The 57294-nt window shown below is 67.1% G+C and carries 51 protein-coding genes, 1 rRNA gene and 1 other RNA gene (1 of these 53 only partly in view); 12 read left to right on the plus strand and 41 right to left on the minus strand.

The window, feature by feature from the left end; genetic code table 11:
• The 18 genes from ACYU8W_RS01045 to ACYU8W_RS01130 all read right to left on the minus strand — a co-directional run.
• A 16S ribosomal RNA gene (locus tag ACYU8W_RS01045) occupies window positions 1–343 on the minus strand; the annotation flags it as partial.
• A 396-nt stretch (window positions 344–739) separates the two neighbouring features.
• Window positions 740–2008, minus strand: coding sequence for a tyrosine--tRNA ligase (tyrS, locus tag ACYU8W_RS01050; protein ID WP_499465918.1), 1269 nt, complete (start codon window positions 2006–2008; stop codon window positions 740–742).
• A 64-nt stretch (window positions 2009–2072) separates the two neighbouring features.
• Window positions 2073–2711, minus strand: a complete 639-nt coding sequence (locus ACYU8W_RS01055; RefSeq protein WP_499465920.1) for a DNA-3-methyladenine glycosylase — start codon at window positions 2709–2711, stop codon at window positions 2073–2075.
• 4 nt (window positions 2712–2715) lie between these two features.
• Window positions 2716–4158 carry an argininosuccinate lyase gene (gene argH / locus ACYU8W_RS01060; protein WP_499465922.1) on the minus strand — a complete coding sequence of 481 codons (1443 nt, stop codon included), beginning with the start codon at window positions 4156–4158 and terminating at the stop codon, window positions 2716–2718.
• Window positions 4155–4646: an arginine repressor gene (gene argR, locus ACYU8W_RS01065; protein ID WP_499465924.1), complete on the minus strand. Its 492-nt coding sequence runs from the start codon at window positions 4644–4646 to the stop codon at window positions 4155–4157. The genes argH and argR overlap by 4 nt, the downstream gene beginning before the upstream one ends.
• The gene (gene argF, locus ACYU8W_RS01070; RefSeq protein ID WP_499465926.1) at window positions 4643–5578 is read right to left on the minus strand and encodes an ornithine carbamoyltransferase; all 936 of its coding nucleotides are present in this window, start codon (window positions 5576–5578) and stop codon (window positions 4643–4645) included. The genes argR and argF overlap by 4 nt, the downstream gene beginning before the upstream one ends.
• Window positions 5575–6777, minus strand: coding sequence for an acetylornithine transaminase (locus tag ACYU8W_RS01075; protein WP_499465928.1), 1203 nt, complete (start codon window positions 6775–6777; stop codon window positions 5575–5577). The genes argF and ACYU8W_RS01075 overlap by 4 nt, the downstream gene beginning before the upstream one ends.
• Window positions 6774–7682, minus strand: a complete 909-nt coding sequence (gene argB, locus ACYU8W_RS01080; protein ID WP_499465930.1) for an acetylglutamate kinase — start codon at window positions 7680–7682, stop codon at window positions 6774–6776. Before argB ends, ACYU8W_RS01075 begins: the two co-directional genes overlap by 4 nt.
• A gap of 100 nt (window positions 7683–7782) precedes the next feature.
• Window positions 7783–8934, minus strand: coding sequence for a bifunctional glutamate N-acetyltransferase/amino-acid acetyltransferase ArgJ (gene argJ, locus ACYU8W_RS01085; RefSeq protein ID WP_499465932.1), 1152 nt, complete (start codon window positions 8932–8934; stop codon window positions 7783–7785).
• Window positions 8931–9971 (minus strand): N-acetyl-gamma-glutamyl-phosphate reductase, encoded by a 1041-nt coding sequence (gene argC / locus ACYU8W_RS01090; RefSeq protein ID WP_499465934.1) that lies wholly within the window; start codon window positions 9969–9971, stop codon window positions 8931–8933. The genes argJ and argC overlap by 4 nt, the downstream gene beginning before the upstream one ends.
• Before the next feature lie 67 nt (window positions 9972–10038).
• Window positions 10039–12558 carry a phenylalanine--tRNA ligase subunit beta gene (gene pheT, locus ACYU8W_RS01095; protein ID WP_499465936.1) on the minus strand — a complete coding sequence of 840 codons (2520 nt, stop codon included), beginning with the start codon at window positions 12556–12558 and terminating at the stop codon, window positions 10039–10041.
• On the minus strand, window positions 12558–13652 hold the full coding sequence (gene pheS, locus ACYU8W_RS01100; RefSeq protein ID WP_499465938.1) for a phenylalanine--tRNA ligase subunit alpha: 1095 nt from the start codon (window positions 13650–13652) through the stop codon (window positions 12558–12560). Before pheS ends, pheT begins: the two co-directional genes overlap by 1 nt.
• Window positions 13653–13738: 86 nt before the next feature.
• The gene (locus ACYU8W_RS01105) at window positions 13739–14536 is read right to left on the minus strand and encodes a TrmH family RNA methyltransferase (RefSeq protein ID WP_499465940.1); all 798 of its coding nucleotides are present in this window, start codon (window positions 14534–14536) and stop codon (window positions 13739–13741) included.
• A 26-nt stretch (window positions 14537–14562) separates the two neighbouring features.
• Window positions 14563–14955: a 50S ribosomal protein L20 gene (gene rplT, locus ACYU8W_RS01110; protein ID WP_129626732.1), complete on the minus strand. Its 393-nt coding sequence runs from the start codon at window positions 14953–14955 to the stop codon at window positions 14563–14565.
• A gap of 73 nt (window positions 14956–15028) precedes the next feature.
• Window positions 15029–15223 carry a 50S ribosomal protein L35 gene (gene rpmI, locus ACYU8W_RS01115; protein WP_129626730.1) on the minus strand — a complete coding sequence of 65 codons (195 nt, stop codon included), beginning with the start codon at window positions 15221–15223 and terminating at the stop codon, window positions 15029–15031.
• A 90-nt stretch (window positions 15224–15313) separates the two neighbouring features.
• A complete protein-coding gene (infC, locus tag ACYU8W_RS01120; protein WP_239701712.1) occupies window positions 15314–15913 on the minus strand; it encodes a translation initiation factor IF-3 in 600 nt (199 codons plus the stop codon).
• Window positions 15914–16250: 337 nt separating this feature from the next.
• Window positions 16251–17441 (minus strand): MFS transporter, encoded by a 1191-nt coding sequence (locus tag ACYU8W_RS01125; RefSeq protein WP_499465943.1) that lies wholly within the window; start codon window positions 17439–17441, stop codon window positions 16251–16253.
• Window positions 17442–17506: 65 nt separating this feature from the next.
• A complete protein-coding gene (locus ACYU8W_RS01130) occupies window positions 17507–19396 on the minus strand; it encodes a protein kinase domain-containing protein (protein ID WP_499465945.1) in 1890 nt (629 codons plus the stop codon).
• Between the two features lie 87 nt (window positions 19397–19483).
• Here ACYU8W_RS01130 and ACYU8W_RS01135 point away from each other — a divergent pair, with 87 nt between their 5' ends.
• Both ACYU8W_RS01135 and lpdA read left to right on the plus strand, forming a co-directional pair.
• Window positions 19484–19822 (plus strand): DUF952 domain-containing protein, encoded by a 339-nt coding sequence (locus tag ACYU8W_RS01135; protein ID WP_499465947.1) that lies wholly within the window; start codon window positions 19484–19486, stop codon window positions 19820–19822.
• Between the two features lie 43 nt (window positions 19823–19865).
• Window positions 19866–21266 carry a dihydrolipoyl dehydrogenase gene (gene lpdA, locus ACYU8W_RS01140; RefSeq protein WP_499465949.1) on the plus strand — a complete coding sequence of 467 codons (1401 nt, stop codon included), beginning with the start codon at window positions 19866–19868 and terminating at the stop codon, window positions 21264–21266.
• A 338-nt stretch (window positions 21267–21604) separates the two neighbouring features.
• On the opposite strand, the gene ACYU8W_RS01145 is transcribed toward lpdA, so the two are convergent.
• On the minus strand, window positions 21605–22573 hold the full coding sequence (locus ACYU8W_RS01145) for a zinc-binding dehydrogenase (RefSeq protein ID WP_499465951.1): 969 nt from the start codon (window positions 22571–22573) through the stop codon (window positions 21605–21607).
• A 140-nt stretch (window positions 22574–22713) separates the two neighbouring features.
• Here ACYU8W_RS01145 and ACYU8W_RS01150 point away from each other — a divergent pair, with 140 nt between their 5' ends.
• The 4 genes from ACYU8W_RS01150 (at window position 22714) to ACYU8W_RS01165 (ending at window position 27335) form a co-directional block, all read left to right on the plus strand.
• The gene (locus ACYU8W_RS01150) at window positions 22714–24213 is read left to right on the plus strand and encodes an AMP-binding protein (RefSeq protein WP_499465953.1); all 1500 of its coding nucleotides are present in this window, start codon (window positions 22714–22716) and stop codon (window positions 24211–24213) included.
• On the plus strand, window positions 24210–25172 hold the full coding sequence (locus ACYU8W_RS01155) for a phosphotriesterase family protein (RefSeq protein WP_499465955.1): 963 nt from the start codon (window positions 24210–24212) through the stop codon (window positions 25170–25172). Before ACYU8W_RS01150 ends, ACYU8W_RS01155 begins: the two co-directional genes overlap by 4 nt.
• 310 nt (window positions 25173–25482) lie before the next feature.
• The gene (locus ACYU8W_RS01160) at window positions 25483–26352 is read left to right on the plus strand and encodes a patatin-like phospholipase family protein (protein WP_499465957.1); all 870 of its coding nucleotides are present in this window, start codon (window positions 25483–25485) and stop codon (window positions 26350–26352) included.
• Window positions 26349–27335 (plus strand): 1-acyl-sn-glycerol-3-phosphate acyltransferase, encoded by a 987-nt coding sequence (locus ACYU8W_RS01165; RefSeq protein ID WP_499465959.1) that lies wholly within the window; start codon window positions 26349–26351, stop codon window positions 27333–27335. The genes ACYU8W_RS01160 and ACYU8W_RS01165 overlap by 4 nt, the downstream gene beginning before the upstream one ends.
• A gap of 15 nt (window positions 27336–27350) precedes the next feature.
• On the opposite strand, the gene ACYU8W_RS01170 is transcribed toward ACYU8W_RS01165, so the two are convergent.
• The 10 genes from ACYU8W_RS01170 to ACYU8W_RS01215 form a co-directional block, all read right to left on the minus strand.
• Window positions 27351–28121, minus strand: a complete 771-nt coding sequence (locus tag ACYU8W_RS01170) for an SseB family protein (RefSeq protein ID WP_499465961.1) — start codon at window positions 28119–28121, stop codon at window positions 27351–27353.
• Window positions 28114–28851, minus strand: coding sequence for a bifunctional 1-(5-phosphoribosyl)-5-((5-phosphoribosylamino)methylideneamino)imidazole-4-carboxamide isomerase/phosphoribosylanthranilate isomerase PriA (gene priA / locus ACYU8W_RS01175; protein WP_499465963.1), 738 nt, complete (start codon window positions 28849–28851; stop codon window positions 28114–28116). Before priA ends, ACYU8W_RS01170 begins: the two co-directional genes overlap by 8 nt.
• 15 nt (window positions 28852–28866) lie before the next feature.
• Window positions 28867–29481 (minus strand): imidazole glycerol phosphate synthase subunit HisH, encoded by a 615-nt coding sequence (gene hisH, locus ACYU8W_RS01180; protein ID WP_499465965.1) that lies wholly within the window; start codon window positions 29479–29481, stop codon window positions 28867–28869.
• The gene (locus ACYU8W_RS01185; protein ID WP_499465967.1) at window positions 29478–30095 is read right to left on the minus strand and encodes a hypothetical protein; all 618 of its coding nucleotides are present in this window, start codon (window positions 30093–30095) and stop codon (window positions 29478–29480) included. Before ACYU8W_RS01185 ends, hisH begins: the two co-directional genes overlap by 4 nt.
• A 15-nt stretch (window positions 30096–30110) precedes the next feature.
• A complete protein-coding gene (hisB, locus tag ACYU8W_RS01190) occupies window positions 30111–30752 on the minus strand; it encodes an imidazoleglycerol-phosphate dehydratase HisB (protein WP_499465969.1) in 642 nt (213 codons plus the stop codon).
• Window positions 30749–31882 carry a histidinol-phosphate transaminase gene (locus tag ACYU8W_RS01195; RefSeq protein ID WP_499465971.1) on the minus strand — a complete coding sequence of 378 codons (1134 nt, stop codon included), beginning with the start codon at window positions 31880–31882 and terminating at the stop codon, window positions 30749–30751. Before ACYU8W_RS01195 ends, hisB begins: the two co-directional genes overlap by 4 nt.
• A complete protein-coding gene (gene hisD / locus ACYU8W_RS01200) occupies window positions 31879–33213 on the minus strand; it encodes a histidinol dehydrogenase (RefSeq protein ID WP_499465973.1) in 1335 nt (444 codons plus the stop codon). Before hisD ends, ACYU8W_RS01195 begins: the two co-directional genes overlap by 4 nt.
• Window positions 33214–33282: 69 nt before the next feature.
• A complete protein-coding gene (locus ACYU8W_RS01205) occupies window positions 33283–36273 on the minus strand; it encodes a bifunctional [glutamine synthetase] adenylyltransferase/[glutamine synthetase]-adenylyl-L-tyrosine phosphorylase (protein WP_499465975.1) in 2991 nt (996 codons plus the stop codon).
• Window positions 36270–37607 (minus strand): type I glutamate--ammonia ligase, encoded by a 1338-nt coding sequence (gene glnA / locus ACYU8W_RS01210; RefSeq protein ID WP_499465976.1) that lies wholly within the window; start codon window positions 37605–37607, stop codon window positions 36270–36272. The genes ACYU8W_RS01205 and glnA overlap by 4 nt, the downstream gene beginning before the upstream one ends.
• Window positions 37608–37710: 103 nt before the next feature.
• Window positions 37711–39960, minus strand: a complete 2250-nt coding sequence (locus ACYU8W_RS01215) for an immune inhibitor A domain-containing protein (protein WP_499465978.1) — start codon at window positions 39958–39960, stop codon at window positions 37711–37713.
• A gap of 246 nt (window positions 39961–40206) precedes the next feature.
• Between ACYU8W_RS01215 and panB the strand changes: the two genes are divergently transcribed.
• Complete coding sequence (gene panB, locus ACYU8W_RS01220; protein WP_499465980.1) at window positions 40207–41085, plus strand: 3-methyl-2-oxobutanoate hydroxymethyltransferase; 879 nt, start codon at window positions 40207–40209, stop codon at window positions 41083–41085.
• A gap of 16 nt (window positions 41086–41101) precedes the next feature.
• Here panB and ACYU8W_RS01225 read toward each other — a convergent pair whose 3' ends face one another.
• Both ACYU8W_RS01225 and ACYU8W_RS01230 read right to left on the minus strand, forming a co-directional pair.
• Window positions 41102–42280: an MFS transporter gene (locus tag ACYU8W_RS01225; protein WP_499465982.1), complete on the minus strand. Its 1179-nt coding sequence runs from the start codon at window positions 42278–42280 to the stop codon at window positions 41102–41104.
• A 3-nt stretch (window positions 42281–42283) separates the two neighbouring features.
• A complete protein-coding gene (locus ACYU8W_RS01230; RefSeq protein WP_499465984.1) occupies window positions 42284–43342 on the minus strand; it encodes an NAD(P)-dependent alcohol dehydrogenase in 1059 nt (352 codons plus the stop codon).
• Between the two features lie 114 nt (window positions 43343–43456).
• Here ACYU8W_RS01230 and ACYU8W_RS01235 point away from each other — a divergent pair, with 114 nt between their 5' ends.
• A complete protein-coding gene (locus tag ACYU8W_RS01235; RefSeq protein ID WP_499465986.1) occupies window positions 43457–44644 on the plus strand; it encodes an MFS transporter in 1188 nt (395 codons plus the stop codon).
• 75 nt (window positions 44645–44719) lie between these two features.
• Here ACYU8W_RS01235 and ACYU8W_RS01240 read toward each other — a convergent pair whose 3' ends face one another.
• A complete protein-coding gene (locus ACYU8W_RS01240) occupies window positions 44720–44896 on the minus strand; it encodes a methionine aminopeptidase (RefSeq protein WP_499465988.1) in 177 nt (58 codons plus the stop codon).
• 98 nt (window positions 44897–44994) lie between these two features.
• On the opposite strand from ACYU8W_RS01240, the gene map reads away from it, so the two are divergent.
• Both map and ppgK read left to right on the plus strand, forming a co-directional pair.
• Window positions 44995–45855, plus strand: a complete 861-nt coding sequence (map, locus tag ACYU8W_RS01245) for a type I methionyl aminopeptidase (RefSeq protein WP_499465990.1) — start codon at window positions 44995–44997, stop codon at window positions 45853–45855.
• A 20-nt stretch (window positions 45856–45875) separates the two neighbouring features.
• Entirely contained in the window at window positions 45876–46640 is a 765-nt protein-coding gene (gene ppgK, locus ACYU8W_RS01250) for a polyphosphate--glucose phosphotransferase (protein WP_499465992.1), read from the plus strand.
• 60 nt (window positions 46641–46700) lie between these two features.
• Here the strand turns inward: ppgK and ACYU8W_RS01255 are convergent, their stop codons facing one another.
• The 3 genes from ACYU8W_RS01255 to ACYU8W_RS01265 form a co-directional block, all read right to left on the minus strand.
• On the minus strand, window positions 46701–47840 hold the full coding sequence (locus tag ACYU8W_RS01255; protein ID WP_499465994.1) for a lipid II:glycine glycyltransferase FemX: 1140 nt from the start codon (window positions 47838–47840) through the stop codon (window positions 46701–46703).
• Between the two features lie 102 nt (window positions 47841–47942).
• A complete protein-coding gene (locus ACYU8W_RS01260) occupies window positions 47943–48119 on the minus strand; it encodes a hypothetical protein (protein ID WP_168990280.1) in 177 nt (58 codons plus the stop codon).
• 60 nt (window positions 48120–48179) lie between these two features.
• Window positions 48180–48839: an MBL fold metallo-hydrolase gene (locus ACYU8W_RS01265; RefSeq protein ID WP_499465995.1), complete on the minus strand. Its 660-nt coding sequence runs from the start codon at window positions 48837–48839 to the stop codon at window positions 48180–48182.
• 144 nt (window positions 48840–48983) lie between these two features.
• Here ACYU8W_RS01265 and ACYU8W_RS01270 point away from each other — a divergent pair, with 144 nt between their 5' ends.
• A complete protein-coding gene (locus ACYU8W_RS01270) occupies window positions 48984–50426 on the plus strand; it encodes a GuaB1 family IMP dehydrogenase-related protein (protein ID WP_499466134.1) in 1443 nt (480 codons plus the stop codon).
• 173 nt (window positions 50427–50599) lie between these two features.
• Here ACYU8W_RS01270 and rnpB read toward each other — a convergent pair.
• Window positions 50600–50949, minus strand: an RNA gene (gene rnpB, locus ACYU8W_RS01275) — RNase P RNA component class A.
• Between the two features lie 32 nt (window positions 50950–50981).
• The gene (locus ACYU8W_RS01280; RefSeq protein WP_499465997.1) at window positions 50982–52421 is read right to left on the minus strand and encodes an RNB domain-containing ribonuclease; all 1440 of its coding nucleotides are present in this window, start codon (window positions 52419–52421) and stop codon (window positions 50982–50984) included.
• A gap of 88 nt (window positions 52422–52509) precedes the next feature.
• Here ACYU8W_RS01280 and ACYU8W_RS01285 point away from each other — a divergent pair, with 88 nt between their 5' ends.
• Window positions 52510–53253, plus strand: a complete 744-nt coding sequence (locus ACYU8W_RS01285) for a YaaA family protein (protein ID WP_499466136.1) — start codon at window positions 52510–52512, stop codon at window positions 53251–53253.
• A 35-nt stretch (window positions 53254–53288) separates the two neighbouring features.
• On the opposite strand, the gene ACYU8W_RS01290 is transcribed toward ACYU8W_RS01285, so the two are convergent.
• The 4 genes in view from ACYU8W_RS01290 to ACYU8W_RS01305 are tightly spaced (at most 7 nt apart) and all read right to left on the minus strand, a layout consistent with a single transcriptional unit that may run on beyond the window.
• Complete coding sequence (locus tag ACYU8W_RS01290) at window positions 53289–54473, minus strand: O-succinylhomoserine sulfhydrylase (protein WP_499465999.1); 1185 nt, start codon at window positions 54471–54473, stop codon at window positions 53289–53291.
• A 7-nt stretch (window positions 54474–54480) separates the two neighbouring features.
• Window positions 54481–55683 (minus strand): bifunctional RNase H/acid phosphatase, encoded by a 1203-nt coding sequence (locus tag ACYU8W_RS01295; protein WP_499466001.1) that lies wholly within the window; start codon window positions 55681–55683, stop codon window positions 54481–54483.
• 7 nt (window positions 55684–55690) lie between these two features.
• A complete protein-coding gene (locus ACYU8W_RS01300) occupies window positions 55691–56431 on the minus strand; it encodes a zinc ribbon domain-containing protein (protein WP_499466003.1) in 741 nt (246 codons plus the stop codon).
• On the minus strand, window positions 56428–57294 hold the 3' portion of the coding sequence (locus ACYU8W_RS01305; protein ID WP_499466005.1) for a Nif3-like dinuclear metal center hexameric protein. The gene runs 18 nt beyond the window's last position; the window shows 867 of its 885 coding nt (coding positions 19–885); the start codon falls outside the window, past its right edge; its stop codon occupies window positions 56428–56430. The genes ACYU8W_RS01300 and ACYU8W_RS01305 overlap by 4 nt, the downstream gene beginning before the upstream one ends.

The raw sequence follows: 57294 nt of genomic DNA on the forward strand, positions 1-57294 counted from the left end.
TAGGAGTCTGGGCCGTGTCTCAGTCCCAGTGTGGCCGGTCACCCTCTCAGGCCGGCTACCCGTCAAAGCCTTGGTGAGCCACTACCTCACCAACAAGCTGATAGGCCGCGAGTCCATCCCCCACCAAGAAACCTTTCCACACACAACCATGCGACCATGTATGAATATCCAGTATTAGACCTCGTTTCCAAGGCTTATCCCAGAGTGAAGGGCAGGTTACTCACGTGTTACTCACCCGTTCGCCACTAATCCACCCCAGCAAGCTGGAGCTTCATCGTTCGACTTGCATGTGTTAAGCACGCCGCCAGCGTTCGTCCTGAGCCAGGATCAAACTCTCCGTAAAAAAACAGAAAAACTATCCTGGCCGAAATTGATCAAGAGCATCCAAAAAAATGCTACTGAGTACAATCTCAACCAAACAAACATTTGGCATCAATCACTCGACACGCTGTTGAGTTCTCAAGAAACGATCGCTCACCTTGGTTCGGCTTCTCAGCCGCACTTTCCGGGGCAACCTCTTCAGGTTATCACCGCTTTTCTTCGCTTTCAAATCGGCTTTTCTTCCGATTTCGAACTCCGAGAGCGGTGGTTTCGCCTTGCGGATCCGGCCTTGCCTTGCGGCTTGTCCGTTTCCCTCGCCGGGCGACTCGGAGAACATTACGCCGATCCCCGCGTGATGCCAAATCGGGGAGGGTGCGACCTGCGCCACACCCTCCCCGACCGTGACGAACGCCCGGAACTAAGCGGAATTCTGGGGCAGCCGCGCAGCCGCCTGGTGCTTGCGACCTCGCTTGATGACGGCCACCTGGCCGTGCAGGAAGTCGTTCTCGGTCAGGCTTGCCTCGACATCGGTGATCTTGTCGTTGTTGATCGAGATGCCACCGTCACCGATCAGCCGGCGCGCCGCGTTGCGGCTGTCAGCGATCCCGACGGCGATCAATGCCTCGACGATGCCTGTCCCGACCGCCACCTCGCCGCCAGGGAGCTCGGTGGTCGCATCACGCAGGGTGCGGGCGTCCAGAGCGGTGATGTCTCCCTTGCCGAACAACGCGTCGGACGCAGCCTGAACCGCCTCGGTCGCATCGGCGCCGTGCACCAGGGTGGTCGCAGCTGACGCGAGTGCGCGCTGGGCCGCGCGCTTGAACGGTTCGTCCGCCACCTGGCGTTCGTACTCGGCGATCTCCTCGGGACCGAGGTCGCTGAACACCTTCAGCAGCTTCACCACTTCGGAGTCCTCGACGTTGACGAAGTACTGGTAGAAGGCGTACGGCGAGGTCATCTCCGGGCTCAGCCAGATGGCGTTGCCCTCCGACTTCCCGTACTTGCGTCCGGTCGAGTCCGTCAGCAGCGGCGAGGTCAGGACGTGCACATGCGCGGAGTCGGCCAGTCGCACCAGGTCCACGCCGGCGATCAGGTTGCCCCACTGATCGGAGCCCCCGACCTGCAGCGTGCATCCGTGGGCGCGGTACAGATGCAGGTAGTCCAGCCCCTGCAGGATCTGGTAGCTGAACTCGGTGTAGCTGATACCCGTGTCCGAGTTCAGCCGCGCCGAGACCGCGTCCTTCTTGATCATCGCGTTCACCCGGAAGTACTTGCCGTAGTCGCGCAGGAAGTCCAGGGCACTGATGCCCTCGGTCCAATCCAGGTTGTTGACCATGGTGGCCGGGTTGTCACCGTCGAAGTCGAGGAATGACTCGGCTTGCGCGCGGATCGAGGCCACCGCATCGGCGACCTGATCCTTCGTGCGTAACACCCGCTCGCTGTCCGGCTTCGGGTCACCGATCAGACCGGTCGAACCACCGACGAGGCAGATCACCCGATGGCCCGCCTGCTGCAGCCGGCGAAGCTGCATCAACTGGACCAGGTTGCCGAAGTGGAGGGACGGAGCCGTCGGGTCGAAACCGCAATAGACGGTGAGCTTCCCCTCGAGCGCTTCCCGCAGCGCGGCCTCGTCGGTGGTCTGCGCCACCAGGCCCCGCCACTGCAACTCGTCGAAGATGTTGCTCACGTGTCCGTCCTCCCTTTCTCCGCACGCAGGCTCCGTGCGTCGTTGATCGTGGTCAAAGCCTGCCTTACGGCCGGGCCGGCCTGCGACTCGGTTTCGCCGGCCGGTACGCGGAGACGTACGGGTCCTCGGTGATCCAGAAGCGCCATGGGAACAACTCACCGTCGCCTCCCGGTCCGCTGACACCCACTCGTGGCCCGCTCGAAGTACATTTCGGGACCGTTGCAGGGACGAGCAGCAGGTCCGGCGCGGAACCCTGCATGGACATTCCGTCATGCGTCCGGTCGAGCGCGAGCGCCTGCGCCAGGCGTCCGGGGCCCCGGGCCAGGTCGCGATCCGACACCCCGCCACGTCGCGATCGAGCCAGATCGACACCGTCCACGACCTCGCCCGCACGGATCAGCACCCCGTGGCCGGTGCCCTCCGGCCCGCACACGAGGTTCAGCGCGTGGTGCATCCCGTAGGTGAAGTACACGTACGCGTGCCCGACCGGGCCGAACATCGACGCATTGCGCGCGGTGCGACCCCGAAAGGTGTGCGCACCGGGGTCGTCGCTGCCGGCGTACGCCTCGGCCCCGGTGATGCGGACGGTGACTCCGGCGTGCGAAATCAGGCAGCCGAGGACGTCGTGCGCCACCTGCGTGACCGGCGCGTCGGCGCGGGGACGCAGCCCGGCACCGCAGGGTTCGAGAGCGTCGCGGACCACTCGGTCAGGCCTTCACGACCCGCTGCTGTGACCACGAACGAGCCTGTGCCGCAACGATCTTGGATGCCTCGCGCTGCTCCTCGACGCGCTCCGGAGCGGTGCCACCCTGGGAGTTGCGCGACCCGAGTGATCCGGGCACGGTCAGCACCTCGCGCACCGCCGGAGTGAGCGCCGGATTGATCGCGGTCAGTTCGTCGTCCGTGAGATCCCACAGTTCCTTGTCCTGGGACTCGCAGACGCGGACGCACTCCCCCGCCACTTCGTGCGCGACCCGGAAGGGCGTGCCTTCCCGCACCAACCATTCCGCGATGTCGGTCGCAAGCGCGAAGCCCTGCGGGGCGAGCGCTTCGAGCCGGTCGGTGTCGAACACCATCGTGTCCACCATGCCTGCGAACGCAGGAAGGAGCACCTCCAGGGTGTCGACCGCGTCGAACACCGGTTCCTTGTCCTCCTGCAGGTCGCGGTTGTACGCGAGCGGGAGTGCCTTCAAGGTGGTCATCAGACCGGTGAGATCGCCGACCAGACGTCCGGCCTTGCCACGCGCGAGTTCGGCGACATCGGGGTTCTTCTTCTGCGGCATGATGCTCGACCCGGTCGAGTAGGAGTCGTCCAGCGTGATGAACGAGAACTCCTTGGTCGCCCAGAGCACGACCTCCTCGGCGATCCGGGAGACGTCGACCGCGGTCATCGCGGACACGAAGGCGAACTCGGCGACGAAGTCGCGGCTCGCAGTTGCGTCGATGGAGTTCATCGCCGCCCTGCTGAACCCGAGGTCGGCCGCCACCGCACGTGGGTCGAGGCCGAGGCTGGAGCCGGCGAGCGCGCCCGAACCGTAGGGTGATTCGTCGGCGCGCTTGTCCCAGTCGGCGAACCTCTGCACATCCCGCAACAACGCCCAGGCGTGCGCGAGCAGGTGGTGCGACAGCAGCACCGGCTGCGCGTGCTGCAGATGGGTGCGACCCGGCATGGCAACACCGTGGTGTCGTTCGGCCTGCCCGATGAGCGCGTCCACCACGTCAAGGACGAGACCGCTGACGACACGGGCATGATCGCGCAGGTACATCCGAAAGAGGGTGGCGACCTGGTCGTTGCGGCTCCGGCCGGCGCGCAGGCGTCCGCCGAGGTCGTCGCCGGCACGCTCGATGAGCCCGCGTTCGAGAGCGGTGTGGACGTCCTCGTCGTCGACTGCGGGTTCGAAAGCGCCGGTGCGGACGTCATCGAGCAACCGGTCGAGTGCGGCGATCATCCCGTCGCGCTGCGCATTGTCGAGCAGTCCGGCCGAATGCAACACACGCGCGTGAGCCTTGGACCCGGCGATGTCGTAGGCGGCCAGTCGCCAGTCGAAGTGGGTGGACTTCGACAGTGCGGCGAGCGCGTCGGCCGGCCCCCCGGCGAACCGGCCTCCCCACAGACTCACGCGGTCGTTGCTCGGTACTTCGTTCGTCATGCCTGCCCTTGTGCGAGTTGGATGAAGTAGTCGCGGACCTGCGTGGCCGCTTGCTTGTTTCCGGCGATCACCATGATCGTGTCATCCCCGGCGATCGTGCCCACGACGTCCCGTGGACGTGCGTGGTCGATGGCCGATGCCAGCAGACTTGCCCCGCCCGGCGGCGTCTTGAGAACGACGAGGTTCTCCGATTCCTGCGCCGACACCAGCAGATCGCCGCACATCCGTCGCAACCGTCCCTCGGGTTCGACGAGGCTCGCCACCGCGGTGCCGTCACCGCCCTCGGCCGCTACTGCGTAGACCAGTTGTCCACCCTTGCGCATCTTCACCGCACCCAGATCGTCGAGGTCGCGGGAAAGCGTCGCCTGTGTCACCGAAAAACCCTGAGCGGCAAGGATTTCCGACAGTTGCGTCTGGGACTGGACTTCCTCGCGAGCAAGCACATCCGCAATGGCGCGGTGCCGAGAAGCACGTGTGCCGGTGATCACGACGACTGCTCCAGCAGGAAGGTCATGAGGGCCTTCTGGGCGTGCAGGCGGTTCTCCGCCTCATCCCAGACCACCGAGCGCGGCCCGTCGATGACATCGGCCGAGATCTCGAATCCGCGGTACGCAGGCAGGCAGTGCATCACGATCACGTCCGCGGCAGCATGCCCGACGAGCGTCTCGTCCAGCGCGAACTTCGCGAAGGGACTCTCGACGCCCTTGCGCGTCTGTGCCTCGGTCTCCTTGCCCATCGAGACCCAGGTGTCGGTGATGACGACGTCTGCCCCGAGCACGGCGGCGACCGGATCGTCGCCCACCGAGACCGAACCGCCGGTTTCACCGGCAATCTCCTGTGCTCGCTCGAGGATCGCCGACTGCGGACAGTGCGAACTCGGGGTGCCGATCCGCACGTGCATGCCGGCGAGTGCACCACCGAGAAGATAGGAGTGCGCCATGTTGTTCGCGCCGTCGCCGACGTACGCGATGGTCAGGCCGGCGAGTTCACCCTTGTGCTCCTTGATGGTCAGCAGGTCGGCGAGGATCTGGCAGGGGTGGAAGTCGTCGGTGAGAGCGTTGACCACCGGCACGCCCGCGAACTGCGCCATCTCCTCGATCTGGTCCTGGCCGAAGGTGCGCCACACGATCAGCGACACCTGACGGCCCAGGACGCGTGCCACGTCCGCCACCGACTCCCGGGTGCCGATCTGCGCCAGCTTTCCGTCGACCACCGTCGGGAAGCCGCCGAGTTCGGCGACCCCGGTACTGAAGGACAACTGCGTGCGCAACGTCGGCTTGTCGAAGATGATCGCCACTGCCTGCGGACCGGCCAGCGGTTGCCGGGCGGTGCGATCGGCCTTCATCTGCGCGGCGAGGTCGAGCACCCGCGCCTGTTCGGCCGGGGTGAGGTCGTCGTCACGAAGGAAGTGACGCGTCATGAGGTGGCCTCCGTGATGAGGGTGGGCAGGGCGTCGACGAAGGTCTGCAACTGCTCCTGCGCAATGATCAACGGTGGAGCAAGACGAATGGCGTTCGGCGCAACGGCGTTCACGATGAAGCCTGCGTTCCGGGCGGCCGTCACGACGTCGGCGGACAACTCATCGCGTAACTCCACGGCGAGCAGCAGTCCGCGCCCGCGGACGCCGGCGACGCGCTCGTCATCCAGATTGTCGACAGCGGCCGCGAACCACTCGCCGATGGTGCGGGCGTTGTCCAGCAGATCGTCCCGCTCGATGACATCGATGACCGCCAGTCCAGCGGCGCAGGCCAGTGGGTTTCCGCCGAAGGTGGTGCCGTGTTGGCCGGGTTGGAGCAGGGCCGAGACCTCGGCACCGAACGTGACCATCGCGCCGATCGGGACGCCACCGCCGAGACCCTTGGCGAAGGTCACGGCGTCCGGGACGATGCTCGACCTTTGATGCGCAAGCCAGTCACCGGTTCGTCCGACACCGGTCTGGATCTCGTCGACGATCAGCAAAGCGCCTGCGGCAGAGGTGATCTCACGTGCCGCCCGGAGGTACTCGTCGTCGGCGACACGCACCCCCGCCTCGCCCTGGATGGGCTCGAGGAAGACTGCCGCCGTCCGGTCGTCGACCGCGGAACGCAACGCGTCCGCGTCGCCGAACGGGACGTGGACGACGTCCGGCAGCAGGGGTTCGAACGGCTCTCGATAGGCCGCTTTGTGCGTGAGAGCCAGTGCGCCGGTGGTGCGCCCGTGGAAAGCGCCCTCGCACGCGACGATCTTCGACCGGCCGGTGCGGCGGCTCAGCTTGATCGCGGCTTCGTTCGCCTCCGCACCGGAGTTGGCGAAGAACACCCGCGATCCTTGCGGCGCCCGGCTGATCCGAAGGAGTTCGTGCGCCAGGGCGACCTGGGCACGGCTGGTGAAGAAGTTGGAGACGTGCAGCATCTCGCCGGCCTGTTTGGAGACGGCGGCAACCAGGTCAGGGTGGTTGTGACCGACGGCGTTGACGGCGATCCCACCCAGCAGGTCCAGGTAGCGCTTGCCGTCCAGATCCCAGACGTAGCATCCGTCGCCGCGATCGATGACCAGCGAGGGGGCGCCGAAGACCGGGAGGAGCTCCTCGCCGTACTGCGCAAGAGCGGTCTGCTGACTTGCGGTCGTGTTGTCGGTCATGCGTTCTCCTTCGCAAGCAGCATCGTGCCGATTCCGGCGTTGGTGAAGATCTCGAGCAACACCGAGTGCGGTCGCCGACCGTCGATCACGTGCGCCTGCGGCACTCCCCCGTCGATGGCCCGGATGCAGGCCTCGAGCTTGGGCACCATGCCGCTGTCGACGCGGGTGAGCAACTCCCGCGCGTCGTCGACGGGCAGCGTGCTGAGCAGGCTCTCGCGGTCGGGCCAGTCGGCGTAGATGCCCTCGACGTCGGTCAGCACGACGAGCTTGCGAGCACCGAGCGCGGTTGCCAGCGCCGCCGCAGCGGTGTCGGCGTTGACGTTGAGAACTTGTCCTTCGACGTCCAGATCGGGCGCGACCGAGGAGACGACAGGAATACGTCCTGCGTCCAGAAGGTCCTGTACCGCAGCGGGATTCACCGTCTCGACGTCACCGACCAGGCCGATGTCGACCGTCTCGCCGTCGACCACAGCACCGCGCTTACGAGCACCGAAGAGTGAGGCGTCCTCCCCCGACAAACCCACGGCCAGTGCGCCGTGGTTGTTGATGAGGCCGACGAGTTCGCGCGAGACCTGCCCGGTGAGCACCATGCGGACGACGTCCATCACCTCGGGTGTGGTGACCCGTAGACCGCCCTTGAACTCACTCTCGAGGCCGAGGCGGGTGAGCATGGCCTGGATCTGCGGGCCTCCGCCATGCACCACGACGGGACGCAGACCGGCGTACTTCAAGAAGGCGACGTCCTCCGCGAAAGCTGCCTTGAGGGTGTCGTCGGTCATCGCGTTGCCGCCGTACTTGATGACGACGAGAGCACCCCGGAACTGCTCGAGCCAGGGCAACGCTTCGACGAGCGTGGCCGCCTTGTCTGCGGCGGCGGCGAGGGAGACGGAATCACGGAGCGTCATGCAAGCACCTGCGTTCTCGCAACAGCTGTCATTGCGATCCTGATCAGGGTCCCCGCGAAGTACCGAGCGCAGCTTCCGGAGCGAGGACTTCGTGAGGTGATCATGTGGAGTATGCCGAGTTCTCGTGTACGTAGTCGTGGGTCAGGTCGTTGGTCCAGACCGTGGCGGACGCGTCGCCGGCGTGCAGGTCGACGACGACGTGAACTTCACGCCCGGAGAGGTCGACCAGCGATCGGTCGTCCCCGACACCGCAGCCGCGGCAGACCTGGACGCCGTTGACGTTGACGTCGAGCCGCTGCGGCTCGAAGACCGCGTCCGTCGTGCCGACCGCCGCGACGATGCGGCCCCAGTTGGGGTCGTTGCCGAAAATCGCACACTTGAACAGGTTGTTCCGTGCGATCGCCCTGGCGACGGTCAATGCGTCGGATTCGCTTGCGGCAGTGCGAACTTCAATGGCGACCTCATGATGGGCACCCTCGGCGTCAGCGATGAGCTGTCGGGCCAGCGAGCCGCACACCTCGGTGACGGCGGCGATGAGGTCCTCCTGGCTCGGGCGGACCCCCGACGCGCCCGAAGCCAGGAGGAGGACTGTGTCGTTGGTCGACTGGCAACCATCGGAGTCGATGCGGTCGAAGGTCGTCGCCGTCGCGGTACGGAGCACGCCGTCGAGTTCGCACTGATCGACGACCGCGTCAGTTGTCACCACGACGAGCATCGTGGCGAGTGCCGGCGCCAGCATCCCTGCACCTTTGGCCATGCCGCCCACGGACCAGCTGGCACGCTGCACGGCGGCCTGTTTGGGCACGGTGTCGGTGGTCATGATCGCGCGCGCAGCGTCCTCACCACCGTCCGGCGTCACTGCCGAAACCAGTTGCGGCACAGCGCTTTCGATCTTGTCCATCGGCAGAAGTTCACCGATCAGACCTGTCGAGCAGACTGCGAGATCACCCGATGCGATCCCGAGTGCATCCGCCACCAGTTCCGCAGTGCGGTGCGTGTCGGCGAAGCCCTGCGGCCCGGTGCACGCGTTCGCGCCCCCCGAGTTCAGGACCACGGCGTCGACTCGACCGTCACCGACCACGATCCGCGACCAGGTGACCGGCGCAGCCTCCACGCGGTTGCTGGTGAACACCGCCGCTGCGTGGTGGTCGGGACCGTCGTTGACGACGAGGGCCAAGTCGGGGTTGCCACTGGTCTTGAGGCCGGCAGTGACTCCGGAAGCCCGGAAACCCTTGGGTGCCGTCACGGTCAAGGTGCCACTCCTACGGTCGGAAGTCCGGTGCACTCATCGAGACCGAGCGCAAGGTTCATGCACTGCACGGCAGCTCCGGCGGTGCCCTTGGCGAGGTTGTCGACCGCGCTGGTCACGACGAGTCGGCCCGCATGCCGATCGACCGCGAACTGCAACTGGACGTTGTTCGATCCGAGCACCGCACCGGTGGACGGCCAGACACCCTCGGGCAATAGCTGGACGAACTGCTCTGTGCCGTAGGCGTTCTCGTACGCTGCCCGAACGTCGTCCTCGGTCACGTCGTCCTTGAGACGGGCCGTACATGTCGCGAGGATCCCGCGCGGCATGGGCGCCAGGGTCGGTGTGAACGACACCGAGACCTTGGCGCCTGCGGCGCGTGCGAGGTTCTGCTCGATCTCGGGGGTGTGACGATGCCCGCCGCCCACCCCGTACGGGCTCATCGATCCCATCGTCTCCGCACCCAGCAAGTGCGGCTTCAGGCTCTTCCCCGCACCGGACGTGCCCGATGCGGCGACGATCACCACATCGTCGAACTCGACGAGACCTGCGGCGAAGGCCGGCGCCAGCGCCAGGCTGACTGCGGTGGGATAGCACCCGGGGACGGCGACGCGTCGGGCTCCTTCGAGAGCGCCGCGCTGCTTACCGTCAGCGGTAACAAGCTCAGGCATCCCGTACGGCCAGGTGCCGGCGAAGTCGGTGTCGTAGAACGAGTTCCACGCCACCTGATCGACCAACCGGAAGTCGGCACCGCAGTCGATGACCACCACGTCGTCGGGCAACGAGCCGGCGAGCGCGGCGCTCTGCCCGTGCGGGAGGGCGAGGAAGACGACCTCGTGGCCGGCGAGGAACTCCGCGGACGTCTCGTCGAAGGTTCGATCGGCCACCGGCGCGAGGTGCGGGTGCACAGAACCCACCCGCTGCCCCGCCTGACTGCCGGCGCACAGGGCACCGATCTCGACGCCCGGATGGGCGACGAGCAACCGGACGATCTCTCCCCCGGCATAACCGCTCGCTCCGGCGACAGCAACCTTGACCATTCGGAAACAATACACCGCCGTGCATATTCATGCATAGCGGTGTACTGCTGCCATCGCGTGGCCTTCGTCACGCTCCGCGCAGAACCGCCCCGTGCTTCGTGCTCGCCGCACTCACGGCGCCGTCGCGCATGCTGTTGACCTCTTCGGTCTTCAGGGTCCGGTCGGCCCGGAAGGTCATCCGGAAAGCCAAGGACTTCTTGCCCTCGCCGACCTGATCACCCTCGTAACTGTCGAACAACTGGATCTGCTCGAGGTCGTCGCCTGCCGCGGAGCGCAGCGTCTGCAGGACCTCTCCGGCCCGCACGCAGGAGTCCACGGTGAGCGCGATGTCGCTCTGCACGATCGGGAAGTTGGACAGCCCGACCGCCTGCGGTGTCGAGGACGCCGCGATCAGTGCGTCCAGATCGAGTTCACCCGCGACCGGACGACCGGTCAGGCCAAAGGAGGTCACCACCTTCGGGTGCAACTCCCCCGCCGCGCCGATGACCGTGCCGTCCGCCAGGACGAGTTCTGCGCACCGTCCCGGGTGGAACGGGGCAACTGCTGCGGTGCGCACCTGGATCGGAACGGCAAGGGCATCACCGACGGCGAGGGCGGTCGCGATCGCGTCGGACCAGTCGGCCACCCGTCCCTGCCCCCACCAGCCGCCGCGATCGGTTTCACCTGCCATGGCCCAGGCAAGGTGCCGCGGCTGGTCGGGCACGGCGTCCTCGATCGCGCGAACGGCATCCGGACCCGGGTAGGTGCCGACCGGGAAGGTCTGCGCCTGGCCCGCGGCGCCGGCGATCACCAGGCCGTGTTCGAACAACGCCACGTCTCGCTGTCCGCGAGAAACGTTGCGGCGCAGGGATTCGAGCACATTCGGCAACACTGCCGTACGAATGAGCGGCTCCTGCTCCGACAGCGGATTGGCCACGCGGACGGTGACTCGACGCACGTCGTCGGCCGCGTACCCCAGCTGGTCAAACGACTTCTCCGCGACGAACGGGGCACTCCAGATCTCCGAGAATCCACGCGCCGCCAGAACGTTCGCAGCGATCCGTCGTGCCTGCTGGGCACGGGTCAGCCCGCGACCGCCGGGCGCCGCCGGGACGATCGAGGGGATGGCGTCATAGCCCTCGATCCGGGCGACCTCTTCAGCGAGGTCGGGCCAGGTCGCGAGATCGGGGCGCCAGGTCGGCGGCGTGACGCGCAGGTGATCGCCGGATCGCTCGACGGCGCACCCGATCTGCTCCAGCACCGACACGACCTGCTCGGTCGCGTAGGGCACGCCGACGAGGCGGCCCGGCTGTGCCGCGTCCAGTTCGATGACCGGTCGCCGCAACGGTGAGTGAACGTCGGTGACGCCCTCATCGGCGGCACCACCGCCGAACTCGATGAGCAGGTCGACTGCCAATTGCGCTGCGGCGACAGCGACTTCGGGGTCGACACCACGTTCGAAACGCTTTGATGCCTCGGTGGCCAGCTTGTGTCGACGTGCCGAACGGGCGATCGAGGTCTGATCGAAGCGGGCCGCCTCGATGAGCACGTTGCGGGTGGACTCGCTGACCTCGGAGTCCTCGCCACCCATGACGCCGGCAATGGCCATGGGCCTCTCCCCCGCGTCCGTGATCAGCAGGTCCTCGGGGAAAAGATCGCGCTCGACGTCGTCGAGGGTCTTGAGCTTCTCGCCCGCGCGGGCGCGACGCACGACGATCGGCCCGGTCAGGGTGTCGACGTCGAAGGCATGCAACGGCTGACCGAGCGCAAGCATCACGTAATTGGTGACGTCGACGGCGAGCGAGATCGGGCGCATACCCGCCTCGGTCAGGCGGGTGGCCATCCACTCGGGCGTGGCTGCGGAAGGGTCGATGCCGCGCACGACGCGGGCCACGTACCGGGTGCACCCGATGTTGCCGCCCACCGGGGCGTCGTCCTGGACCTGCACCCCGAATCCGGAGTCGTTCGCGGCGGGCGCCTTGTCGACCAGGGCAGGCGCCGGGTCGGTGTAGGCGGCACCGGTCGAGTGCGAGTACTCACGTGCCACACCGCGGATGCAGAAGCAGTAGCCACGATCGGGGGTGACGTTGATCTCGACGGTCTCCCGGTCGAGGCCGAGCAGCGGCAACGCGTCCTGGCCGGCTGTGAAATCCACGCCCGGGACACGCTCGGTCAGACGGATGATACCGCCGGATCCGTCGTCCGGAAGGCCGAGTTCGTCTGCAGCACAGATCATTCCGGCGGACACGTGACCGTAGGTCTTACGCGCCGAGATGGCGAACCCGCCCGGCAGCACCGCTCCTGGCAGCACGCAGACGACCCAGTCACCGGCGTCGAAGTTGTGCGCGCCGCAGACGATCCCCTGGGGCTCACCCGAACCGTTCGCGTCACCGACGTCGACCTGGCACCAGTTGATCGTCTTGCCGTTCTTCTGCTGCTCCGGCTCCTTGGAGTTAACCCGGCCGACCACAAGCGGTCCGGTGATGTCACCGCCGTGGATGCCTTCCTCCTCCAGGCCGACCTTCACCAGGGCGGCCGCGACGTCGACACCGCGTGCATCGGCCGGGACTGCGACGTACTCGCGCAGCCAATCGATCGGCACACGCATCAGATCTCCATTCCGAACTGGTTGTTGAAGCGAACGTCGCCCTCGATCATTTCGCGCATGTCGGCAGCGCCGGTGCGGAACATCAGCGCCCGATCGACGCCCATGCCGAAGGCGAATCCGGAGTACTTCTCGGGGTCGATGTTGCAGGCGCGCAACACGTTCTGGTTCACCATGCCGCAGCCACCCCACTCGATCCAGCCGGTACCGGAACAGGCGCGGCAGTCGGCATCCTCGCCCCGGCAGACGAAGCAGCGCAGGTCCATCTCGGCCGACGGCTCGGTGAACGGGAAGTACGACGGACGCAGCCGCGTCACGATGCCCTCGCCGAACAGTTCGGTCGCCATCCGGTCGAGCGTGCCCTTCAGGTGGGCCATCGTCAGGCCTTCGTCGACGGCCAGTCCCTCGATCTGATGGAAAGCCGGCATGTGCGTCGCATCGAGCTCGTCGGTGCGGAAAACCCTTCCGAGACAACCGATATAGAGCGGGGCTCCACGTTCGAGCATGGCGCGCGCCTGCACCGGCGAGGTGTGCGTGCGAAGCACGAGACCGGCGTCCGCCGGCTCGATGTAGAAGGTGTCCTGCATCTGCCGGGCCGGGTGATCGGCGTCGAAGTTGAGGGCGTCGAAGACGAACCACTCGGCCTCGACCTCGGGACCTTCGGCGATCTCCCAACCCATGCCGACGAGGATGTCGGCGATCCGCTCGCCCATGAGCTCGGTGGGGTGACGACGGCCCAGCGGGTTGCGCCCGGAGATCATCGTGACGTCGACGGCCTCCTCCACCAGGATGCGTTCGTCGCGCTCGGCCTCCAGTTCGCTCTGGCGCTCCTTCAGCGCTGCGCCGACCTGACCACGCGCCTGCCCGACCCGCTTGCCGGCCTCGGCCTTCGCAGTCGGCGGCAACGCGCCGATCTCCCGGTTGGCGAGTGCCAACGGCGACTTGTCGCCCTGGTGGGCGGTGCGGACGGTCTTGAGTTCGTCGAGGTTCGACGCAGCGGTGATCGCGGCGAGCGCGCCCTGAACGGCTTGCTCGATGGCAGCGGGGTCGAGTGCGGCGACCTCCACCGGGTCGTACTGGGTGTTGGGGCCTGACATCGCTCTCGTCTCTACGTTTTCGTCGGATCCGGGCGTGGATGCGTCCGGTTCACCGCGCTGAGTCTATCGACGCAGTGTCGAGCGGTTCATCCGGATTTCGGGTGGGCTGCGGCTGCGCTGGCATACATACAGACAGTGGCGGCCATCGCGAGATTCAGCGACTCTGCATGGCCGTAGATCGGTACCCGGACGACCTCGTCGCACGCGTCACGGACCTCCGGTTCGAGGCCCCACGCCTCGTTCCCCATGACCCAGGCGTGCGGGGTGGCCAGGTCGGTGTCGGGCAAGAGCTGCGTGCCGATGCCATCGGTGGCGAGCAGCCGCAGGCCGGCGGACCGACACGCGGCGAAGATCTCCTCGACCGAACCACCGAGGCTGACCGGCAGGTGCCACAGGGACCCGACGGTCGAGCGGACGACCTTCGGGTTGTAGATGTCCACACTGGCGTCGCTGACCAGGACACATCGCGCACCGGCGGCGTCCGCGCCACGGATCACCGTGCCGGCGTTGCCGGGATCGCGGACGTTGGTGAGCACCACGACGTAGCCGTCGCCGGCCAGTGCATCCTGCAGCGGGACGTCGACCGGTCGTGCGACGGCGGCGATGCCCTGCGGGTGCTGGGCCTCGCACATCGCCGTCATCACAGCGTCCGTCACCTCACGCACCGGCACGCCCCGGCCGGCGGCCAGTTCGATCAGCTCTGCGTCGGCGTCCGCCACGGCATAGACCGTCTGTGCGGTCTCCGGGCGGAAGCGCAACAGTTCGCGGACGGCCTGCGGCCCTTCGGCCAGGAAATGCCCCGCCCGCTGACGCGACGAACGCCGGTGCAGCGCACGGACCTTCTTGACCCGATCTGACTGCGGGTTCGAAAGGACGGGCTCCACCGGCGTTCGTCGGTTGCTGTGCTGCGTCAGGCGACGTCTGCCTTCGAGTCGGTGTTCGACTCGGTGCTGACGTTGGCCTTGGCGATCTCGACCAGCGCGGCGAAGGCGGCGGCGTCGTTGACGGCCAACTCGGCCAGCATGCGACGGTCGACCTCGATCTCGGCGTTCTTCAGACCCTGGATGAACCGGTTGTAGGTCATGCCGTTGGCGCGCGCACCGGCATTGATGCGCTGGATCCAGAGGCGACGGAAGTCGCCCTTCCTGGCGCGACGGTCCCGGTAGCTGTAACCCATGCTGTGGGTGACCTGCTCCTTCGCCTTGCGGTAAAGGCGCGAGCGCTGGCCGCGGTACCCGCTGGCCTGCTCGAGGACGGTACGGCGCTTCTTCTGGGCGTTGACTGCCCGCTTCACGCGTGCCACGTGAATCTCCTTCGTTCTGGGGCGGTCCCGAGATGTCGATCGATCTCAGAACCAGTGCTGCAAAGTGGGCTGATTACTTACCGAGAAGCTTCTTGATCTTCTTCTCGTCAGACTTGGCGACGACGACGTCCGGAACGAGTCGACGGGTGGCCGTCTTGCTGCGCTCCTGGAACTTGTGCACGTGGCGGGCGCGCTGGCGCATCACCTTGCCGGAACCCGTCACGCGGAAGCGCTTCTTGGCACCACTGTGGGTCTTCATCTTCGGCATGAGCCGATCTCCTTCATATCGCTGTCCCGGCGCGTGGGCACCGGTCGTCTGGCATCGAGGCCCGCAGGACCCGAAGTTTTCGGTCGTGTGTTACTGAGCAGCCGTTTCGGTCTCAGGCGTGGCCTCGGCGGCGGCAGCACCCGAGTCGGACGACGGCGCACCGGCGGCCTTCTCCTCGGCAGCCTGCTCGCGACGGCGACGACCCTCGGCGCGGGCCTCGGCCTTCTTGCGGGTCGGGCCGAGCACCATGATCATGTTGCGGCCGTCCTGCTTGGGCGAGCTCTCGACGAAGCCGAGTTCACCGATGTCCTCTGCGACGCGTTGCAGCAGGCGGAAGCCCAGCTCGGGACGCGACTGCTCACGTCCGCGCAACCAGATCGTCACCTTTACCTTGTCGCCGGCCTTGAGGAAGCGCTCGATGTGACCGAGCTTGGTGGAGTAGTCGTGCGGGTCGATCTTCGGACGGAGCTTGATCTCCTTGATGACCGTGTTGACCTGGTTCTTGCGGGCCTCACGCGCCTTCAGGGCAGCTTCGTACTTGAACTTGCCGTAATCCATGAGCTTGGCCACGGGAGGCTTCGCTTCCGCGGCCACCTCGACGAGATCGAGGTCTGCTTCGGCAGCCAGTCGCAATGCGTCCTCGACTCGGACGATTCCGACCTGCTCACCGTTGGGGCCGACCAGCCGCACTTCCGGAACCCGGATGCGGTCATTGATTCGTGGCTCGACGCTGATGTCTACTCCTTGTGTCTACGTTCAATGCTCCGTGCGGAGACAAAGAAAGGCTCCTCGTCACCGAAGTGCACGAGGAGCCAACGCCAGACAACGGAGCGATACTCACGGCGAAATGCCGCGGGTGGGACGATCGAAACCGTCCACTCCGGTACCGGGACCCGGCGACATGCCTGTCGACTCGGGTGGAAGCGTTGCTTCTCTTGCACACTCATACGGCAAGCGCATGAGTCGGTGCTACAAGGTTACCAGTGAAGCCCGCGGCGACGAAATCGTCGCTCGTTCGATCGGGCGGTCAGGCGGCCAAAGCCACCTGACTGCGACGACGGCGAACCACGAGCACGGACGCCGCGCCCACGCAGGCGATGAGCAGACCGACCAGGCACACCAGCACGATCGCGCTCTGGTGCCCCCGGGAGTCGATGACCAGACCGGCGAGCGGTGCCGCCATCGCCGATCCGGCGGTCATGCATGATCCGTGCCAACCCATCGCCTCGCCGCGGGCCACGGCGGGCACGACCCGGCTGACTGCTTCGACGGACGCGGTGATCGTCGGCGCGCACAGCAGCCCGGCCAGCAACGCGAGAGCAGCGACGGTCACCGCGGAGTCTGCGAGCGCCATGGGCAGGGTGACCATCGCCAGACCGCTGAGCAGCAGGTACGGCGAGAGGCCGCGGGACAGTGCGCCGTAGACGAGACCGCCGACGATCGAACCTATCCCCCAGCCGGCGAACACGAGTCCGAGCGATCCGGACTGCCCCCACTCGCGCAGGCCGGCGACGACGGAGACCTCACTGCCGACCAGGACGAGCGTCGAGGCGGCGGCGGCCAGGCACAGGCCGATGAATGCCGGCCGGAACCATGCCGATCGCGGGACGTCGATGACCTCGCCGGCCCCGGCGGTCTCCTCGCGCAGGCGCGGGTCGAGGATCCACAACACGATTCCGCCGAGGACGCCGAGCATCTGCAGAACGAAGAGGGTCGGTGCGGTGCCCCACTGGCTCCCCGCCCACACGGCGACGGCCGGCCCGGACATGTAGGCAAGTTCGACGCCCACGCCGTCCACCGACAACGCGGTGCGCCGTTCGTGCATCGGCACGGCAGCGATGACGCTCTGGCGCGCGATGGAGAAGATCGGGACGACGAAGAGACCGGCGACACCGGCAAGGATCAGCAGCGGCCAGTAGCCGACGAAAGGGGCTACGGCCCAACAGGATCCGTTGATCAGGATCGACGGGAGGACGACCTTGCGCAGACCGTGACGGTCGAGCAGGCGTCCACGCCAGGGGCCGCTGACGGCGATGGCCAAGGTGGCCACGGCCGACACCAGACCGGCTTCCCCCCAGGAACGACCCAGCTGCTCGACGACGTGCAGCATGAGCAACACCCCGGTGCCGAAGATCGGGATCCGCAGCAGGATTCCGAGCAGCAGCACACGACGTGCCGCCTGGTTGCCGAGCACGCTGCGGTAAGGGGTGATGGACATCCGTCCATTCTTCCAATTCGAAGTGTTCGAACACAAACGACTTTGCGGTGACATCCCTCACCGCCTCAAAGGATGCGGATCTCATGCACCTGCGAGTTGTCGCCGTCCAGCAGCCAGAGGGAGCCGGAGAAGACCAAGAAGTCCACCAGCCGTGGCGGCACTCCGGCGATGGACGCACCCAGCGGCGCATTCAGGTCGAAGTCGTACTTGGTGATCGTGCCCCCAGAGCCGTCGTGGATCCACACGCCGTCGTTGCCCAGGGCAGCGCTACCGCGCACGTTGTTCTCCAGGTCGGCGGCGGTCACCTTCGAGCCGCGCACCTGGGCCAGGCCGTTACCGCCGACGAACACTCGCCCGAAAGCAGCCACCACCTCGACGATGCCTGCGGGCAGGTCCACCCGTTCCCCGGCAGGCTGCCCGGTGGCCTCGTCGAGCGTTACCAGCGCCCGATCGCCGACACAGACGACGTAGACCTTGCCACCGGAGGCCGCGATTCCATCAGGACGGCTACCCACCTTGATGAGACCAGGGATGTTCTCACCGCTACGCATGTCGATCCTGCCGATGGCTTGCTGGCTCGGCACGACATACCAGAGGAAGTCGGTTCCGGCGGCCGACCTGGAGATCGCGTGGTCGAGGCGGATGAGCTCACCGACCTCCCCGGTCGCGGCATCGACCGGCGTGAACGAACTGGAGTAGTTCCACACCCACGTCTTGCCCTGGCCGAAGTGCAGGCTGCCCGGGCCACCGTTGACCTTGATCGAGCGCACCGTCCGGTTCGCGAGGTCGATCCGACTCACCGTGCCGTCGTCGTAGTTCGCGGTCCACAACGCGCCGTCGCCGCCGGCGAGCCCTCTTGGGTTCGGGCCCACCGAAATCGCACCGGCCTTCAACTCACCGACCACTTCGGGCGAGGGGCCCGTGCCAGCGGGCTCGTCGTCCCGCGGGATCAGATACCGGCCGATGGCTCCGGCCGCCAGTGCCGCGGCGCCCGCCCCGGCTCCGAGCAGCACGCGTCTCGACGGCCCTCCGGGACGCGGCGCAGACATCATGGTGGAACCGCCGGGTCCATGGGTGGCATCTGCGCCGACGAACGGCACCGTCGAGTGGACGGATCCACCGTCCACCAGAGCTGCACGAGCAGCTTCGGCCAACGCGGTACACGAGCCGAAGCGATGATCCGGCTGTTTGGCGAGGCCCTTGGCGACGACGTGAGCCAGTTCGCCCGGCAGCTGCGGTCTGATCGTTCGAAGGTCGGGCGGCGGAGAGTACAGGTGACCCGAGATCCGGGCGACCTGTCGATCCGCTGCGAACGGCACCCGACCGGTGAGCAGTTGGAACAGCACACACGCCAAGGCGTACTGGTCGCTGCGTCCGTCGACCGGATCCCCGTTGATCTGCTCGGGCGACATGTAGTCGACGGTGCCGATGGTCATCCCGGCAGCGGTCAGCCCGTTGTCACTGACCTCCTTGGTGATGCCGAAGTCGGTCAGGTAACTGTGCGGTCTTCCTCTACTTCCGCTCACCAGGATGTTGGCCGGCTTCACGTCCCGGTGAACAAGCCCGCGGGCGTGCGCGGCGTCCAGCGCTCCCGCGACCTGGTGGACGATCTCCACCGCCTCCGCAGGCTCGACGCTTCCCTCCCGGATGACCTTCGACAGATCCGTGCCGTCGACGAACTTCATCGTGAGGTAGACGCGACCGCCTTCTTCCCCGGCATGCATGATCGGGACGACGTGCGGGTGATCCAACGCAGCGGCCAGCCGCGCTTCGCGGCGAAACCTGGCGAGGAACTCGGGGTCGTCGGCGACGTCGGCGTTCATCACCTTGATCGCGACGGTCCGATCGAGCGCGAGGTGCTGCGCCCGGTACACCGAGCCCATGCCGCCACGCCCGGCCAGGCCGATGATGGACACTCCCCCGATCACGGTGCCAGGTGCCAGATCTCTCCCCACGGGGATATCCTGCCCTGCAGCGTGCGGCCAGACCAGCAACTCTCGGCCCGGTGAGTCCTTCGCGCGCCCACTGCTTCAATCTCGACCATGAAATCCGAGCCGACCACCGAACTGTTCCACCTCGCCCTTCCTGCAGACTGGATTTTGGCGCAGGAACAGGGTGAGTACCGCGTCTCGACCCGTGGTGTCACCCTCGAAGAGCAGGGCTTCATCCACCTTTCGTTCCAGCATCAGTGGCCGGCCACTAGGCAACGGTTCTACGCCGACGTGGGGGATCTGCTGCTGCTCCACGTCGACGCCGCGGACCTCGAGATCGTCGTGGAGGTCGGCAATCCGGAGACCGGCGAGCAGTTCCCCCACCTGTACGGCCCCCTGCCGATCGAGTGCGTGACCGCCGTAGAACTGCTCCCGTACTTGCAGGTATGACTCCGCGCCCACGCAGACGAACCGGCGGCGTACTCTCGTGCTCGTGGCAGATCACTTTGACGTCGTTGTCCTTGGCGCCGGCCCCGGTGGGTACGTCGCCGCCATCCGTGCCAGCCAGCTCGGTCTGAAGACCGCCGTGGTCGAGAAGAAGTACTGGGGAGGTGTCTGCCTCAATGTCGGCTGTATCCCCAGCAAAGCACTGCTCAAGAACGCGGAGCTGTCGCACACCCTGAACCACGAGAAGGAGAAGTTCGGCATCGTCGGCGACGCCTCCATGGAGTACGGCCCGACACACAAGCGCAGCCGAGCGGTCTCCGAGGGCATCGTCAAGGGTGTCCACTTCCTGATGAAGAAGAACAAGATCACCGAGATCGACGGCTGGGGCACCCTCACCGGCCCGAAGACGATCTCGGTCGAGGGCAACGACGGTGAGACCCGTGAGGTCACCTGCGACAACCTGATCCTCGCCACCGGCGCGACTACCCGCATGCTGCCCGGAGTGAAGGTGAGCGACAACGTCGTCACCTACGAAGAGCAGATCCTCGACCCGAACCTGCCGAAGTCGATCATCATCGCCGGCTCGGGCGCCATCGGCGTCGAATTCGCTTACGTCATGGCCAACTTCGGTGTCGATGTCACGATCGTGGAGTTCCTCGACCGCATGGTGCCGACCGAGGACGAAGAGATCTCCAAGGAACTCGCCAAGCACTACAAGAAGCTGGGCGTCAAGGTGCTGACCGGTACCAAGGTCGAGTCGGTCGAGGACACCGGCTCCGGCGTCAAGGTGACCGTCTCCCCCGCCAAGGGTGGAGACGAGAAGGTGCTGGAGGCAGACCGCCTCCTGTCCGCCATCGGGTTCGCACCGCGCCTGGAGGGCTACGGCCTGGACACCATCGGTGTCGAGACCACCGACCGCGGCGCCATCAAGGTGGACGACTACGGCCGCACCAACGTCGACGGCGTCTACGCCATCGGTGACGTCACCGGCAAGCTGATGCTCGCCCACGTCGCCGAGGCCATGGGCATCGTCGCGGCGGAAACCATCGCGGGCGCCGACACCCAGACGATCGACTTCCAGAACATCCCCCGCGCGACCTACTGCATGCCGCAGATCGGTTCCATGGGTCTGTCCGAGGCACAGGCCAAGGACGCCGGCCACGAGGTCAAGACCGCGAAGTTCCCGTTCACCGCGAACGGCAAGGCCATGGGCCTCGGCGAACCGGTCGGCTTCGTCAAGGTCGTCGCCGACGCCGAGCACAACGAGATCCTCGGCGTCCACATGATCGGCCCGGACGTCACCGAGTTGCTGCCGGCCGCCGTCACCGCCACCACTTGGGACCTCACCGCCGCCGAGATGTCGCGCGTCGTGTTCGCCCACCCGACCCTGGGTGAGGCGCTCAAGGAGGCCTTCCACGGCATCGAAGGCCACATGATCAATTTTTGATTCTTGCTCCTTCGCGGTTCATGCCCCCAGCGCTTCGCAAGCTCGCGCTGGGGGCATGACGCGTCCCGCAAGGTGAGCCTTGCGCTGTGGTCACCCAGGTGCCACCACCGGCACACCGAGCCAGTCCTTCGACGAAGTCGTTCCCGCCAGAGGGCTCAGCCGTCCCCAGGGTGAGTCTCAATCCTGCGCTGGTTGAGCCGCGGACCCGACGAAGGAGGGCCCGCGCGCCGACCCGACGAAGGAGGGCCCGCGCGCCGAAACCACGGTGAGAAGTGCTGGGACTCAGCTGCATTCGTCACAGTCTCGCGCGATCTCACCGGGTTTGTTCCGTGACGTAGTCACATGGTGAGGACGAGCTTGCCGAACAGGTCGCCGTCGATCATCCGCTCGAACGCTCCGCGGGCCTCGGACAGCGGGCGGACGGAGTCGATCACCGGCTCGATGCGACGGGAAGCCATGAAGCTCAGCAGGGCCTCGAGTTCCGAGCGAGTGCCCATCGTCGAACCCTGAATCCGCATCTGCTGGAAGAAGATCCGGGTGAGCTCCGCCTTGTCCGGTGCATCTCCCGACGTCGCCCCGGCGATCACGATCGTGCCGCCCGGGCGCAGCGACTTCACCGAGTGCGACCAGGTCGCGGCACCAACGGTCTCGAGCACGGCGTCGACCCGGCGCGGCAACCGCTCCCCCGACCCGAACGCGTCCTCGGCGCCGAGTTCGACGGCGCGCCGGCCGCGCTCCTCGTCGCGAGAGGTCACGAACATCCGCAGTCCTGCGGCGCTGCCCAATTGCACTGCGGCAGTGGCCACTCCACCACCCGCACCCTGAACGAGCACCGAGTCGCCGGGCTTCACGCCGGCCTGGACGAACAACATCCGGTACGCGGTCAGCCAACCGGTCGACACGCAGGCGGCGTGCTCCACCGCCAGCCCTTCGGGCAGAGGCACGAGATTCGCCGCGGGGATCCGCACGTACTCGGCGAGAGTCCCGGGGTACACCTCGGACAGCAACGATCGCTTTGGATCAAGCGTCTCGTCACCTGTCCACCCCGGGCTCGCGATCACGGTGTGCAACACCACGATCCGTCCGTCGTCCGTTTCACCGACACCATCACAACCGAGCACCATCGGCAGCCGTTCGGGCGACAGACCGACGCCACGCAACGACCAGACATCGTGATGGTTGAGACTGGCCGCCTTCATCCGCACCGACACCCACTCCGCAGGCGTGCTGGCTGGGACGATGTCACTGACCTCGAGAGCGGACAGTGGGTCGACAGAGTCGGTGCGGGCGGCGTGAGCGGCGAACATGGTGCCAGCCTAGACACACTGACCTCGACAATCCGTTGCTTCGTCCGCCCGGCCCGGCGTAGCGTGAGAGCAAATCCGGCCAGGCTGCAACGGAGCGTCCGTCGCACGTACGAATCCTGTTGCCGGACGGGAGGATTCGAATGGTCAACATCGCCGGTGAAATTTGGGAGACCGCTGATCGCCAGCCGGAGCATCTCGCGGTTCGTACGCTGGATTCGCAACTCACCTTCGCCGAGTTGAAGGCTGCCAGTGCGGCAGCCGGCGGCTACTTCCGGCAGGCCGGAGTGCAGCCGTACGACCGCGTCCTGTTCATCGCGCCGACAGTGATGGAGTTCCCGATCACCTACCTGGGTCTGCACGCTCTGGGTGCAACGCTGATCACTGCCAACACGATGTCGACCGCTGCGGAGCTGGACTACCTCTGTGAGGACGCGGGTGTCAGCCGTATCGTCGCGTACAGCCAGTGCGCGGATGCGTCCGGCGTGGTGGCCGAGCGCCGCGACCTACCGCTGGACATCATCGAGCCCGGCCATCGCTACGACACCGAGCCGCTGACCGCAGCGCACGATCACGACGCGAATGCCACTGCGCTCATCCTCTACACCTCCGGCACGACGGGCCGCCCGAAGGGTGCCGAGCTGACGGCGGACAACCTGGTGCAAACGCCCAAGATGTTCGAGCCGGTGCTGCAGGTCGAACCTGGCGACAGGTTCGGCACGGGTCTGCCGCTGTTCCACGTCTTCGGTCAGTGCGTGGTGATGAACGCCGTGCTCGTCCAGGGGGTCACGCTCTCGATCCTGCACCCGTTCACCCCGCAGACGATGCTGCGGATGATCACCGAGCACGAGCTGACCGTCGTGTCAGGCGTCCCGACCATGTGGAACGCCATCCTGCACGCCGCCGGCGACTACTGCGCCGACGACTTCAAGCACCTGCGTGTGGCCAGCTCGGGCGGCGCGTCGCTGCCGGTCGAGGTGATCAACGCCTTCAAGAAGAAGTTCGGCTGCGCGATCCTGGAGGGATACGGGCTCACGGAGTCCAACGGCACGGCGACCTTCAACGACCTTCGTCGGGAACAGAAGGTCGGCACCGTCGGCCCGCCTCTCCCGGGTGCCGCCGTCGAGATCCGCGACCCGTCCGGGCAGCCGGTCGAGCCGGGCACCGTCGGCGAGGTCTTCATCACCGGACCGATGATCTTCAAGGGTTACTGGAATCGCCCGGACGCGACCGCGTCCGACCTGCAGGACGGATGGTTGCGCACCGGCGATCTCGGCTCCGTGGATGCCGACGGGTATCTGAGCATCGTCGACCGGGTGAAGGATCTCATCATCCGTGGTGGCTACAACGTCTACCCCCGCGAGGTCGAGGAGGTGCTCTACGCGCACCCCGATATCGTCGAGGCCGCCGTCGTCGGTATCCCGCACGAGCACTACGGCGAGGAAGTAGCCGCTGTGGTCGTGCGCACCCCCGGCTCCACCCTCGACGCCGAAGGGTTGCGCGCCTACGCGAAGGAACAACTCTCGGCGTACAAGGTCCCGCACGTCATCACGTTCACCGACGCCCTGCCCAAGGGTGCGACCGGCAAAATCCTCAAACGCGCGATCGATCGCGCGTCCCTCGAGGCGCAGGAGCGGGCATGACCAGCGTCCCCACCGTCACCGGCACCGTCGAGTCCGCAGAGCTCGGACGGGTGCTCGTGCACGAACACGTCTTCGTGGTGAACGAGGAGTACCGGCAGAACTTCCAGGGCGACTGGGACGAGGAGGGAAAGATCGCCGATGCGGTCCGCGACCTCAACGAATTGAAGGGACTCGGGATCGACACGATCCTCGATCCGACCGTGCTCGGCCTGGGCCGCTACATCCCGCGGATCCAGAAGATCGCCGCACAGACCGACCTGAACATCGTCGTCGCGACCGGCGTCTACACGTACAACGAGATCCCGTTCCAATTCCATTACAGCGGACCGGGATTGCTGTTCGACGTCCCCGAGCCGATGACCGAACTCTTCGTGAAGGACCTCACCGAGGGAATCGCCGACACCGGCGTCCGAGCGGGATTCCTCAAGTGCGCGATCGAGGAGCAAGGGATGACTCCGGGCGTCGAGCGCGTGATGCGAGCGGTCGCGCAGGCGCACGTCCGCACCGGTGCACCCATCACCGTTCACACCAACCCGCATACCCGCTCCGGGCTGGAGGCGCAGCGAGTCCTGCGCGAAGAGGGCGTCGACCTGACCAAGGTCGTCATCGGGCACTCCGGCGACACGACCGACCTGGATTACCTCGCCGAACTCGCGGACGCCGGATCGCTTCTCGGCATGGACCGGTTCGGCCTCGACGTGCTGCTGCCGTTCAAGGACCGAGTCCGCACGGTCGTCGATCTCGTCGAGCGCGGCTACGCCGAGAAGATCGTCCTCGCGCACGACGCGTCGTGCTTCATCGACTGGTTCGACCCTGAGGCGAAGCGGCAGGTGGTGCCCAAGTGGAACTTCCGCCACATCAGCGAGGATGTCCTTCCTGCCCTGCGCGACGGCGGCGTCAGTGACGACGACATCGAGACCATGTTGGTCGCGAATCCTCGCCGTTACTTCGAGCGCTGATCGGTCAGCTCTCGCTCGGATCCTTCAGGCAGAGCGTCACCGCCGAACGCGTCGAGCTCGAAGTGCTGCGGGTCGATGGCGCAGCGGTCGGATCCGGCTCCGAGTCGCCACCCAGCTCGGATCGAGTGCGTCGAGACGATACTGACCGAACTGCCGAGGAAACTGCTGTTCGGGCATCCGTCACGTCCCCTTGTCCATCGAGGTCTCGACGGGACCTCACCCCGGTCCCGCCGAGGCCTCACCGAGGCCTCACCGAATCGTGCGCCATTGTGCTCGGTCGACAGGGCGATCGCTCGGATATCGTCGCGACGTGTCCCCCGCCGTTCATGACGATCCTCGCGCCGCCCCCGTCAGCACACCGCGCACCGCCTTCGTCCTCGGTGGCGGCGGTGTGTTGGGTGCCACCCAGATCGGCGCCCTACGAGCCCTGGTCGACCACGGCATCACCCCGGACGTCGTCCTCGGCACCAGCATCGGGGCGATCAACGGGGCGGCGTTCGCCGGCAGACCGGACGCGTCAGGTCTCGCGGATTTGGAGGACCTGTGGACACAACTGACCACGGTGCGCGGACTGCGCGACCGAGCGGACTATCTGCGCCGTCCTCGCGGACGAGACCTACGCACTCACCTCTACCCCTCCGGCGGGCTGCTCAAACTGCTGCGTGACGAACTGCCGGCCCGATCGATCGAAGACCTCCCGGTGCGCTTCCAGTGTGTGGCAGCGAGCGTCGAGCAGGCGAAGGCGCACTGGTTCACCAAAGGACCGCTCGCCGAAGCAGTCGTCGCATCCTGTTCGGTACCAGGGATGTTCCCGCCGTTTCGGATCGGCGACGAGCACTTCTTCGACGGCGGTCTGGTGCACTCGATCCCCGTCGGCCGCGCGATGCTGCTGGACTGCGACCGAATCTTCGTGATGCACGTCGGTCGGGTCGACCGCTCGCTGCGCGCCCCCAGATGGCCCTGGCAGGTGGGTCAGGTCGCGTTCGAGATCGCCCGGCGCCACCGGTATCTGGAGGAGATCGAGTCGGTACCGGACGAGATCGAACTGATCGTGCTGCCGACCGGCACCGAAGCGGCACCGTCCGTGTCCTTCGGCCAGATGTCGAACACCGCCGTCCGCCGCCGGATCGACGACGCCTACGACGCGGCGTCCGCACACCTGACCGGCCTGCGCCGGTGAATCCGCCGGTCCCTGGACTGATCGTCCGTCGGATCCTTCGCGATCCGATCTACGCCGTTGTCGCGCCGGTCATGATGTTGCTGCTCGTCGTCCTCGGCTGTCTGTTGTGGGTGCTGGAGTTGCCCAGCCGCCGCAAGCGCGGATGGCGCCTGACGTGGACCTGTGCGGTTGCCGTCCTGCTCGACTGGTCGGTGTTCGTGCGCTGTACCTGGTTGTGGTGTGTGATGCCGCCTTGGCGACGCAATCAGCAGGAGTGGCAGGCACGACATGTGGTCGTGCTCGGCCAGGAACTGCACCGGTTCGTGCAGGCAGCCGATCGCCTGGTGGGGCTCGACCTACGGGTGAGGGCGCCGGCCGTGGATCCGGACCGGCCCGTGCTCCTGCTCGCCCGCCACGCCGGCACCGGAGACTCGTTGCTGATGGTGTACGTCATCACCCACACTCTGGTGCGTGTTCCCCGCGTGGTGTTGAAACGGGCGCTGCTGTGGGACCCGGCCATGGACCTGTGCTTGCGTCGACTGCACGCCTACTTCCTCGGTGAGGGCATGACTCCACAGGTGCGTGACGAACAGTTGCGCGCTTTCGCCGAACAGGTCGAGGTGAACGACGCGACCCTCCTGTTCCCCGAAGGCCGCAACTGGTCACCCGGCCGGCACGCGTCCGATCTCGCCGAGGCGATCGAGAAGGGTGAGACCGAGCGAGCGGCCTGGCTGGAACGCAACCCGCGGGTGCTGTCGCCACGATCCACCGGTGTACGCCGCATCCTGCAGGCCAGGCCCGATTCCCAGGTGCTCGTCGCGGGCCATCAGGGAGTGGAGGACCTTCGCTCGGTGCCCGACACCTGGCGGGCCCTGCCACTGCGTCGGCAGATCCATATCGATGTGCGACAGGCAGATTCGCTACCGGACGAGCACATCGATGCCTGGCTGCAGGACGAGTGGGAACGGTTGGACGACTGGACCGACGAACTCGACGGCGACTGAGCGCCCCGCCGAGCCCTACTCGGCAGGGCGGACGGCGAACGAGACCGCGTCGATGCGGGCCCGCACCTCACCGTCGGTCGCCAGTCTCTCCCCCACGCGCTGCGCGAGGGCTGAAACCTCGGACGCGTCCAGCCCGGGCCGCAGGTGCAGCACGATGCGTAGTGCGCCGCTCTCTCCTGCCTCACAGGACGCTCCGGCCGCAGCCTGTTCGAGCGCCACCGCCGAGTCGACCGCTGCGATGACGTGCTCGTCCTCGTGTGCCGGACGCCACGGACGTCCCATCGCCAGCGCCCACACCATGCTGGGTCGCAGGACGGCCTGGTGCGGACCGGCCAGGTCGACCACCATCACGTCGGCGCGCTCGCTCACCGCAGCCTGCGCGGCCTTGTCCGCTGCCACCGGGGAAGGCCGTGCCGCCGGATCCCACGCGTGCAGCGAATCGAGTGAGGTGAAGACCGGCAGTGCACGCGTGCCGTCTTGTCCGACGAGCACCGCCACCGCCATGTCGGCGGCCTTGTCCGCGTGCAGGCCGCCGCCCTGAACGACCTCGGTGGCGTCGGCGACGATCGGAACCAGGAAGCGGGCGTCGGCGAGGGTCGCCATCAGCGAGACTTCGTCACCGGGAGCTGAAAGGGCCTGCAGTACAGCCGGACTCGCCGAACCGTCATCGTGTCCGAAACCGGTGTCGGTGACCTGCCTACCCCGCCAGGTCTGCCCTGCGGAGTCGAACTGCTCGTTGTCGTCGGTCGAGTCAGGCACCTGGGAGCTCACAGCGTTCTCACGCACGCCCGGCGACGTCGAGCGCCTCGGGCAGCGTGAACGCCCGCTTGTACAGGGCCGAACCGACGATCGCCCCTTCGACACCGTTCGGCACCAGTTCACGGATCGCACGTAGGTCGTCCAACGTCGAGACACCACCCGATGCGACGACCGGACGGTCGGTGCGTGAGCAGACGTCCTTCAGCAGGTCGACGTTCGCGCCCTGCATCATCCCGTCCTTGGCGACATCGGTCACCACGTAACGAGCGCAACCCTCACCGTCGAGGCGGGCGAGCGTCTCGTAGAGGTCGCCGCCTTCCTTGGTCCAGCCACGCGCGGCGAGCGTGGTGCCCTTGACGTCGAGGCCGACGGCGATCCGGTCTCCGTGCTCGGCGATCGCGCGGGCGGTCCATTCCGGGTGCTCCAGCGCAGCGGTGCCGAGGTTGACCCGGCGGCAGCCGGTGGCCAGTGCCCGTTCGAGGGTCTCGGCGTCGCGGATGCCGCCGGACAGTTCCACCTTGATGTCGAGACGCTGCACGATGGAGGCGAGCAGTTCGTGGTTCGACCCGCGACCGAAGGCGGCGTCCAGATCGACGAGGTGCAGCCACTCGGCTCCCTGGTCCTCCCAGCCCTTCGCGGCCAGCCACGGGTCACCGAACTCACCACCGGTGCCGGCGATGCCCTGCACCAGTTGGACGGCCTGGCCGTCGACGACGTCGACGGCCGGAAGAAGCTCGAGGCGTGGCTGTTCGGTCATGTCACTTCCCTTGTCTCACAACGAATCACACCAGTTGCGCAACAACTGCGCACCGGCGTCCCCGGACTTCTCCGGGTGGAATTGAGTGCCAGCCAGGAGGCCGTCCTCGACCGCGGCGACGAAGGAGCCACCGTGCGTGGCCGTGCTGACGACGGCGGTGTCGGCACCTGCCCAGCGCGACGGGGCGAAGGAGTGGACGAAGTAGAACCGTTCGCCGTCCAGACCGTCCAACAACACGCTCCCCGCCCCGGCGGCGACCTGACTCCACCCCATGTGCGGGACGACGTCGGCTTCGAGGCGGCCGACCTCGCCGGCCCAGCGCCGAAGGCCCGGCAACGGGGCCGGGCTGGGTTCGGCGCTGCCGTCGAACATCACCTGGTAGCCGACGCAGACGCCGAGAACCGGACGCCCGTTCGTGAGCCGCTGCTCGATCAATCCGGCAGCACCGACCGCGTCGAGGCCGGCCATGCACGCGTGGAAGTTGCCGACACCGGGCACGTACAGTCCGTCGGCCGACAGTGCGGCCTCACGATCGGCCGTCAACTCGACATCGGCGCCGACCCGCTCGAGCATGCGGACGACGGAGCGCACGTTGCCGCTGCCGTAGTCGAGGACGACGACCCGCTTCACAGGTTCTCCCGCAGTTCGGCGCGCATCTCGGCCTCGTCGCCGGCAACCTTCTCGAAGTGAGCGACGGCGCTCCGGTCGGGCTCCACCAGAACTGCTTCGAGGTCGGACTTCACGCCCTCGCCGGACAGCATCCCGGCACCCGGCAATGCGAGAGCGTGCATCAACTGCTGCAACTGCGCGGTCGGGTCACCGGCGCGAGCCGCGAGCACCCGACGGACCCCGGCGACATCGTTCTCGTCGAGACCCGCCGACTCGGCGAGCTGACCGAGCTTCAGCGGTGGGAAACCAGGCACCTCATCCGCGCCGTGACCGGGCGTCCAACTGACCATCCGCGGTGCGGAGCGCCAGCCACGGGTCTGCGCGGACACGATCGCAATACCGTCGATCACGAAGAACCCCAAGGCTGTTCGCAGCCGGGTCGGTACCGGACGGTTCGCTGTCACGGTCAACGCGTCGTCGTATGGGGCCGCCAGCTGAGTCGGTCCGGCGGGGACGACCGCGGTCCAGCCGGGCAGCGGGACGACGTAGCTGGGCACCACACCGCGCCGCACCCACGCGTCGGTCAGCTTGGCGTCGGCGTGCAGCAGCAGAACGCCGGGCAGCGTTCGACTCATGATCGGCTCATCGGGTCAAAGCACGCCCTTGGCGCTGGGCACGCCCTCGACGCGCGGATCGCGCGCGATCGCGGCGCGCAGCGCTCGGGCGACCGCCTTGAACTGAGTCTCCACGATGTGGTGCGGGTCGCGACCGGAAAGCACGCGAACGTGCAGCGCGATCCCCGCGTGGTACGCGAAGCTCTCCAGCACGTGTCGGGTCAGCGAGCCGGTGTAGTCGCCGCCGATGATCGCGTAGATCTGCCCGTCGGGTTCACCGACGTGCACGAAGTAGGGGCGACCGGCCACGTCCACGACGGCCTGCACGAGTGCCTCGTCCAGCGGCACCGTCGCATCGCCGAACCGGCTGATCCCGCACTTGTCACCGAGCGCCTCACGGACGGCCTGCCCGAGCAGGATCGCGGTGTCCTCGACCGAGTGGTGAGCGTCCACGTCGACATCGCCGACGGTCTTGACCCGCAGATCGATGAGCGAGTGCTTCGCCAAGCTCTCGAGCATGTGGTCGTAGAAGCGCACACCCGTCGAGATCTCGGCCTTCCCGGTTCCGTCGAGGTCGACCCGCACCTCGACCGAGCTCTCCGAGGTCTTGCGCGACAACTCAGCGACGCGGTGCGGCTGGTTCTGCGGCGAGTAGGGCTCTGCGTGAACGGAATTCATGCTGTCTCCTGACGTTCATCCGCGCCTCGCGCGGTGGCGAGGACAGTGCTGAAGGCGGCGAGGACGGCGTCCGTCTCGTCCGGTGTGCCTGCGGTGATCCGCAGGTGGTTGGCGATGCCGACGTCACGCACCAGGACCCCCTGGTCGAGCAGAGCCTGCCAGGTCGTGGCGGCGTCGTCGAACCCGCCGACGAGGACGAAGTTCGCATCACTCGGCACCGGTCGCAACCCGAGATCGGTGCACCCCGCGACCAGTCGGTCACGCTCGGCCTTGATCGCCTCGACCATCGACAACATCGTGGTGCGGTGTTCGAGAGCGGCACACGCGGCCGCCTGCGTGACGGACGAGAGGTGATAGGGCATCCGGACCAGACGGAGCAGGTCGATCAGGTGTGGGTCAGCAACCAGGTAGCCCAGACGTACCCCCGCGAAGGCGAACGCCTTGGACATCGTGCGGGTCACCACCAGTCGCGGCCGTCCCTCGAGCAGCGTGATCGCACTCGGCGTGCCCGGTCGCGCGAACTCGGCGTACGCCTCGTCGACGACGACGATCGCGTTCGGTGCTGCGTCGTACACGGCCTGCACGACGTCGAGGTCGAGTGCGGTGCCGGTCGGGTTGTTCGGGGAGGTGAGGAACACCACCGACGGGTCATGTTCCGTCGCCTGTTCCACCGCGAGGTCGAGATCGATGTCGAAGCGGGACGGATCCTGGGTGCGCATTCCGTCGACCCAGCTCGTACCGCTCACGCCGCTGATGATCGGGTGCATCGAGTACGACGGGGTGAAGCCGAGGGCGGTACGTCCGGTGCCGCCGAAGGCCTGCACGATGTGCTGCAGCACCTCGTTGGAGCCGTTGCCCGCCCAGACCCGGTCCGGCTCCACGTGCACGTCGGTCGTCCGGGTGAGGTAGCCGGCCAGGTCGGTGCGCAGGCGGGTGAACTCACGGTCGGGGTACCGGTTGAGCGTGCTCGCGACGGCCTCCACCTCGGCGAGGATCGCGTCAATCACCTCGCGTGAGACGCCGTAGGAGGATTCGTTGGTGTTGAGCGCCACGGGCACGTCGAGCTGCGGAGCGCCGTAGGCGGTGCGGCCGCGCAGATCCGCGCGCAGCAGTCGGTCGAGTTCGTTCATGAGCGCGCCTCGAAGCGGGCGGTCACGGCCTCACCGTGCGCCGGTAGATCTTCGGAATTTGCAAGCGTCACAACGGTTTCGGCGATCACATCGAGCGCGTCACGAGAGTAGTCGATGACGTGGACACCGCGCAGGAAGGACTGCACCGACAGACCGCTGCTGTGGCACGCGCATCCGCCCGTGGGCAGGACGTGGTTCGAACCGGCGGCGTAGTCGCCCAGGCTCACCGGCGAGTGATCGCCGACGAAGATCGCGCCGGCATTGCGGACCTTGGCAGCCACCGAGGCTGCGTCCGCGGTCTGGATCTCCAGGTGCTCGGCCGCGTAGGAGTCGACGACCCGCAGTCCGGCCGACACGTCGTCGACGAGGACGGTGCCCGACTGGCGCCCGGTCAGCGCGATACGCACGCGCTCGGTGTGCTTGGTCGCGGGCACCCGGCGCTCCAGCGCGGCGTCGACGGCGTCGGCCAGCTCGACCGAGTCGGTGACCAGCACCGATGCAGCCAGTTCGTCGTGCTCTGCCTGGCTGATCAGGTCGGCCGCCACCAGGTCCGGCTGCGCGGTGGCATCGGCGAGGATCGCGATCTCGGTGGGGCCCGCTTCGGCGTCGATTCCGATGAGCCCCTTGAGCAACCGCTTGGCGGCGGCGACGTAGATGTTGCCCGGGCCGGTGACCAACGTCGCCGGTTCACAGACCGTGACGCCGGACGCGTCCCGCGCACCGTGCGCGAACATCGCGACCGCCTGTGCCCCGCCGACCGCGTACACCTCGTCGACGTCGAGCAGCGCGCACGCGGCCAGGATCGTCGGGTGCGGGTAACCGCCATTGTCCTTCTGAGGGGGGCTGGCGACCGCGATCGAGCCGACCTCGGCCAGTTGCGCGGGCACCACGTTCATCACCACCGAGCTCGGGTACACCGCCTTGCCGCCGGGGACGTAGAGACCGACCCGATCGACCGGGATCCACTTCTCGGTGACCGTGCCACCGTCGCTGACCTTCGTGGTCACCTCGGTGCGGCGCTGGTCGGCGTGCACCAGGCGAGCGCGGCGGATCGACTCCTCGAGCGCGGCGCGGACGGCCGGGTCGAGCGTTTCGAGCGCGGCGGTGATGACCTCGGCGGGCACCCGAAGCTGCGGGGGTCGGACGCCGTCGAACTTCTCCCCCAGCTCCAGCAGCGCCTCGACGCCACCATGCTCGACCTGCTCGCAGATCGGACGGACCGCGGCCAGCGCGGCCTCGACGTCGAACTCGGCACGGGGCAGGGTGTTACGCAGGCCGCGGGCGTCCAGGTCGGACAGGGCGGTGCCGCGCAGATCGATACGGGAAAGCACGTGCTTCAGTCTACGAAGCTCGCCGGTGTGATGTAGAACCGTCCACCGAACGGCCGCCCGACCAGCTGCTCACCGGCTCGGATTGGGGTCCCGGCCGAGGCGTTTCTTCTCGCCGTAGAAAACTTCCTCGACCACACCACGCGCCTTACGCGCCGCTCGGCGATACCGCTCGGACAGCTGGTTGCCCGAGCCAACCGGCCAGCCCATCACCCGGGCGATGCCGTTCGCGTCGGTCATGTTGCTCGGCAACCCGTCGACCGCGCGGCCGCGCCACAGCACGGACGCGTTACGCAGGCGCGAGGCAAGCGTCCAGGACTGCCGAAGCATCGACGCCGCCTCGTCGTCGATCAGACCGTGCTCGGCAAGCGCCTTGAGCGGAGTCATCGTGCCCGGGTGACGCAGGTCGGGGTAGGCGGCGGCGTGCTGCAGTTGCAGCATCTGGACGGTCCATTCGACGTCCGACAGACCGCCGTGACCGAGCTTGAAGTGCCGTTTCAGATCGCCGCCGCGCGGGATGCGTTCGGCCTCCATGCGGGCCTTCAGGGTGCGTATCTGACGAACGGCCTTGTCGTCGATGCCGCCCTCGGGGTAACGAAGCGGGTCGATGATCTCGATGAACCGGCGACCGACCTCCGGGTCGCCGGCGACCGGCGAGGCACGCAGCAGGGCCTGCGCCTCCCAGCCCTCGGACCAGCGCTCGTAGTACGCGGCGTACGACTCCAGCGTGCGGACCAAGGGACCGGCCTTGCCCTCCGGACGCAGGTCGGCATCGATGCCCAAGGCTGGGTCAGGGCCTGCGGAACTCAGGTGTTTGCGGACGAAGCCGACCACGGTTTCGGCCTGCTTCTCGGCAGTCTTCGGGTCAGCACCCTCGGCCGGGTCATGCACGAACAGCACGTCGGCGTCGCTGGCGTAACCGCACTCGCGACCCCCGAGCCGGCCCATGCCGATGATCGCGACGCGGGTCGAAAGTCGTTCTCCCGCTTCCCTTTCCACAGCTCGGATCGCGATTCCCAGCGTGACATGCAGAGCGGCTGCGGTGAGGTCGCTGAGTGCGGTCTCGACCGCGTCCGTGTCGAGGTCGCCGGACAGGTCGGCGATCGCGATGCGGATGAGTTCGGTGCGCCGGGTGGACCGCAACCCGACGACGGCCTTTTCTTCATCCTCCTGGCGGGACGCGGCCGCTTTCATCGCGGTGATGATCGCCTCACGCGACAACGGGACGAGCGCGTCCTTGTCGCCGACGAGCGCGGCGGCGGACGGGGCGCGTTCCAGCAGCCCGGACACGAACCGGCTGGTGGCCAGCACCCGCGCCAGGGTCTCGGCGGCGGAGCCTTCGTCACGCAGCATGCGCAGATACCAGGGGCTGGTGCCCAGGGCCTCACTGATCTTGCGGAACGTGAGCAGGCCCAGATCAGGATCGGGCTCCTCGGCGAACCACTGCAACATCACCGGCATGAGCGTGCGCTGGATCGCCGCGCGTCGGTTCACTCCCCCGGTCAGAGCCTCCAGGTGACGCATGGCTCCCTTGGCGTCGCGGTAACCCAGCGCGTTCAACCGGTCGGCCGCACTCTCCGGGCTCAGACGAGCGTCGTCGTCGGACAACCGCGCAACGGCCGACAGGAGCGGACGGTAGAAGATGCTTTCATGCAGGTGGCGCACCTCGCGCGACTGCTTGCGCCACAGCGACTCGATCTCGGTGTCGGCGTCACTACGGAAGCCGAGTCCGCGCCCGATCCGCCGACGGTCGGTCTCGGAGGTCGGCATCAAGTGGGTGCGCCGCATCTTCGAGACCTGGATGCGGTGCTCCATCGCCCGAAGGGTCCGGTACGCCTGGTCCAGCTTTGCGGCGTCGGTACGACCGATGTAACCGCGGTTGGCGAGCGCGTCGATCGCTGCCAGAGTGCTGCGCAGCCGCAATCGTTCGTCGGTGCGGCCGTGCACCAGCTGGAGCAGCTGCATGCTGAACTCGATGTCGCGCAGGCCGCCAGGCCCGAGCTTGATCTGCCGGGCCGCCTCCCCGGCGGGCACGTGCTGCTCGACGCGGCGACGCATGGCCTGGACGTCCTCGACGAAGTTCTCCCGGTGGGCGGCCTGCCAGATCATCGGCTGGATGGCGTCGAGATACTCCGCGCCGAGTTCCATGTCGCCCGCGACCGGTCGTGCCTTCAGCAGCGCCTGGAACTCCCACGTCTTCGCCCAACGCTCGTAGTAACGACGATGGCTGGCCACCGTGCGCACCAGCGGGCCTTGTTTGCCCTCCGGGCGCAGCGCCGCGTCCACCTCCCACAGGCTTCCCTCCCCGGTCGAGGTGCTGCAGATCCGCATCAGGTCGATCGCCAGTTTCGTCGCCACAGAAAGGGCTTCGTCCTCGTCGGCACCGTCGGCCGGCTCGGCCACGAACACGACGTCGACATCGGAGATGTAGTTGAGCTCGCGTGCCCCACACTTGCCCATCGCGATCACGGTGAGCCGACACCGATCACTGTCGTCGTGTTCACGGGAGGCGATGTCGAGGGCGGTCTGCAGCGCGGCGCCGGCCAGGTCCGCAAGCGCTTGCGAGACCTGGGGCAGCAGTTCGACCGAGTTGCCGCAGAGGTCGACAGCCGCGATCTTCAGCAGTTGGCGCTTGTAGGCGATCCGCAGCAGATCGACCGCTTCCGGACCGGTGCTGTCGCGCACCTCGTTCGAGACCGCCTCGCGCAGCGTCGCCTCGTCGCCGATCGTGGCGTCCGCGACCTCGCGCCATTGCTCGGGGCGGCGCACCAGCCAGTCGGTGAGTGCGGAGGATGCACCGAGCAGATGCAACAGCCGATCGGCGCGGTCGCCGTCCTGTGCCAGCAGCTCGCCGACCTCGCGGCGATCACCGGCGTCCAGCGCCTCGTACAACCGGACCAGGCCCAGGGCCGCGCCATCGGGATCGGCGACCTTCGACAACGGGCCGACCAACGCCTCCGGCGACCAGTCGGGCACCTGCTCCAGCAGACCCTTGCTTCGGGACGGTTCCAGGAAGCCGACGCGGGTGAGGGCGCCGTCGGTCAGTGCGGACTCGGCGCTCATAGCCGGTAAAGGTAGTGCCGGATCTCGAACTGGGTGACTTGCTCGCGGTAGGCCGCCCACTCGGCGCGCTTGTTGCGCAGGAAGAAGTCGAAGACGTGCTCGCCAAGGGTTTCGGCGACCAGTTCGCTCTCCTCCATCAGGTGGATCGCGTGGTCGAGGGACGCCGGCAGCGGGTCGATGCCCATCGCTCGGCGCTCTCGGTCAGTGAGGTGCCAGACGTCGTCCTCGGCCTCCGCCGGCAGGTCGTACTCCTGCTCGATCCCGCGCATGCCTGCGGCCAGCACGAGCGCGTAGGCGAGGTAGGGGTTGCAGGACGGATCGAGGGACCGGATCTCGACGCGGGTCGAGGCTCCCTTGTTCGGCTTGTACATCGGCACTCGCACCATCGCGCTGCGGTTGTTGTGGCCCCAGCAGATGTACGCCGGAGCCTCTTGGCCGCCCCATAGCCGCTTGTAGGAGTTGACCCACTGATTGGTGACGGCGGAGATCTCCGGTGCGTGCTTCAGGACGCCCGCGATGAAGCGGCGCGCGGTGAGCGACAGCTGGTACGGCGCACCGGGTTCGTAGAACGCGTTGGTGTCACCCTCGAACAGCGACACGTGCGTGTGCATGCCCGAACCCGGTTGTTGCGCAAGCGGTTTGGGCATGAAGGACGCAAAGATGCCGCGCTCCAGCGCGACCTCCTTCACGACCGTCTTGAAGGTCATGATGTTGTCGGCGGTGGACAATGCGTCCGCATAACGCAGATCGATCTCGTTCTGGCCGGGACCGGACTCGTGATGGCTGAACTCCACCGAGATGCCCATCGTCTCCAGCATCGAGATCGCCGCTCGACGGAAGTCGTGGCCGGCACCCTGCGGAACGTGGTCGAAGAAGCCCGCTTGATCGATCGGCACCGGCTCACCGGAGTAGGACAGGTCCTTCTCGAACAGATAGAACTCGATCTCCGGGTGGGTGTAGAAGGTCAGCCCCTTCTCGGCCGCCTTGCCCAGCGCCCTACGCAGCACGCCGCGCGGGTCAGCGGCACTCGGTGAGTTGTCGGGCAACCGGATGTCGGCGAACATGCGCGCGGTGCCGGGACGCTCACCGCGCCACGGCAGAATCTGGAAGGTGGAAGCGTCCGGCCGTACGAGCATGTCGGCCTCGTAGACCCGGGCCAGTCCCTCGATCGAACTGCCGTCGAAGCCGATGCCCTCGACGAACGCCCCCTCGAGCTCGGCCGGGGCGACCGCCACCGACTTCAAGGTTCCCAACACGTCGGTGAACCACACCCGTACGAACCGGATGTCGCGTTCCTCGATGGTGCGCAGCACGAATTCCTGTTGCCGATCCATGGTTCCCATCTTGGCCTACTGCCGGGTCATACGCGTGGCCCCGGGTGGTTCACACCCGGGGCCACGCATCTCACCGCGGGGGTCGCGGCTTACTGCTGTGCGATCACTTGAACGAGATGACCAGCTTCATCGACTTCGCCGCGTGGTTCTGGACGCGGATCGTCGTGCCGGAGCCGGCGACCTTCGTCGAGGCCCACGGGTTGGTGGCGTCGTAGTAGCGGTTCGGGTCGCTGTCGTCGAACGTGGTCACGCCCGGCTTGGACGGGAAGGTGGTCGGAACACCGTTGCGGTGCAACGTGATTTCGTCACGAGCCTGCGTGGTGAACGTCGCGTCGTACGGCTGGCGACGGTTGCCGACCTTCGCACCGTCCGAGAACTTCATGTTCGCCGGGTTGGCGTCGACCGGCAGGACGAGTCCGCCGCCCGGGTGCACCGAGGTGTTGTTGTCCTCGTAGCGACCGTCGCTGAAGGTGATCAGCAGGCCGTCCTGGTAGGGGAAGTGCTCCACCCAGTCGGGCTTGGTGTTCGCGAAACCGAAGTTGTACGGACCGGTCCGCAGGCCGGCGTCGTACCCGGCGTACCGGCGGTACTCGGCGAGGTAGTACTGCGGCACCTGCTTGGTGACGGTTCCGTCGATCCGGGTGAAGCCCTTCGCGGTCCACACCGAGGTCTCGGACTCCGCACCCTCGGTGCTGGAGACACCGTCGATGGTGGTGACGATGTCGTCCAGGAACGCGCCGGCCTCGTTGTAGGCCTCGTCGGTCACGTAGGCGAAACGGAACTTGATCTTCTGTCCCTTGTACGCCGACAGGTCGACCGTCTTGGTCGCCCAGTTGAGGTTCTTACCCGTCAGCGGCGCGGCGACGTTCTTCCACGTGGTGCCACCGTCGGTGGAGACCTGCGAGTACAGGTAGTCGTAGTCCGTCTCGATGTCGTAGGCGACAGCAGCCGAGACGGACGCGGTCGAGGCGTTGGTCAGGTCGATGTCGCGGGTGAGCGACGTGGTGGTGCCATCGGTACGACCGCTCCACCATTCCATCGTTCCGGTCTTGGGCTTGGTGTACTGCTCCACGACCGTGCGGTTCGGCAGGTTGACGGCGACAGCCTGCGGAAGCTTCTTGTCGTCCAGGTCGGCCGGGCCCGTGGTGACAGTCTGGCTCGTACCCTTGGCGTAGTTCACCGTCTTGGTGTCGGACCAACCGAGGAACATCTTCTCCCAGGCGCCCATATAGCCCGGAATCGTGCCGATGCCGTCGGGGCCACCGTCGTTGAGGTAGGAACCGGCGCTCATCAGCGACCAGAACGCGGTGCTGTTGTCGCCACCCGCGGTGTCGTACAGGTCCGGCAGGCCGAGGTCGTGGCCGAACTCGTGCGCGAACACACCGAGGCCACCGTTCTCCGGCTCGGTCGTGTAGTCGCGGATCCAGATGCCGGTGTTACCGATCTGCACACCGCCGGCCTTGAAGTTGGCCGGACCGGTGGTGCCGGTACCCGACTGGACGGACCAGCGGTGGGACCAGATCGCGTCGTCGCCCTGTGCGCCGCCGCCGACTTCTTCGCCCTGGCCGGCGTGGATGGCCTGGAAGTGGTCGATGTAGCCGTCCGGCTCATCGAAGTTGCCGTCACCGTCGTAGTCGTAACGGTCCCACTTGTCGAACTGCGCCAGGTAGGTCTTGATCTGCTCGTCGGTCTTGCCGGCAGCCTTCTGCGCGTTGTACCACGCGGTGGCCGAGTCGCCGATGAACGACCAGTAGCCCTCGGCCTCGCTGGTGCCGTCGCCCTGGACCGGGTTGTGGCCGTAGCGCGCCTCGTTGTAGGGCACCTTGACCCAGTCGCTGACGTCACCGGTGACGTTGAAGCGCCCCTGGGACTGCGCCTTGTAGAAGTGCTGCATCGAGTTCGTCGGACCGAACATGAGGTCCTGGAAGTGTGCCCGGTCGAAGTTCGGCTTCCAGATGGTGCTGTTGTCGACCGAGCGGTCGGGCTGCTCGATCTGGTTGTGCATCGGACCTGCGCCACCACCCTGGGCGGGCTTGGTCTGGTCGCCGAACTCGGCGAGGATCGTGAAGATCGAGGCGGTGCGGTTGACGTCGTACTGGACGTACTTGCCCTTCTGACCGCCCTTGGCCTTCTTCATCTCGACAACACGCTTGCCGTTGATGGTCTTCAGGTTGGCCTTGCCGGCGACGACCTGCTTGACGGCGTCGTTGCGCAACTTGCCCTGCGCCTCGTGCATCGGGTCGGGCAGGTTGTCGCGCTGTACCTTCGAGGGTGCGTCGTCACCGGGCACCGCCGAAGCGGCCACCTGGCCCACGACCGGGGCCGCGGTCGCTGCGCCTGCGGCGCAAGTCATTGCCGTCACGGCAGCTGTCGTGCCCACCACGGCACGGAAAATCCGTCGGTTCACTGTTCCTCCAGGGGATCCCGGGCTGCGGGGGTGGAGCCCGGTCATCCAGGAAGTTTGGCTCCAAATCATCGCCACAGCGAGAGGCGATCTGATTTCTTTAACATCTTCTTACCTTTGCCCATCCGTAGAGGTGGCGCTCTCCGCACGTGGGCTCGTCCCTGCACAGGCGGCACGCTCGCTAGCCTTGCGGCCATGAGCGAAGAGCCCGCACCGTACGGTGGCAGCCCGGCCAAGTCCTGCGATGCCCCACAGGGCGACGGCATGCGTCCTCGCCGTCGCACCCGCACCGTCCATCTGCACCAGATGAAGGAGCGGGGCGAGAAGTGGTCGATGCTCACCGCGTACGACCAGTACGCCGCCGAGATCTTCGACGAGGCGCAGATCCCGGTGCTGCTGGTCGGTGACTCGGCCGGCAACAACGTGTTCGGGTACGAGACCACTCTTCCGGTGACTCTCGACGAATTCGTTCCGCTGGTGCGCGCGGTGTCCGGCGCGGTCAAGTACGCGATGGTCGTCGCCGACCTCCCGTTCGGCACCTACGGAGGCAGCGTCCAGCAGGGCTTCGACTCCGCGGTGCGGTTGATGAAGGAAGGGCGTGCACACGCGGTCAAGCTCGAGGGGGGCACCGCGATGGCGCCGCTGGTGCAGACCCTCACGGCCGCAGGCATTCCGGTCATGGCGCACATCGGGTTCACTCCACAGAGCGAGCACAATCTCGGCGGCTATCGGGTCCAGGGGCGAGGCGAAGCGGCAGCGAAGATGATCGCCGACGCGCGAGCGCTGCAGGACGCGGGCGCATTCGCGATCGTGATGGAGATGGTGCCGACCCCAGTCGCCGCAGAGGTGACCAAGGCGTTGCGTATCCCGACGATCGGCATCGGTGCCGGGCCGGAATGCGATGCCCAGGTGCTGGTCTGGCAGGACTTCGCCGGTTTGCGTGGCGGCAAGGCTCCCCGCTTCGTCAAGCGCTACGCCGACATTCGCAGCACCTTGTTGGACGCCGCGCGTGAGTACCGTGAGGACGTCGCCGCCGGCACCTTCCCCAACCAGGAGCAGTCCTTCGCCGAGTGATGCCCGCCGGCCTCGATCAGCGAGACGGGTGGTCCGGCACGTAACGCCACAGCACGGCTGCCGCGGCGAGTCCGACGGCCCCGGTGGCTGCGATCGCCGGACCGAGGGCGAGCGCCGCGGTGACTCCGGAAAGCAGCGCCGGTCCCCCGACGGCTCCCAGATCCGACAGTTCTCGCCAGATCCCGAGGAACTGTGCCCGTCCGACATCCGGGGAGAAGTCCGCGCCGAGCGTCATCACCATGCCGGCGCCGATGCCGTTACCGAAACCGAGCACGCAGCACACGATCGTGAAAGCGATCGGGTTGTGCGTCAACGGAATCGCCAGCAATGACACAGCCATCACGATCATCGACGGGATGGCCACCCAGCGACGTCCGCGCACGTCCATCAACTTGCCGGCCGGATAGAAGACCAGCATGTCGATTCCACCGGAGATGCCGTAGATCACCGAAGCCTGCTGCGGGCTGAGCCCCAGGCGCTCGGCCCACAAGGGGATGACCGCTTGCCGGGAGGCACGCACGGCGGCGATCAACAGGACACCGAGACCGACGGTAAGGAAGACGCGCGCGTGCTCGTGGAGCACGTGGGCTACGGTCACCCGGGATTGTCCGGCCGAGGCAGAATCCTCGAGGTCGGGCAGCGTCATCGCGAGCACACCGGCCAGCAGCAGTCCCACCGAACAGACCAGGTACGCCGCCGGCAGGCCCCACACCCCGATCGCCGCGGCGCCGAGGAACGGACCGGCGAAGACTCCGATGCGCATGACCCCACCGAGCGTCGACAGCGCGCGTGCCCGGTAGGCGATGGGGACGGCTTCGGTGAGGTACTTCTGCCGAGCCAACATGAAGACGGAGGCCGCCGCGCCGAACACGAGTACTCCGACGACCAGGTGCCACAACTGGCTTGCGCCCCAACAGATCCCACCGGCGACAGCACCGAGCAGGGCGGCTGCGACGATCGCCTTGCGCTCCCCCACCCGATGGGTGATCACGGACGCCGGCACGTTGCAGACCAGCGACGAGACGTACGTCAGCATCACCATCAAGGCCGCGACCGGGACGCTCGCCCCGAGCGAGCGTGCGGTCAACGTGACGACCGGGAGAATCGCGCCTTCCGCGAGCCCGAACAGCAGCGACGGGCCGTACGCCGCAACAGCGAGCCGGCGCAGGTCGAAACCTGCGCCGGACTCACTCACGGGTCAAGCCTTCTCCGCTGCGCCGATGGTGGCGGTGTCGATGACGAAGCGGTACCGGACGTCGCCGTCGACGACCCGCTCGTACGCCTCGTCCACCTGGTCGGCGCTGATCGTCTCGATCGTCGCGCCGATGCCGTGCTCGGCGCAGAAGTCGAGCATCTCCTGGGTCTCGGCGATGCCGCCGATCATCGAACCGGCCATCGCGGTATTGCCGCTGAATGCGCGCGGCGGCAGTTCGTACGTGCCGTTCGGCAGACCGACGTTCACCATCACACCGAACGGCTTGAGCAGCTTCATGTAGTCGAACATCGGCAGGTCCGCACTGACGGTGTTGAGGATGATGTCGAAACTGCGCTTGTGGTCGGAGAAGGTGCGCTCGTCCGAGGTGGCCAGGTGCGCGGTCGCACCCAGCGCCTCGGAGTCCTCGGCCTTGGCCATGCTGCGCGAGATGCCGTACACCTGCGCACCCATCGCGGCCGCGATCTTCACGCCGAGGTGTCCCAGGCCGCCGACGCCGACGATGCCGACCTTCGTACCCGGACGCGCACCCCAGCGCTTCAGCGGCGAGTACGTGGTGATGCCGGCGCACAGCAGCGGCGCAGCTGCATCCAACTCGATCTCGTCGGGGATGCGGCAGGCGAAACGCTCGGTCACGACGATCTGCTGGGCGTAGCCGCCCTGGGCACGCTCACCGTCGTAGTTGAGGGAGTTGTAGGTGAAGACCGCAGGCTTGGTGCAGAACTGCTCGTGGTCGTTCTTGCAGTTCTCGCACTCGCCGCACGAGTCGACCATGCAGCCGACGCCGACGCGGTCGCCGATCTTGTACTTCGTCACGCCGTCGCCGACGGCCGAGACCACACCGGCGATCTCGTGACCGGGGGTGATCGGGAACTCGATGTCGCCCCACTCCTGGCGCACCGTGTGGATGTCGCTGTGGCAGATGCCGGCGAACTTGATGTCGATCCGAATGTCGTCGTCGCGCAGGGCGCGGCGGTCGAGGGAGATCGTTTCGAAGGAACCGTTGGCCTGGGTCACCGCGAGCGCGGGTGTTTGCGTAGTCATCGCCTCCCACCGTACGACTGCGAGCGCCCGCCGGAGGACTTTCATAGTCCGACAATGCAGTGGCGCGCGCCACTCGATTCGTCGACGCCGCTGATCGGGTGATGAGATGACCCGGTGCTGTCGACGTACACCCCCTTGCTGAAGGACTCCGCCACCCGCCGTTTCATGATCGGCTCGGCGATCGGACGCCTCGGCGGTGCGATGTTCGGCATGTCCTTGGTGGCGATGATCTCCACCCGCACTGGTTCGTTCGCGCTCGCCGGGGCGGTGTCGGCGACCGGTCTGGTGATCCTGGCTTTGACCGCGGTCGTCGCCGGACGGCTCACCGACCGGTTCGGTCAGCGCCGCGTGACCTACCCGTTGTTGATCTGGTCGTCGGTGTGGTGCGTGGTGATGGTTGCGGCGTCAGCGCTGGAATGGCCGACCTGGACGTTGTTCGGTGCCTACGCGATGGCGACGATCCTGGCGAACGTCGGCACGCTCAGCCGCGCACGCTGGGCGCACAAACTGCGCGACGAGCCGAACAAGTTGCACACCTCCATGTCGCTGGAACAGGTGGTCGACGAACTGTCGTTCGTACTCGGCCCTGCCCTCGCCATCGCGCTGGCCACCCTGTGGTTCCCCGAGGCCGGCTACATCGCTGCGGCACTGTTCTATCTGGTCGGCACGCTCATCTTCCTGTCCGATCGCAGTACCGAACCTCCGGTCGACGAGGTGGCCCACCACGGCAGAGCGCTGGCCATCCGCACGCCCGGGATCCTGATCCTGACCTGCGTGCTGTTCATGACCGGCGCGATCTTCGGATCCAACGAGGTGACCGCGATCGCCGTCGCAAAGGACCAAGGCAACCCTTCGGCGTCCGGACTCATCGTCGCGCTCTTCGCGGTCGGTTCGGCCGCTGCCGGGCTCTGGTTCGGCAGTCGAACCCTCACGCGATCGCTGCAGTCTCTGCTGGTGGTCGGCACCGCCGGCATGTTCCTGCTCGAAGCGCCGATCCTGCTCACCGAGCATCTGGTGCCGATCGCCCTGGTGATGATGGTCGCCGGCGCGGCAACGGCGCCGACGCTGATCATCTCCATGCAACTGGCGCAGAAACTCGTGCCCTCATCGCAGATCAACGAGGCGATGAGCGTGGTGCTCACCGGTTTGATCATCGGGATCGCGGCCGGCTCGGCGCTGTCCGGCATCGTGATCGAACAGGTCCGTCCGCACGCCGGATTCTGGGTGCCGGTCGCCGCAGGAGGCATCGCGCTGCTGCTGGCCGTGGCCGGGCGCGCGTTCCTGCGCCGCAAACGGGCCTGAGGCTGCCGGGGGAAGCCCGAACAACGGGGAAGGGCGTGAGGCCGTCGCCTCACGCCCTTCAGCTCGAAGGCAGGCTCAGCCTTCCTTCCACTCCCGGTCGGCCTCGTCGGCCAACTCGTTCTTCTTGCGGGACAACTCGATCGCCGAGCGCGCCTCGTCCTCGGACGCGTACGGACCCATCAGGTGGTCCTTGCTCTCGGTGCTGCCGTCCTGTTCGATCTGGCCCGTGTTGACGTTGTACCAGTAGGCCATCATCACTCCTTCGTCCACCGTTGTCGGTTCATGTGCGACGACGTCCGGGTCGACCGCTGCGGACGCAGCCCGTAGGTCCGCGTCCTAAGCTGAACCCTATGCCGCTACGCAGTCCGATGGTCGCCGGAACTATCAGTCCTCGCCGTCCGGTGCCGTCCTCGATCTCCCGCCCCGAGTACGTCGACCGGCCGGAACCGACGCCGTTCGAGGGATCGGAGATCAAGGACGCCGCCACGATGGAACGCATGCGGCTCGCCGGACGCCTCGGTGCGCAGGCGCTGCAGGCCGCCGGTGCTGCCGTCCGGCCGGGTGTCACCACGGACGAACTCGACCGCGTCGCACACGAGTTCCTGCTCGACCACCACGCCTACCCCTCGACGCTCGGATACCGCGGCTTCCCCAAGTCGCTGTGTACCAGCGTCAACGAGGTCATCTGTCACGGCATCCCTGACGATCGCGAGTTGCAGGACGGCGACATCGTCAAGATCGACGTCACCGCCTACATCGACGGCGTCCACGGCGACAACTGCGCCACCTTCCTGGTGGGCGACGTCGCCCCCGAAGTACGCGACCTGGTCGACCGCACCCAGGAAGCGATGCTGCGCGGCATCAAGTCCGCGATGCCGGGTCGGCGGTTCAACGTGGTCGGACGAGTGATCGAGAAGTACGCCGCCCGTTTCGGCTACGGCGTGGTGCGCGACTACACCGGACACGGCATCGGCACCAGTTTCCACTCCGGCCTGATCGTCCCGCATTACGACGCAGCGCCGGCGTACGACGACGTCATCGAGCCCGGCATGACCTTCACCGTCGAGCCGATGATCACCCTCGGCACCCACGAATGGGAACTGTGGGATGACGGATGGACGGTCACCACGGCCGACAAGTCGTGGTGCGCACAGTTCGAACACACCGTCCTGATGACCCAGGACGGCCCGGAGATCCTCACCCTCCCGTGACGGAGAAGGAGAACGACACAATGGCAAAGGCCAAGACCTACGCCCTCGGCATCGACGTCGGCGGCAGCGGCATCAAAGGCGCCCCGGTCGACCTCGACAAGGGCAAGTTCGCGACGGACCGTCTGCGGATCGACACTCCGAAACCGGCCACCCCGGACGCGGTTGCCGAAGTCATCGAGCAGATCGCCGAGAACTTCGCGGACGAGACCAAGGGCGAGGCGATCGGCATCACCTTCCCCGCCGTCGTGATGCACGGCGTGGTGAAGACCGCGGCGAACATCGACAAGTCCTGGATCGAGACCGAGATCGAGCAGAAGCTGGAGAAGAGGCTCGGCCGCGACATCAGCGTCCTCAACGATGCCGACGCGGCCGGCGTGGGCGAACTGCACTTCGGCGCCGCCAAGGACCAGAAGGGTCTGGTCGTGATGACCACGCTCGGCACCGGCATCGGCACCGCGATCTTCAACAACGGTGTGCTGGTTCCGAATTCGGAACTCGGACACATCGAGATCGACGGTCACGACGCCGAATCACGCGCTGCCGAGAGCGTCCGCGACAAGGAGGACCTCTCCTGGCAGGAGTGGGCCGAGCGCCTGCAGAAGTACTACTCCACCCTGGAGAACCTGCTGTGGCCCGACCTCATCGTCGTCGGCGGCGGGGTGAGCAAGAAGCACGAGAAGTTCCTGCCGCTGCTCGACCTGCGTACCAAGATCGTGCCGGCGAAGCTCCAGAACGACGCGGGCATCATCGGTGCCGCATGGACCGCCCGCCACAAGCGCGACTGACCCCGAGCGCCGAATCCGCGCACCCTGCGGTGATCCGCGCACCCGTCACGGTGCGCGGATCTACTTTTCCTGCTCGGATTTGTTCGGACGCAGCTTGGCGAACGTGCCCTTCGGGTCCTTGACCGCCGACTTCACCTGCGGCACACCCTTCTTCAGCACCGTGCGCACCTTGGGCAGGGCCTTGGCGAACGCGGGGTACAGCGGCGAGAGCGGCCGGTCCCAGGTGCCGATGAGCATGTTCTCGTGCTTGGCGAACTGCCGCTTGAAGTCGCTGATGCCGTCATTGAGCAGGCCGTTGAAGTCGTAACGGGACACGCCCTGCTCACGGACATGCTTCATCGCGTGGAACTTCAGGCCGTAGTTCAGGCGCAGCTTCATGCCGCGCTCGTTGACGCCGCCGTACAACTCGAAGGCCGTCGTCGCGGAGACCACCAGCCAGACGAACGCGACGACCTGGTCGCCCTCCCAGGCCGCGATCAGCTGGGACCGCTCCCCCATCAGGTCGCGGATGCCGCGGTGGTAGTCGTCGCTGTGCACCGCGAAGCCCGCTCGCCGCGCGGTCTCGTTGTTGATCGCCAGCACCTGGGCGAGGTCCTCGTCGGTCTCGACCAGTCCGAAGCGGACGTTCTCGGCCTTGAACGACTTGCGCACGTTCTGTCGCGCACTGGAACCGAGGCCCTTCATCAGGGCATCGTCGTCCTGGCTGCAGTCGACGACGAGGGTCCGTGGGATCAGACCGGTGTTCTCGCTGGGCGAAAAGGCCTTGGCTGCAGTGTCTTTCAACCATTGCGGCGCCGGCTGCGACTGCAACTGTGCGAGAGCTTCGTCGTCGGTGCCCTTCGGCATCGGCGAGTAGCCGGCCTCCCAGTCGGGCTCGATCGACAGTGCGATCGGCTGCCGCTCGCGCTTCACCCAGACCGCGAGCGCGTCGAGCACCTCGGCGCGCCGAGCCTCATCCTGCACCTGGGGCCCGCGCGGGATGTAGGACAGGCTGCGGAACGGCTGCGGCAGCTTGCGGTGCAGCACCTGCGCCGATCCGACGATCCGGTCACCGTCGCGGACGACGAGCCGGTCTGCGGTCCACTCATACCTCGACTTCAGCTCACCCCAGCCCCAAAGTTGCAGCGGGTGTCCCCCGGCGGCGTCGACGAGTTCGTCCCATTCGGTCTGATCGGTGCACAGGGTGACGCTCAAAGTCATGCGGTCAGGCTATCCACCACCTGACTCCGACGGGTGGGCAGAGGGCGCGCACGGTCGCAACAGCGGCCGACGTTCCTTACTACGGGCGCAGTCGAAGGTTCTTCACCGGACGCGGGCGCGCTTGCGCACCTTCTTGGGCACCGACTCGGCGAGCTCGTAACGGCGGCGGTCGATCCGCTCCGCGTGACCCCACTTGGCCAGACGCGAGAGAACGACCGGGCACTTCTTGCACCGGGTGTCCTTCTTGCAGCACTTCTTCTTGGCGGTGAGTTGGGGCACCGTTCGAGCTTAGGTTCACCTGAGCCCGGACGGTGAATCCGACGGCGCGAGGTTACGGCGTCAGAGGGTGAACTCGGTGGCCTTCTCCCGGCGCAGATCACGCACGGGGACGCCACCGTCCAGCCCGAAGTCGCCGATGTGCTGCAGGTACATCGCACGACCGGCCTCCGACAGGGTGCCGTCGTGGATCGGGACGATCTCGCGTGGTGCGATCCGCCGGACGAAGGCGATTGTTTCCTTGACCGCGCCCCACGGCGCGGAGACGGGCACCGCGAGGATGTCGATCCGGTCGAGGGGCTGACCATCCAGTGCGTCGCCGGGGTGGAACAGCGTCGGCTCTCCCTCCACCTGGAACATCAGGCCGAGGTTGGGGATGCGGTCGACGTACGGGTGGATCTCGGCGTGCTGCTGCCCGATCGGGGTGACCCGCACCGAGCCGATCTCGAAACTCTGACCGGCACGGTTCTCGGTCGCTTGGATGTCGTTCTCCTGCAACGTTTTCAGCGATCCTGTGTCGGCGAACACCGAGGCGTCCGGGTTGCGTTCCAGCACACCCCTCAGCTTCGGGACGTCCAGGTGATCGGCGTGCTGGTGGGTGATCAGGACGGCATCGACGACACTGACGGCCGCGACGTCGGAGAACGAGCCCGGGTCGATGAGCATGCGTGCGTCGGCGTACTCGACCAGGAGGCAGGCGTGACCGAGGTGGGTGATCTTCATGCCAGCCACCGTACGAGTCGGCGCACGGACGCGGAGGCGTTCCGGGCGAACAACTGACGAGCGCCCACATCGCGAACACGACACGAACGCGCGGGTGTTCCTGGGCGCGACGTACCATTACCTCCCGTGAAACTCCTCGGTGAAATGCCCCCGTTCGATCTCACGTACAGCGACGTGTTCATGGTTCCGTCGCGGTCATCGGTGACCAGTCGCCTCGACGTCGACCTGTCCACGCCGGACGGTGTGGGCACCACCATCCCGCTGGTGGTCGCGAACATGACCGCGGTGTCGGGTCGACGCATGGCCGAGACCGTCGCTCGACGCGGCGCGATCGCGGTGCTGCCCCAGGACATTCCGGTGCACGCGGTCACCGAGACGATCGACTACGTCAAGGCGGCACACACCGTCTACGAGACCCCGGTGACGGTGTCGGCAGAGGCTCCGGTGGCGTCCGCGATCGCCCTGCTGGGCAAGCGCGCGCACAAGGCCGCCGTGGTCGTGGACGCCGACCATCGTCCGGTCGGAGTGGTCACCGAAGGCGACCTGCGCGATGTCGACCGCTTCACCACCGTCGGTCAGGTCATGTCCTGCGACCTGTTCAGCGTGACTCCGGACGCCGACCTCGACCAGGTCTACGACGACCTCGCCAAGCACCACCTCGGCCTCGCACCGGTGGTGAAGGACGGCGAGCTGCAGGGCGTGCTGACCCGCAAGAGCATCCTGCGCAGCGCGATCTATCAGCCCGCGCTGGATGACCGGGGGCGCCTGCGGATCGGCACCGCGATCGGCATCAACGGCGACATCGCCGCCAAAACGAAGGCGATGCTCGAAGCGGGCTCGGACGTGCTGGTCGTCGACACCGCGCACGGCCACCAGGACAAGATGCTCGACGCACTCGACGTCGTGAAGTCCGCCCGTGACGAGCACGAGGCGTCCACCGGAATCCGTATCCCGATCGCCGCCGGCAACGTGGTGACCGCCGACGGCGCCCGCGACCTGGCGAGCGCCGGTGCCGACATCATCAAGGTCGGAGTCGGACCGGGCGCCATGTGCACCACCCGCATGATGACCGGCGTGGGACGCCCGCAGTTCTCGGCGGTGCTCGAATGTGCAGCTGCGGCAACGGAACTCGGCGCGTATGTCTGGGCGGACGGCGGCGTGAAGTACCCGCGCGATGTCGCTCTCGCCCTTGCCGCCGGAGCCGGTTCGGTGATGATCGGCTCGTGGTTCGCGGGCACCTGGGAGAGCCCCGGTGACCTCAACCGGGACGCGTCCGGCCGGTTCTACAAGGAGTCCTTCGGCATGGCGTCCGCCCGTGCGGTGAGCAACCGGACGCAGGGACGCACCGCGTTCGACCGCGCCCGCTCGGCGTTGTTCGAGGAAGGCATCTCGTCCTCGAAGATGTACCTCGACGCCGAGCGCCCCGGCGTGGAAGACCTCATCGACTCGATCATCGCCGGTGTCCGCTCCAGCTTCACCTACGCGGGTGCCCGCAACATCGCCGAGTTCCGCGAGCGCGCGACGGTCGGTGTGCAGAGCGCGAGTGGTTACGACGAGGGCCGCCCCCGCGAAACCTCTTGGAGCTGAGGCCGCTACACCCGTAGTGAAGGGATCCGGTCGCAATGGCGACCGGATCCCTTCGCTGTGGCGGCTTTCAGCGGTNCGGCTTTCAGCGGTCGCTGAGGAAACTCCGTAATCCGGCGAGGTCGTCGGTGTCGTGCGTGGGTGGTGATCCGGTTCCGCAGAAAGTGGGCGTGCCGGGGATGAGCCGGCCGATACGCCGGGTTCAGTCATTGGGCGACCATCCATCTAGGACGACTGTTGCCAGTCGCCTCCAGCGGCCTACCCGCATGCTCGGGCGAGCAGCCCTCGGGCGCATGCTGTCTGGCCTTGCTCCGGGTGGGGTTTACCTAGCCGCCCCAGTCACCTGGGGCGCTGGTGGTCTCTTACACCACCGTTTCACCCTTACCTGCGCGAGCGCAGGCGGTCTGCTTTCTGTGGCACTGTCCCGCGGGTCACCCCGGGTGGCCGTTAGCCACCACCCTGCTCTTCGGAGCCCGGACGTTCCTCGGCGGGAGCGAACTCCCGACGCGGCCGCCTGGCCGGCTCATCCGTGGTCGAGTCTATCGGTGTCCGTTCACTTCAGGCGAGCGCGAACTCCACCTTGCCGGCTGCGATGTCGGCGGAGACCACCTTCACCTGAACGGTGGAACCGAGCTCGGCGGTGCCGGGCACCGGCTGGATCACCGCGTGCTCGGTCAGTTGCACCAGCAACCCCTCCTTGCCGTTGTTGTCGACCACGACGGCCTCGAAGGACTCTCCGACGTGGCCGGACATGAACGCCGCCTCGATGATGTCGGTCGCGGCCCGTTCGGCCTTGCGGGCCAGTTCGTCGGACTTCTTCATGTCGTCCGGAAGGGCCGCAAGGGCCGATCGCACCCATTGCGGCACCTCGGCGTCACGGCTGAGCGCCTCGCAGATCACCAGGCCGTAACGGTCGACGAGGCGCCGAAGCGGCGCGGTGACGTGGGCGTACGGCGCTGCCACCGCAGCCTGCTGAGTGACCTCGGGGATATCGCCGTCGAAGCAGGTGTAACCGGCTCCGCGGAACAACCCGGTGGCCTCGTAGATCAGCGCGAGGTGCTTGGGGTTGCTGCGGTCCAGGGTGCGCAGGAACTCACCGTAGGTGAGGTCCGAACGCCACTCGGCGCCGAGCGCCTGAGCGGCCCGCTTGAACCGTGCGATCGCGTTGCCCTCAGGTTCGGGCATCGTGCGCAGCACGCCGATCTGGTTGTGCAGCATCATCTCTGCGGCCGCCATGCCCGTCAGCAGCGAGATCTGTGCGTTCCAGTCCTCGGCGGGTACCGGCGGACGCATGGTCAGCTTGTACCCGTTCTCCTTGCTGGTGACGACCTGCTCGGGCATCGGCAGGCTCGCGCCGCCACGGGCACGTTCCATCTCCATCCGCTTCTCGCCGATCTCCTTCAGCAGCATCAGGGACTCGTCGGCGTTGCCGGAGTCGACCTGCTCCTGGACGAAGGTGTAGTCCAGACGCTTCTTGCTGCTCACCATCGCCCGGTACACCTCGTGGGCGGTGCAGTCGCCGGACGCGTCCAGCTTCATGTTCCACACGAACGCGGGCCGCGTCTGCCCTTCGAGCAGGCTGGCTGCGTCCTCGCTGATCGTTGTGGGGTGCAACGGAACTCGCTGATCGGGCAGGTAGATGGTCTGTCCGCGTCGGTGCGTCTCGGCGTCGAGTGCTCCCCCGGCCGCCACGAACGCGGGGACGTCGGCGATCGCGTACCTCACGCGGTAGCCGTCGCCGTCCCGTTCCAGACACATCGCCTGGTCGAGGTCGGTCGAGCCTTCCGGGTCGATGGTGAAGAACGGCACGGCGGTCTCGTCGCGCTCCGGCAACTCCGGGGCGGCAACAGCCCGCCTTGCTTCCGCCTCCACCTCGGCCGGGAACTGCGCCGGTAGCTCCAGACGCTGCCGCAGGCCGTCGAAGGCAGCGGCGAGCTCAGGGCTCTCGACCTGATCCGAGGGGACTTCGCTGGTGACCTTGATGACGCGTTTGACCATGGCTCACACCCTAGGGAGCCGGACGCAGGTCGCGCGGGTTAGTGACTGAACGGATGGAGGCGCCCGCTCGTAGACTCACCGGGTGCTCGTGCTGCTGCCTCCCTCGGAATCCAAGACTCCCCGCCCCCGAGGTGGGGCGTACCGACCGGACACGATGTCCTTTCCCGAACTGGTCGACGCCCGGGAGGCTGTCATCGAGCGGGCCGGCGAGCTGAGCGAATCCGACACGGCTGCAACGGTGCTCGGGGTGAGCCCGAACCTCACCCAGGAGATCGCCCGCAACACACGTCTGCGGTCCGCGCCGGCGGTACCGGTCGCGGCCCTCTACACCGGCGTCCTGTACGACGCGCTGGATCTTCCTTCCCTCGACGCTGCCGCGCTGCGACGGGCGAACCGCTGGCTCGTCGTGCAATCCGCGCTGTTCGGAGCACTTCGGATGAAGGACAAGGTGCCGCCGTACCGGCTCTCGATGGCAGTCAACCTGCCGGGTGTCGGTCCGCTCGCGTCGTTCTGGAAACCCTTGCTCGACGAACCGATGACCTCGGCTGCGGGCAAGGGTCTGATCGTCGACTGCCGCTCCAGCACGTACGCCGCCGCCTGGACACCGTCGGGTGACCTCGCTGCCCGCTGGGTGCAGATCAAGGTGCCCGGAGCCACCCACATGGCCAAGCACACCCGCGGCCTGGTTGCGCGCGCTATCTGCGAACTCGGACTCGACCCCCGTCGTCCCGAACAACTCGCCGATGGCCTCTCCGAGCAGTTCGAGGTGTCATGGGACGCCCCCACGAAGCCGGGCAGGCCCTGGGTTCTGTCGACGACCACGCGTGGTTGACCTAATCGAGCGCGTCGGACCGGTCGGACGCTGTGTCAGGTCGCCGCGTCGAGAGCCTGGGTGAGGTCACGCACCAGGTCGGCGGCGTCCTCCAGGCCGACCGAGATGCGTAGGACGCCGTCGGTGATCCCGATCGCCAGCCGCGCTTCCTCGCCCATGCGGCGGTGAGTGGTGGTGGCCGGGTGGGTGATCAGCGACTTGGAGTCGCCCAGGTTGTTGGAGATGTCGATGATCTGCAGCGCGTTCATCAGCTTGAACGCCTCGGCCTTGCCGCCGGCCAGGCGGAAAGTGACGACCGTGCCGCCCCCACCCATTTGCTTGCGTGCCAACTCGTACTGCGGGTGCGATTCCAGGTATGGGTACCAAACCTGTTCCACTGCAGCGTGATTCGCCAAGGTGCGCGCAACCTCGATAGCCGACCGGGCCATCTGATCCACGCGCAGACGCATGGTCTCCAGACCCTTGACCAGGACCCACGCGTTGAAGGGCGACAGCGACGGGCCGGTGTGCCTGATGAGGTTCTGGACAGGACCTTCGATGTAGTCCTTCGGCCCCAGGATCGCGCCACCGAGGACGCGTCCCTGTCCGTCGATGTGCTTGGTCGCGGAGTAGACGACGATGTCGGCGCCGTGCTCGAGCGGCTTGGAGTAGACGGGCGTGCCGAACACGTTGTCGACGACCACCTGCGCGCCGGCGGCGTGGGCGAGATCGCAGACTGCGCGGATGTCGACGAGTTCCTGCATCGGGTTGCTCGGCGTCTCGAAGAAGACCGCCGTCGTAGGAACGCTGAGGGCCTCGCGCCACTGATCGAGATCGGGACCGTCGACGAACACGGTCTCGACGCCCCAGCGCGGGAGGATCTCGTCCAGGATCACGAAGCAGGAGCCGAACAGTCCGCGGGACGCCACGACGCGGTCGCCGGCACCGAGCAGAGCCGCGAGTGCCGTGAAGACCGCGCCCATGCCTGAGCCGGTCGCGTAACAGGCCTCGGCGCCCTCCAACTGACGTAGGCGCTCCTCGAACACGGCGACGGTCGGGTTCCCGTACCGGCTGTAGACGAAACGATCCACCTCTGCCTTGAACGCCGCCTCGGCGTCCTCGGCGGTCTCGTAGACGAAACCCGACGTCAGATAAAGGGCTTCCGCCGTCTCCTCGAAACCGCTGCGGGACAAGCCTCCTCGCACCGCGATGGTGTCGGGGGCAAACTGCTGGTCGTCCATCTCGCTCCTACTGCGCTCGAGCACCGCGCGTCGCGCGAAGGTGATTCGTATCGTTCACGAAGCTCACCGAGCCGTGCCCGTCGGCCCAGAGTTCGAGACCTGTGAACGAACCCGGACCGATCGCGAGCATCCAGGCGTGCGCCAGATCGAGGCCAAGCACCTCGGCAAGCACGACCATGATCGGCTTGCGGTGCGTGGCCACGACGACCACACTCCCGTCGGACGCCGACTCGACGGCCCGGCGCAGGGCGTCCCGGACGCGGGACGTGAGTTGCTCGTGCGTCTCTCCCCCGCCCGGTGCCGCGTAGGTCGGGTCGTCACGCAGCCGCGCGAAGTCCTTGTGCTGCACCAGATCCCGCACGAGCTCGCCGTCCCACTCGCCGAAGTTCTGTTCGTCCCAGTCCGGGTCGATCTCGACCTGCTGGCCACGGGCTTCAGCCGCCGGACGGATGGTTTCCTGGGCGCGCGACAGGTCCGATGCGATGAACCGCACCGGCAGGTCGCCCGTCTTGGCGGCAATGCCCGCAGCGACCGATCGGGCTTGGGCGAGCCCTTGCTTGTTGAGGTCGGGGTTCGGTCCGCCGCGACCGTCGAGTCTTCCCTCGACGGTGAAGTCGGTGACTCCGTGACGCACCATCAGGACGCGAACCGGACGACCTGCCTGGGCAGGCGCCAGTGCGGGGGCAGCGGCTGCCTCGGCGTCGGTGGCATCGACGGCGGGCTCACTTACCTCGGCGGGGTCGTCGCAGTCGTCGGGTTCGGTTGTCCGCCAAAGATTCCGGACGACCGTTTCGCCGTCCATCGCCACATTGGACAGCTTGTCGGCGTCCTTGTTCTTCTCGCGCGGGATCCACGTCCAGGTCACGGCGCCGCCCGCGGTCGTCAATGACCGGACGATCTCCTGCGCCTCGAGGGCGAGGCGCTTCATGTCCACGTGCTTGATCTTCCAACGACCGGCCATCTGCTCGACGACCAGCTTGGAGTCCATCCGCACCTCGACGCGCGCGGACGGGTCGATCTCGGCGGCAGCCTCCAACCCGGCGATCAGACCGGAGTACTCGGCGACGTTGTTGCTGGCCAAACCAAGCGGCTCGGCGCGTTCGGCAAGCAGTTCTCCGGTGGATGCGTCCCGGACGAGGGCGCCGTATCCGGCCACCCCGGGATTGCCCCGAGAGCCGCCGTCGGCCTCGACGATGAGAGCCCGTGCCATCGAGCGCTTACAGCCCCGACTCGGATGTGCGGACGACGATCCGGCGGCAGTCCTCGCAGCGCAGGATCTCGTCCTCGGGTGCGTTCTTGAATTTCGCCAGCTCGGTCGCGTTCAGCTCAAGACCGCAGCCGCCGCACCGACGCTGCGTGAGCGCCGCTGCTGCGAGTCCGCCGCACTGCTCGCGCACCTTCTCATAGAGGCCGAGCAGATCGGTGCCGAGTCCGGGCGCGATCTGATCACGTTGCGCTGCAACGCTGTTCGACTCTTCGTCGATCTCGGCGATCGCCTGGTCGCGGTCGTTCGCGAGGGAGACGATCTTCTCGTCGAGCTCCGCCTTCTGTGCCTCGCGCCGGGCGAGAACGGCGCGAAGCTCCTCGGCACGCTCCATCACGGCGATTTCCTCGTCCTCGAGTTCGGCCTGTCGGCGCGCGAGCGTTTGCAGTTCGTGCTGCATGCCCTGCAGGTCCTTCGGCGAACCCTGGCCGGAGTCCAGGCGCTGCTGGTTGCGAGCGGCACGGTCGCGGACGAGCTGGACGGCGTCCTCGGCCTTGGTGATCTCCCGCTCGACGTCCTGGGCGGCCGTGCGAGCGAGCACGACCTCCTCGAAGAGTTCGTCCTGCTGCTTGGTCGCCTTCTCGATCTCGGCGAGCACCGGCAGCGTGCGCTTCTTGTGGGCGAGCTGCGTCAGGCGCGTGTCGAGCGCCTGCAGGTCGAGCATGCGCCACTGCTTAGCGAGGTCGGCTTTCATTCCTGGCTCCCAGAGTCCGGTGTCGAGTCGGTTGTCGAGTGGGTGCTGCCGACGAGGAAATCCCACGGGTCGGTGCGCACTGTGCAGATGTCGGTGTCAACTGTAAGTCCGTCGCAGGCCAGGCGCTCCCGCAGCCGGTCGGCGGCTGCGTCGAGCCAGAGCGACTCGGTGGCCCAGTGGCCCGCGTCGATAAGGTAGGGCGGCCCGCCTCGCGCCTCTTCGCGCGCCTCGATGGCGGGGTGGTGACGCAGGTCGGCGGTCACGTAGACGTCCGCACCCGAGCGTCGCACGGCCTCGAAACGGTCGTCGCCGGCACCACCCAGGACGGCGACCCGACGGACCTGTGCTTTCGCTTCCCCACTGACCCGGATGCCGACCGGGGCAGGCGGCAGTGCGGACGCAAGGTGCTCGGCGAAAGCCTTGAGCGACAACGGTTGCGGCAGGTCGCCGACGCGCCCGATGGGCTGGCCGTCCTCGTCGTCGAGGGCCTCGCAGTCATCCGGTAGACCGCACGCGGCCGCCAGCGCGTCGTTGACGCCGGGCCGCGCTACGTCGGCGTTGGTGTGCGCGCAGTACAGCGCCATGTCGGCGACCACCAGGGAGGTGATCGCCGCACCCTTGGCCGTGGTGGTGGCGACCGAGTTGATGCCGCGCAGCAGCAGAGGGTGGTGGGTGACCACCAGGTCGATGTCGTCGTCCCGCGCTTGTTCGATGACGGCCAGCGTCGGGTCGACCGCGAACCTGATGCGCTGCACGGGTTGTTCGGGGTCTCCGGTCACCAGGCCGACGCGGTCCCAGGAGGCGGCGGTCGAACTCGGGAAGAACTCCTCGAGCACCGAGATGACCTGCGCCAGAGTCGGACT

The organism is Yimella radicis (assembly GCF_054778255.1).

What these genes read in the sequence shown, in the direction of transcription:
- ACYU8W_RS01290 (WP_499465999.1), bottom strand. Translation starts at nt 54,473, where the DNA reads ATGGACGACCAGCAGTTTGCCCCCGACACCATCGCGGTGCGAGGAGGC.
- ACYU8W_RS01215 (WP_499465978.1), bottom strand. Translation starts at nt 39,960, where the DNA reads ATGACTTGCGCCGCAGGCGCAGCGACCGCGGCCCCGGTCGTGGGCCAG.
- ACYU8W_RS01125 (WP_499465943.1), bottom strand. Translation starts at nt 17,441, where the DNA reads ATGTCCATCACCCCTTACCGCAGCGTGCTCGGCAACCAGGCGGCACGT.
- rpmI (WP_129626730.1), bottom strand. Translation starts at nt 15,223, where the DNA reads ATGCCGAAGATGAAGACCCACAGTGGTGCCAAGAAGCGCTTCCGCGTG.
- ACYU8W_RS01280 (WP_499465997.1), bottom strand. Translation starts at nt 52,421, where the DNA reads ATGGTCAAACGCGTCATCAAGGTCACCAGCGAAGTCCCCTCGGATCAG.
- ACYU8W_RS01135 (WP_499465947.1), top strand. Translation starts at nt 19,484, where the DNA reads ATGAAATCCGAGCCGACCACCGAACTGTTCCACCTCGCCCTTCCTGCA.
- argH (WP_499465922.1), bottom strand. Translation starts at nt 4,158, where the DNA reads ATGACGAACGAAGTACCGAGCAACGACCGCGTGAGTCTGTGGGGAGGC.
- ACYU8W_RS01300 (WP_499466003.1), bottom strand. Translation starts at nt 56,431, where the DNA reads ATGAAAGCCGACCTCGCTAAGCAGTGGCGCATGCTCGACCTGCAGGCG.
- ACYU8W_RS01230 (WP_499465984.1), bottom strand. Translation starts at nt 43,342, where the DNA reads ATGACTACGCAAACACCCGCGCTCGCGGTGACCCAGGCCAACGGTTCC.
- pheT (WP_499465936.1), bottom strand. Translation starts at nt 12,558, where the DNA reads ATGCGTGTGCCGATCGATTGGCTGCGCGAGTACGTCGCAGTCCCGGCC.
- argB (WP_499465930.1), bottom strand. Translation starts at nt 7,682, where the DNA reads ATGACGCTCCGTGATTCCGTCTCCCTCGCCGCCGCCGCAGACAAGGCG.
- ACYU8W_RS01295 (WP_499466001.1), bottom strand. Translation starts at nt 55,683, where the DNA reads ATGGCACGGGCTCTCATCGTCGAGGCCGACGGCGGCTCTCGGGGCAAT.
- ACYU8W_RS01240 (WP_499465988.1), bottom strand. Translation starts at nt 44,896, where the DNA reads ATGGCCTACTGGTACAACGTCAACACGGGCCAGATCGAACAGGACGGC.
- argF (WP_499465926.1), bottom strand. Translation starts at nt 5,578, where the DNA reads ATGACGCGTCACTTCCTTCGTGACGACGACCTCACCCCGGCCGAACAG.
- map (WP_499465990.1), top strand. Translation starts at nt 44,995, where the DNA reads ATGCCGCTACGCAGTCCGATGGTCGCCGGAACTATCAGTCCTCGCCGT.
- pheS (WP_499465938.1), bottom strand. Translation starts at nt 13,652, where the DNA reads ATGTCAGGCCCCAACACCCAGTACGACCCGGTGGAGGTCGCCGCACTC.
- ACYU8W_RS01185 (WP_499465967.1), bottom strand. Translation starts at nt 30,095, where the DNA reads ATGAGTCGAACGCTGCCCGGCGTTCTGCTGCTGCACGCCGACGCCAAG.
- ACYU8W_RS01150 (WP_499465953.1), top strand. Translation starts at nt 22,714, where the DNA reads ATGGTCAACATCGCCGGTGAAATTTGGGAGACCGCTGATCGCCAGCCG.
- ACYU8W_RS01145 (WP_499465951.1), bottom strand. Translation starts at nt 22,573, where the DNA reads ATGTTCGCCGCTCACGCCGCCCGCACCGACTCTGTCGACCCACTGTCC.
- argC (WP_499465934.1), bottom strand. Translation starts at nt 9,971, where the DNA reads ATGGTCAAGGTTGCTGTCGCCGGAGCGAGCGGTTATGCCGGGGGAGAG.
- ACYU8W_RS01155 (WP_499465955.1), top strand. Translation starts at nt 24,210, where the DNA reads ATGACCAGCGTCCCCACCGTCACCGGCACCGTCGAGTCCGCAGAGCTC.
- panB (WP_499465980.1), top strand. Translation starts at nt 40,207, where the DNA reads ATGAGCGAAGAGCCCGCACCGTACGGTGGCAGCCCGGCCAAGTCCTGC.
- ACYU8W_RS01205 (WP_499465975.1), bottom strand. Translation starts at nt 36,273, where the DNA reads ATGAGCGCCGAGTCCGCACTGACCGACGGCGCCCTCACCCGCGTCGGC.
- ppgK (WP_499465992.1), top strand. Translation starts at nt 45,876, where the DNA reads ATGGCAAAGGCCAAGACCTACGCCCTCGGCATCGACGTCGGCGGCAGC.
- glnA (WP_499465976.1), bottom strand. Translation starts at nt 37,607, where the DNA reads ATGGATCGGCAACAGGAATTCGTGCTGCGCACCATCGAGGAACGCGAC.
- priA (WP_499465963.1), bottom strand. Translation starts at nt 28,851, where the DNA reads ATGACCGAACAGCCACGCCTCGAGCTTCTTCCGGCCGTCGACGTCGTC.
- ACYU8W_RS01195 (WP_499465971.1), bottom strand. Translation starts at nt 31,882, where the DNA reads ATGAACGAACTCGACCGACTGCTGCGCGCGGATCTGCGCGGCCGCACC.
- ACYU8W_RS01075 (WP_499465928.1), bottom strand. Translation starts at nt 6,777, where the DNA reads ATGACCGACAACACGACCGCAAGTCAGCAGACCGCTCTTGCGCAGTAC.
- ACYU8W_RS01255 (WP_499465994.1), bottom strand. Translation starts at nt 47,840, where the DNA reads ATGACTTTGAGCGTCACCCTGTGCACCGATCAGACCGAATGGGACGAA.
- hisB (WP_499465969.1), bottom strand. Translation starts at nt 30,752, where the DNA reads ATGAATTCCGTTCACGCAGAGCCCTACTCGCCGCAGAACCAGCCGCAC.
- ACYU8W_RS01265 (WP_499465995.1), bottom strand. Translation starts at nt 48,839, where the DNA reads ATGAAGATCACCCACCTCGGTCACGCCTGCCTCCTGGTCGAGTACGCC.
- ACYU8W_RS01270 (WP_499466134.1), top strand. Translation starts at nt 48,984, where the DNA reads ATGCCCCCGTTCGATCTCACGTACAGCGACGTGTTCATGGTTCCGTCG.